Origin of the sequence: Duncaniella freteri, from assembly GCF_004766125.1 — a bacterium.
GTDB lineage: Bacteria > Bacteroidota > Bacteroidia > Bacteroidales > Muribaculaceae > Duncaniella > Duncaniella freteri.
Genome location: NZ_SJSA01000001.1, coordinates 1,954,654 through 2,012,324, shown reverse-complemented (window position 1 = coordinate 2,012,324; position 57,671 = coordinate 1,954,654). Strand labels below are relative to the sequence as shown.

The following is a 57,671-nucleotide window of genomic DNA, read 5'->3' as shown; positions in this document are numbered from 1 at the left end:
ATTTGAGTCATCTATTTGTCACTAATCTTCTTCGGTTTGACATTACTTCTACGCTTGATATGTGGATTTCCCTTATAGCTAATTTTTGTAGTACCTAATCCATGTGTTGATAGTAAACGGATAACGTTGCACTTCACATACCCCCCGCCGGAGTACTTAATTTTTGCATTTTCAGCAACAAGTCTGACCACGTCTATCTTGCCAGTCCCAATAATCCTACATTTCAGATTGTCACAAACACCACCTTTAACTGTTATTGAGCCGGTTCCTAAAATGTTGCATGAAATATTATCAGAAGCAAGTTCCCTGATAATAATAGAGCCATTACCTGTTACGATAGAGAGACTCGCTTTTGAGGCATACACACTATCAATTTCTATTGAGCCATTACCGGATTGGATAATTTTTAATTCCGGAACTGATAATCGGCCTCTTACTTTCAGAGTGGAATTGTATCCATTTTCGATCTCGGTTATATTGGCATTAACCTTAATCAATAAGGTGTCGTTCTGGTATTTACCGACATATCTTTCCGCGATATTGTTATCTAATATTTGTATAGTCAGAGTCTCGCGTTCGTGTGTAAGGAATAAAATATTTGACCAATCTCTGATTGTATCCGGAAATTCAATAATATTTTTGGCAAAAGAATCGACTACACATACGACATTGATATCATTCATTAGTCTTATGCGTCCAATAGATGTCATATCTAAAGTGTTATCCAAAAGTCTTTCGTTTGCATATACAGCCGCTGACGACAACAGCATTATAATAATCACTCCAAGCACTCTCATGGTCACACTTTGTATGATGTATAGTTATAGTCAAAAGATTCCGGCTCATTTCTGATCCAATGCTATCGGCAGTAATCTCCGATAACATTGGATTTCAAATGAGATACATCAGATATGATATTTTATTGATATCAGCCTACATAAATTCCTTTTTACGATATGGCAATAAAAGGCAAATAAGCATACAACCGAGACATAACCATACAGTTGTTCCTGTCATATCTTTGAACGCCACAATAGTTGCCTGTTTTTGTACTCTCGCAGAAAGTTGGATACTTGCCAGTTTTTCGGAGTCGAAAGTGCCATTTCCGGAAAATGCGCCTATTCGCTGAGTTGTGTTATATGTGTTTACTGCCACATTATTGGAATGATTGATTTCTGATGCCAATAGTTCTTTATGGAACTGGGTACGTTCTTGAAGCCAGTTTGAATAAACCGATACTCCAATTGCCGGTGCCATCACATTACGGACTGTAACTATTAGAAATAGCCATGTCGGCAAGAATTTTGCCGGAAGATTTTTCATGCCATGCGCACATACAACCGCATAAGGCATAATCCACCCCATATAGTTAAGCAGCATCGGCCAACGCATTGAAGGCAAATCGGAGTCGGTCTGATACAAGAAGTACATATAGGCATTCGACACTGCCATAAGCATAAAGCCGAGTGCGAAAAGTGTTCTGAACCTCATTCTTCTAAGAATAAGAATCAAAGAAAGTATCACACCTAAAAGGCAACCATAAATCGCATACTTCATCAATGCCTGAGCCTCCAGATTCCCGGCGGCAGAACCAAGTTTGGCAAATGATCCGATGAACATCTGAGATGGAGTATTCACAAGCATTACAAGCAGAAAAATCAGTATGCCGATCCAAGTGTTACGATAGCGGAATATTCCAAGTTCGAGATAACGGTAACTTCCTGCATGAATTTGCAGTAACATAAATCCTGCACCGGCAACTAAAGTTATAATGAATGCCAAAATGATATATTCGGATTCACTGGCGTCTTTTAAAATCTGTTAATGCGAAATTGTTAAACTCTGTATTCATGTTGGTTACGCGATTTTCAGGCCTGCAAACCTTGTCGCACTTTTCAAATGATTACATTGGGGTTGGAGCCTTAAAACTCGGTTCCCCAATTTTTCATGAATGCAGGACGATACATTTTCAGCCAGATTGTTGACTTTTTGCCAAAACGCAAATTTGAAAGAATCATGGAGCATCGTACCAAAAATAAGGTTGAGGACAGAACCCTCGGATGGCAGTTGTCTTATTGGGGACAGTTGCTTGTCCTTATATTCGGTCAACTGCTCGGATGTCGAAGTCTCCGTGAACTCTCGGATATCACTACAGCACATCGCAAGAAATCCTTTCATCTCGGATTTGGCAAAGAAGCGGTAGACCGTAATATTCTCTCCAGATGCAATACCAATCGTGATTGGCATGTGTTCGAGGAGTTCGCCAACCATATGATTGTGCTGGCTCAGGAAGCCCGTATAGACCGGGAATTTTGTATCGGCGGCAAGTTCTATGCGTTCGATTCCTCCACGATTGACCTTTGCATGAGTGTTTATGACTGGGCAAAGTTCAGAAGCACCAAGTCCGGCATTAAACTGCATACCCAACTTGATATAGTGACGCAGATTCCAGTTATGATAAACATCACCAATGCCTCGGTTCATGATGTAAATGCGATGGATATCATTGATTATGAACCGTTGGCCGGTTATATCTTCGACCGTGGATACTGGGACTTGGATAGGCTTCATAAGATTGAGGAACTTGGAGCCTTCTTTGTCATAAGAGAGAAGGCTAAGCCGAAGTTCATTGTCGAGGATGGTCTGGACATGCCCGAGAATGGAAACATTCTTCAAGATTATACCGTAAGGTTTACCGGTAGACGCAATGCATCCAATTACCCTTCCCGGATTAGACGTATTGTAGCGTATATCCCTGACCTGAAGAGAAGTTTTGTTTTTTACACAAATAATTTCTTCCTGTCTGCCGAACAGATTGTGTTCCTTTACAAGAACCGATGGCAGGTGGAGCTTTTCTTCAAATGGATCAAACAGCACCTTAGAGTCACCACATTCTGGGGTAATTCCGAGACATCCGTCAGAATACAAATTTATGCGGCTATATGCACTTACTGCGTTGTCGCAATAATCGAACATAAAATGAAACTTGAAAGAAACATCTACGAAGTCATGAGAATCCTCGGCAGCTCCCTGCTTGTCAAGGAGCATATCAAGGACTTGTTGACTCCAGAACCGGTGCCAGCACAAATAGCAAATTGCCATCCAACTCTTGACCTCGAATTTGATTAACACTTTTTAAGAGACACTAGTGATTCGGATTCAAACCAATCTAAAGTTTTACCGAAGAACATCATATAGCAAAATGCACATAGGGTAATTGCGGCCAAAACTATGTCAATCATACGGCTGAAAGGAATTTCATATTTACCCTCGGACTGATAAGCCGGCATAATAAAATATACAAGTACAGATGTCAGAACCATCATTCCGGCAACAAGATAGTAATAATCTGTCCATGACAAATCAGTCGCAATCCAAGATGAACAGAAATTACCAATCTGCACAATACAAAAGATATATCCATAAAGACACGGGAAAAACCAAGCCCTCATGTGATCCATCTTATATTGTCTTTCCGGAGCCGGCATTTCTTTAAGAGAAAAGAAACTAACAATAGGCATCCCTGTAAAATAGGTTGACATTGAGAATGTGGTATTCAAAACAATAAACATTCTTGCCATACCCATTGCTATTGCACAGACAAGCATGGACAATGGTGTTTCCAGATTGGCGCAGATTAAGTTGAGTGCTGCAAGAATGAGGAATCCAACCACATATACCAGACGTACATTGCGGGTATGTAGATATGGCATCATTATAGGGAATACAAGAGCCATACCGATATACGCACACAAGTTGATTAGTTAGAAATTCTCTATGAGTTCACCTGAACCTGCGGTTATCTCATTCAGACTGCCAACGTAAGTTCCACCCATAAAAAAGAGTGGAACAAAGACCCAGTAGAAGACAATTACACCCAGAAATTTGGGGATTTGTCGGTGAAATGGGAATGGATACTGGGCTGTTGCAGAATTGATTTCCATTTCGTTATATTTTAGCTTTTATGTTGCACATCATTCCGGCTGCAAGTAATTGGTTGTCTTCGGAAGAAATATCTACCAAATCTATGCGGACAGGTATACGCTGACGTATTTTCACGAAATTGCCACTTGCATTATCTGTTGGAATCATTGAATATTTCGTGCCTGTTGCTGAACTTATAGAAGACACCAGACCTTTGAATTTTCTTCCCGGAAAAGCATCGATCTCGACATCCACCTCCTGTCCGATATGCAAATTCTGGATTTGTGTCTCTTTGAAGTTTGCTACAATCCATTTTTCATTATCGGGTATGAGGGTAGTCATTGTCTGCCCCGGATTTACAAACTGTCCTACTTCGATGTTTCGTTTTCCAAGATAGCCATCACAAGGTGCTGTTACGACAGTGTATGATAAATTAAGCTCGGCCATTTCAAGTGCCGCCTCAGCACGTAGTATGGCTGCATCTGCATTGCCCTTACGTTGATTCACTTCTGAAACAGACGATTGCGCGCTGCTCCGCTGCCGTTCCAAAGCGTTTACGCGAGCATGGGCCATATCAAGTTCTGTCTTATACTGCTCGACTACAATAGGTGTTGTCGCATTCTTTTCCAAGAGAGCAGAAAATCGGGCATAGTCGGCTTCAAGTTTGGAAACCCTTATGCGCGCCTCCGCTATGGACTCATCAAAAACCGATGCAGATGTAGATGCCGTATTGGCTGTATTGTCTATCACTCTACGTCCTGTCATTGCATCCTGAAGATTGGCTTGGGCCTGCTTGAGGTTGATTATAAACTCACGGTCGTCAATAATCATCAAAGTATCACCCTTGGCTACATGCTGATGCTCTTTGAAGCGTATTTCCTTTATATATCCGGGTACACGTACATTTATGGGAGACATATATTGTTCGACAGTAGCATTGTCCGTTGTTTCAAAATTCTTAGCAGCCATGAATGACTGTACCCCCAATGCGGCGGCAATGATTATGACAATTGTCATGATGACAGTTGCGGTAGTACGGGCTTTGTTCATTTTATGCTTTTTATTTTGTTCCATTGTCTTATTTTTATTTCAGTTGATGAAGGTTATCTGTTAATTTCAGAAGCTGTATATTAGCGATGTGACATTCACATAGAGCATGGATACAAGCTATTTGCGATTCGCGCATGCGCATTTCATCTTGCAGCAGGTCTGTCATGGACGCTACACCCTCTTTATATCGTTCCTCGGTAACGTTATACACGCTGAGAGCCAGATTATAATTGCTCTTTTGAGTATTGAATGAGGATATGTTCAAATCAAGTTTTCTATAAGTATCGGAAAAATCCCTTTCAAGAGATTTACGTTGCTCATCCAAGGCAATGTCCATCTGTGTAAGTTCAAGAGAATGCCCTTTAATCTTTTTACGCTTACTGTTGGCATCAAATATTGGTATATTGACTTTGATCCCCAAGTAGGTATTCCCAAACCAATGGTGACTGTTGTCGTTGAAAAATCCCTTGAAACTATCTTGATAGCCATTGACGCCTAACTGACCGAACAAAGCTATTGTAGGCAGATATCCGGCCTTCGTCATACTAATTTGTCTTGCAACAAGATCTTTCCGCTGTCTGATGATATTCAGTTCAGGAAGATTGTCAGAAACTTCCGACACATTATCCGGAGAGAAAGATAGACTTTTCATAGAGCAGACGCTGATCTTTTGATCAGGAGATATGTCAAGAAGAAATCGTAAAAGGTTCAATTGAGTTTCATAGGCGGTTGCATACTGTTTGCGTAGGACTTCAATGTTGCTTATATTGATTTTTACACGATTCAAATCAATTTCCAGCGCGACTCCACCCTCAAACATCGCTCGTGTGATATCAGACAGCTCTGACATACGTTTAATGTTGGCATCAAGCAACTTTGCCTGTTCATTAAATGCCTGCGCCGTATAGTAAGTATTAGCGATAGCCACTGTCAGTTGTTGTTCTGCCTGTTGTGTTGACAATCGGCTTATTTCAACCATAGTTTTAGCCACCTCGATTCCGCTATAAATAGTTTTGTTGAAAAGAGGCATAGTAAGCTGGATTCCAGCTCCCACGCTATATTGCATACTGCGTATCTGCTGCCACGTTGGATTGTCCGGAAAATCATTGCCCAGTAATGCACCGGTGGTTACATTCGTAGGCTTCATCAGAAAATCTGCAAACTGTATGTCGGCATTGAGCACCGGTAACAACTTACTCCTGTTTTCTGAAAGACTATTTGTGGCAATATCTATCGATATGTTGCCACGCTGTATAGACAGGTTATTTTTCAACCCCATATCTATACATTCCCTCAAGGTCAGCTCCTGCCCATATGAGGATAGAAATAAAAGGCATATGCCAATAGTTGATATTACTCTTTTCATCATTGTTTGAAATTTGATGCAAAATTACATCTCTCCGACCGCAACCCGCTTGCATAGAAAATGGGGATAGTGCCGGCACTATCCCCATTTTTATCTGTAAAAGTATGTCAATGATTGTGATGATGATGCTCGTCACCATAACCTCCCGTGTCGATATGATTGTGAGGTCCATGGTCGTGACTGTGAGTCTTTCCGAAGTTGAATGTCACTGCAAGACGCAATGTCCGACCTCCGCTCCATTTGCTGATCGACTGCGTATATCCGTTGCCATAAAGGATATTATGCGTCTTTTTGGAATCGAATATATCCTTGCACATAAGAGAGATACCCCAAGCTCCGATGTTTTTGCGCAGACCAGCCTCTACATCCCAGTCTGATTCGAGAGTACCCTGTGCGGTCACACGCCGTGAATTGTAGCGACCGGTAGCCTGAAATGTCATATCCCACGGCAGACGTACTGACGCCATACAGCGAACATCCCACACAAAACGGTTTTGTCTGTTGCCATGAACGGCATAAAAATCATCATGCAAAGGATAATCGGTATTCCACGCTTTGAGGTGGCTGTTGTAGAGATTGACAGTGGTTGTCAGCGTCAGACGGTTGAAAAGAGTGTTGCGTGAGATTATCTCCACACCGGTATTCATCATGTTTCCAACATTCGCATGACCATAATACATTGTATTGACATCAGGGTCAGATGCCATCGGGGCAAGGAAACTCACGTGACTTATCATATCAGTGTTGGAACGAAGATAACCTGATACCGAAAGCATGTGGCTTCTCCAGTTTCTGATATACGAAAGTTCGACAGCATTACTGTATTCAGGCAGAATCAGCGGGTTTCCGAGGTGTACTTCCGAAGGGTCGGAAATGTTCTCGAATGTGTTTAACTGAGGCCCGAACGGGCGGTGGATTCGACGGGAATAATTCAACTTCAATTCGTTGTTTTCAAAGAAATTCCAGCCAAGTGACGCAGACGGGAATAATGCAAAATCACTAGTGTCTCTTAAAAAGTGTTAATCAAATTCGAGGTCAAGAGTTGGATGGCAATTTGCTATTTGTGCTGGCACCGGTTCTGGAGTCAACAAGTCCTTGATATGCTCCTTGACAAGCAGGGAGCTGCCGAGGATTCTCATGACTTCGTAGATGTTTCTTTCAAGTTTCATTTTATGTTCGATTATTGCGACAACGCAGTAAGTGCATATAGCCGCATAAATTTGTATTCTGACGGATGTCTCGGAATTACCCCAGAATGTGGTGACTCTAAGGTGCTGTTTGATCCATTTGAAGAAAAGCTCCACCTGCCATCGGTTCTTGTAAAGGAACACAATCTGTTCGGCAGACAGGAAGAAATTATTTGTGTAAAAAACAAAACTTCTCTTCAGGTCAGGGATATACGCTACAATACGTCTAATCCGGGAAGGGTAATTGGATGCATTGCGTCTACCGGTAAACCTTACGGTATAATCTTGAAGAATGTTTCCATTCTCGGGCATGTCCAGACCATCCTCGACAATGAACTTCGGCTTAGCCTTCTCTCTTATGACAAAGAAGGCTCCAAGTTCCTCAATCTTATGAAGCCTATCCAAGTCCCAGTATCCACGGTCGAAGATATAACCGGCCAACGGTTCATAATCAATGATATCCATCGCATTTACATCATGAACCGAGGCATTGGTGATGTTTATCATAACTGGAATCTGCGTCACTATATCAAGTTGGGTATGCAGTTTAATGCCGGACTTGGTGCTTCTGAACTTTGCCCAGTCATAAACACTCATGCAAAGGTCAATCGTGGAGGAATCGAACGCATAGAACTTGCCGCCGATACAAAATTCCCGGTCTATACGGGCTTCCTGAGCCAGCACAATCATATGGTTGGCGAACTCCTCGAACACATGCCAATCACGATTGGTATTGCATCTGGAGAGAATATTACGGTCTACCGCTTCTTTGCCAAATCCGAGATGAAAGGATTTCTTGCGATGTGCTGTAGTGATATCCGAGAGTTCACGGAGACTTCGACATCCGAGCAGTTGACCGAATATAAGGACAAGCAACTGTCCCCAATAAGACAACTGCCATCCGAGGGTTCTGTCCTCAACCTTATTTTTGGTACGATGCTCCATGATTCTTTCAAATTTGCGTTTTGGCAAAAAGTCAACAATCTGGCTGAAAATGTATCGTCCTGCATTCATGAAAAATTGGGGAACCGAGTTTTAAGGCTCCAACCCCAATGTAATCATTTGAAAAGTGCGACAAGGTTTGCAGGCCTGAAAATCGCGTAACCAACATGAATACAGAGTTTAACAATTTCGCATTAACAGATTTTAAAAGACGCCAGTGGCTGCTGTACATGGTTTAATGACTTATCCGGCTGCATAGTGCTTCAATCATATTTTTCTGACATACATGGCCCGGATAGCATTCAGGACTGCAAGAATCATTACTCCTACATCAGCGAAGATTGCAAGCCACATATTTACTATGCCGAATATACCAAGTATCAGACACACACCTTTTATTCCTAAAGCCATGATGATATTTTCCCACACTATACGCAGACACTTGCGGGAAATGCGAATAGCCTTGCCTATTTTTGCAGGGTCATCGTCCATCAAGACCACGTCGGCAGCCTCGATTGCGGCATCGCTGCCCATTGCGCCCATTGCTATGCCGAGGTCAGCCCGTGACAGTACCGGGGCATCGTTGATGCCGTCGCCTACAAACGCCACCTTGTCATCTCCATTTTCTTCTTTAAGTATATCCTCAAGCCGCGATACCTTGTCGGCCGGGAGCAACTGACTGTAAACCTTATCTATTCCGATTTGTGAGGCTGTCTGTTCTGCCACAGCTTTGGAATCGCCTGTAAGCATCACCGTCTGTATCACTCCGGAGCGATGAAGGTCTTTTATCGCATTGGCGGAGGTTGCCTTGATTACGTCGCCAAGCACGATATGCCCGGCATATCTGCTGTCAATGGCTATATGGACAATAGTCCCGGCCTTGTGACAGTTACAGGATTCGACACCGATGCTTTTCATCAGTTTTTCATTGCCGGCAGCTACCTGTTTCCCGTTGATAACCGCAATTACACCCTGACCGCTTACCTCATGCAGCTCCGACATCCTGTCGCGGTCAATCTTATGACCGTATGCCCGCTGGAGTGACTTTGCTATAGGGTGTGAAGATGAAGATTCTGCAATGGCAGCATATTCGAGTAGCTTCGTCTTGTTTTCTTCAAGATCTTTATCTTCATGGTCATGAAAAGCGTTTACCTCAAACACGCCCTCTGTCAATGTGCCGGTCTTGTCGAACACTACGGTTTTTACCTTTGAGAGAGTCTCAAGAATATTCGCACCTTTTACGAGTATCCCTTCGCGGCTTGCGCCTCCGATTCCGGCAAAGAAAGAGAGAGGTATGCTGACTACCAAGGCACACGGACAGCTTATCACAAGAAAAACAAGTGCTCGATAAACCCATGTCTCGAATGTGACGAATCCAAACGGCGCACCATTAAACAGAATAAGAAACAGAGGTGGAAGAAGCGCAAGTGCCAATGCTCCATAGCACACGGCAGGGGTATAGATACGGGCAAACTTGGCTATAAAATTCTCTGATTTGGATTTTCTCGATGCCGAATCCTCAACAAGTTCAAGTATTTTGGAAACCGTAGAGTCTCCGAATTCTTTGGTAGTCCGTATTCTAAGCAATCCCGACAGATTTACACTGCCACTTATAACCTCATCACCCTTTCTGACCTCACGCGGCAGAGACTCACCTGTAAGCGCAGATGTGTTAAGTGAGGAATCGCCGGATTCAACCACGCCATCGATGGGGATTTTCTCACCCGGCTGTACTATTATCGTCTGACCTACCTCCACATCATCAGGATCTACCTTTACTATTTTTCCGTCTCTCTCCATGTTGGCGTAATCCGGACGTATATCCATCAATGCTGCAATATTACGGCGACTCTTTCCTACGGCATAGCTCTGGAAGAACTCTCCGATCTGATAGAACAGCATCACTGCGATAGCCTCAAGATAATCTCCGCTTTTTTCATATATGGCCAACGCAAAAGCCCCGACTGTAGCCACTGCCATAAGGAAATTCTCGTCAAACACCCGTCCGTTGACAATTCCGGACCATGCTTTTTTCAATATATCACCGCCAATGATGATATAGACTACAAGATACAGACCTAAAAGTATCCACCCTGTAGCATCAATAAATTGTAGCGCGATTGTCATTACAAGAGCGATAATGATTCGCGTCAGCATGTTACGTTGTTTCTTATTCATGCGCCATATAGGATTATACAGGCAGTCCGACATTTATGTTGCCGGACTGTCAATTGTTTTTTCTTTAGAGAATCTCAAAATCGGATTCCACTTTCTTCGCGGTTTTAAGAACATTCGCCATGACAGCATCCTCATCGACACCCTCATCGAATGTCACCTTCATTTTCTGAGTCATAAAGGAAATTGTCAGATCCTTTACACCTTCCACCTTCTTGGCGGCCTCTTCCACGAGGTTGGCGCAGTTGGCGCAGTCCACCTCAATCTTAAAAGTTTTGCTCATTGTTAGATTATTTAATGTCGTTGTTTGAACTTAAACTTACAGCGGCAAAGTTACAATGAGAATAGTGCAAACCGGTTGCACAGATTATAATCAATCAATGCAACCGGTTTGCAGACTTAAAGTGTTAACTTTGCAAAAAAATTGAAGATGAATACAGAAGACGTTGAAAATATCCTGACAAGCAAGGGAATTAAACCGACGCCTAACAGGATTCTGGTAATGAAAGAACTTATGAAAAGTTCTCATCCTGTAAACCTTGCCGATCTGGAGATTGCCTTAAACACGATTGATAAGGCAAGCATATTCCGTGTTCTTGAATTTTTTGCAGAGAAAGAGATAATCCATGTCATCGAGGATGGCAGCCGCTCACTGAAATATGAACTATGTCATAGTGGGAACCATCACACTGTCAATGACCAGCATGTCCACTTCTACTGTGAGAAATGTGGCACGGTATTTTGTTTTGATAACATCACAGTACCCTATGTAGATATTCCCGAATCATTCAGGATAAAATCCGTCAATTTCATGCTCAAAGGGCTATGCCCAAAGTGCGATAAGTAAACCGCCATTGTAAAGTCATGAGAATTACGCAAATAAGAAATGCCACAATAATAGTGGAATATGCCGGCAAGCGGTTCTTGATCGATCCGATGTTAGGTCCCAAAGGTTCATTCCCTCCATATCCCTTTGCCGGTAACTGGAAATGGAATCCGGTTGTCGATTTGCCAATGGATATAAGTCAGATTCTTAGTGGTATTGACGCAGTTATTGCTACACATTACCATTTTGACCACCTTGATTCCACCGCATTTAAGGTTATCCCCAAGGATATGAAAATATTTGTAAAGGATAACAATAACCGTAAGCTGTTTATCAGGAAAGGATTCACAGATGTTGAAATATTGGGCGATGAAACATATTTTTCCGATATTAAACTGACAAAGACACCAGCAAAGCATGGGAAATATCCGCTGTTGATATATGTGGGAGCGGCTTGCGGTGTCATATTTGAACATAAAAACGAGAAAACAGTATATGTTGCAGGTGATACCATCTGGTATGATGGCGTTAAAACGGTAATTGACAAATTCCATCCTGAAATAATTGTTGCAAATTCCGGAGGGAATAAAGTCAAGGGATTCTATCGGCTTATTATGAACCACGAGGATTTACTATCCCTCCACAGATACACACCTGAAGCAACAATTATAGCGACACATCTTGAGGGTGTAAACCACAACATGGTAACTCGTGACATGCTAAGAGAATTCTCAAAAACCAATAATTTCTCACACCTTTTACATATTCCGGGTGATGGGGAAACCATATCATTCTGACCTTATTCGATTTTGCATCTATAATACGCATTAGAGGCAGCTACTGTATTCTCAGGTTTTATAATCGCATATTTACAAGGTATTTAACGGATGATTGCCGACATATGGCAATCATCCGTTTTTCGTCTGTAACCGGGTTGCGGCACCGGCAGGGTAACTTTGCAGTCAGAAAACAAATATCACAGCAATTATGATAAGACCAAGATTACCTTTCGCTTTTGCGACGGCACTGATGATTGCCGCAAACGCCTATGCCGACGGAAACATCCGTGGCACGGTTTTCAGCAAAAACTCAACAGAGCCCCTCGACTTTGTGAGTGTACAACTTGTAAATCCCACTACCGGAGTGCCTATGCAGATTGGCACTATGACAGATGAAAACGGAACTTTTGTCATAGAACGCGCTCCTGCCGGGACGTATATTATCCGTTTCAGCAATATCGGAAGTATCACGCAAGAACGTGAAATCCGGATTGGGGATTCGGAAGTGAATATCGGTCGGATAGAGCTTGCCGATGATGCCAAGTTACTTCAGGAAGTGGTCGTGACCGGACAGCGAAGCCAGATGTCTGTCAACTCGGAACACAGAGTGTTCAATGTGAGTTCAAACATAGCTTCAACAGGAGCGTCAGCTGATGAACTTCTGGCAGCCGTTCCATCTGTAGATGTCAACAGCGACGGTGAGATTTCATTACGTGGAAATTCAGATGTACTTGTCTGGATCAACGGTAAAGAAATGGGCATGAATGCCGACAACCGGGCCCAGTTGCTTCGTCAGATACCTGCTGAAACAATCGAGAGCATCGAAGTCATGACCAATCCTTCATCAAAACATAGCACCGAAGGAACTGCCGGTATTATCAATATCCGTCTCAAAGAAGATCATCGACACGGGTATTTTGGCAGTGCCGAGGCCGATATTGACACTCGCGGAAATGCCAATGTCAACTTCAACATAAATTACAATGAAGGTAAATTTGAGACATTTGCCGGTTTAGGGCTGAAGTCTCACCACAATCCGGGAGGAGTGACATCCCGACGTTCATACAATGAAGGGTATTTCCTTAATTCCGATGGCGACAACAAAAAACATGAGAACAGTGCGTTTCTACGTCTTGGGACAAATTTCAAACCCGACGAGAATAACACGCTTTATCTGAGCGCAATCGGGACATTCGGTCACAAGTGGGGGCATACGGCAACAACCCATCTGAGCAATCTTCCCGGACAATGGACAAGCAATATCAACAATGCCCGTGAGAGCGGTGATACACGTGGTGCGAATGTCATGCTTGGATACCGACACTTGTTCGGACACGACCATCACATCGACATGAATGTAAGCTATAACATCTGGCAGGGACCGAATGACAACAGGTTTCGAGAAGACGAGACATGGGCTGATGGCTCAGAGGAGACGATTTGGCAGAGCCAGCATCAGGATGTAAAAATCAGCAATTGGGAAGCCGCACTTGACTATTCCTATAAATTTCTGCCATGGCTGCGTCTTGAGACCGGATATAAAGGTAATTACAATCATGAGAACAGCCCTGCATCATACGCAGCCGGCTCCTCTGCCGAGAATCTCCAGCCTCTTGACAATCTATATAACAGATTCAAATATGATACGGATATATCAGCCCTATATCTTAACTTCTCCGGACATTATGAACAGTTGACTTTCTCAGCCGGATTGCGTGGCGAAATATGGCAGATTCGCACCCGTTCGCTTGGATATGGACAGACCGACAATGATGTGCCGGAGTTCAAGAAGAATGATTTTGCATCACTGGCGTCTTTTAAAATCTGTTAATGCGAAATTGTTAAACTCTGTATTCATGTTGGTTACGCGATTTTCAGGCCTGCAAACCTTGTCGCACTTTTCAAATGATTACATTGGGGTTGGAGCCTTAAAACTCGGTTCCCCAATTTTTCATGAATGCAGGACGATACATTTTCAGCCAGATTGTTGACTTTTTGCCAAAACGCAAATTTGAAAGAATCATGGAGCATCGTACCAAAAATAAGGTTGAGGACAGAACCCTCGGATGGCAGTTGTCTTATTGGGGACAGTTGCTTGTCCTTATATTCGGTCAACTGCTCGGATGTCGAAGTCTCCGTGAACTCTCGGATATCACTACAGCACATCGCAAGAAATCCTTTCATCTCGGATTTGGCAAAGAAGCGGTAGACCGTAATATTCTCTCCAGATGCAATACCAATCGTGATTGGCATGTGTTCGAGGAGTTCGCCAACCATATGATTGTGCTGGCTCAGGAAGCCCGTATAGACCGGGAATTTTGTATCGGCGGCAAGTTCTATGCGTTCGATTCCTCCACGATTGACCTTTGCATGAGTGTTTATGACTGGGCAAAGTTCAGAAGCACCAAGTCCGGCATTAAACTGCATACCCAACTTGATATAGTGACGCAGATTCCAGTTATGATAAACATCACCAATGCCTCGGTTCATGATGTAAATGCGATGGATATCATTGATTATGAACCGTTGGCCGGTTATATCTTCGACCGTGGATACTGGGACTTGGATAGGCTTCATAAGATTGAGGAACTTGGAGCCTTCTTTGTCATAAGAGAGAAGGCTAAGCCGAAGTTCATTGTCGAGGATGGTCTGGACATGCCCGAGAATGGAAACATTCTTCAAGATTATACCGTAAGGTTTACCGGTAGACGCAATGCATCCAATTACCCTTCCCGGATTAGACGTATTGTAGCGTATATCCCTGACCTGAAGAGAAGTTTTGTTTTTTACACAAATAATTTCTTCCTGTCTGCCGAACAGATTGTGTTCCTTTACAAGAACCGATGGCAGGTGGAGCTTTTCTTCAAATGGATCAAACAGCACCTTAGAGTCACCACATTCTGGGGTAATTCCGAGACATCCGTCAGAATACAAATTTATGCGGCTATATGCACTTACTGCGTTGTCGCAATAATCGAACATAAAATGAAACTTGAAAGAAACATCTACGAAGTCATGAGAATCCTCGGCAGCTCCCTGCTTGTCAAGGAGCATATCAAGGACTTGTTGACTCCAGAACCGGTGCCAGCACAAATAGCAAATTGCCATCCAACTCTTGACCTCGAATTTGATTAACACTTTTTAAGAGACACTAGTGTACAGCAGCAATTGTTTTACGATAAATAAGGCTAACTTATGACTGAACAAGAGAAGATACAAATTCTTATAAAGAAGATAAATGATGCGGATGCCATAGTTGTTGGCACCGCATCAGGAATGTCAGCAGCCGGAGGATTGAGATACTACTATCAGGACGATGACGACTATAAAAAGATTGCAGGCGGACTACGCGAAAAATATGGCGATAAAAATCTCTTTGATGCGTACTACGACCGAAGGATTGCCAAAGGCGAACATTGGGCACTGTTGTTGCGCTCAATAAAGCATCTGTATGACATTGATATTCCGGAAGTATATATCGAACTGTATGAAATCCTACATGGGAAAAACTATTATATTGTGACAACTAATCAGGATGCTCAACTGTTTCGCGTATTCCCTGAGGATAAAATCACACGTCTGCAAGGCGATGCCCGTTACTTCCAGTGCAAGAACCGGTGTCATGATAAAATCTATTATAACAAAGAGATTATAGATGAATTAATCCCAAAGATTCAGAATGACTCGCTTCCCGAAGACTTGATACCCGTATGTCCGCGATGTGGCGGAGAAATGGTTGACTGGGTACGGTCAAGAGAGTTCCTGCAAGGAAAAGAGTATGAACGGGAGTATAACCGCTATATTGATTTCATACGCAGGAATGCAGATAGAAAAATTCTGTTTCTTGAGTTGGGTGTCGGCATGATGACTCCCATGTTCATTAAAGAACCCTTTATGAACATGACATATCAGCTTCCCGATGCCTACTACATAACCGTCAATCCGAAGCATGCCATAATTCCTAAGGAGATAGCTTCCAAAAGTCTGGATATTCAGGATGACATCGCCTTTGTACTGAAGGGGGTTCTCGGCAAGTCAACCGACAATCTCCGGCGTCAGGATAAAGACAATATATTTGATTCAGGAAGAATTTATTGATATGATTGAGATACAGCCTGTTGTTCCGGAAGATATACCCGAAATAATGAAATTGGTTTCCGAGTGTTGGAAGGATTATTTCGCCGACACATCAGAAGCCCTGCTATATGCCGCTTGTGGCATGATTGTAAGAAACAATTACTTGGAACCGGATCTGTCATTCAAGGCGATTGAAAACGGTAAGATTGCAGCAATCGTGTTTGCAGGAACGGCAGATTCAGTTTCCAATCCCGAAAAGTTCTATGAAGACCGATTGTCTGTACTTGAAAAGGGAGAAGGCGAATGGCTTAAAACTCAACGTGCATATCACATAAAAGCCGATACTGAGTGTAAAAAATTGCTTGATGACACAACGTTTAAGCTGGCATTGTTTATGAGTACCGTCAAAGGCAGCGGTCGTCTTCTTCTGGATCATCTTATTGGAATTCTACAAGAAAAAGGTTATAAAAGAATGGCCCTGTGGACAGACACAAGCTGTTCTTATGACTATTATCCTTCTCACGGATTTACACAACAGTCAAGCCTGAAAATTCCAGAATACTCCACACCAGATGAAGACTATGTACTCATGACATTTACAAAAGAAATCTGACATGTTACAGAATATTGAAAAAGCACGGATAAAACTTAAAAATACGGATGCCATACTGATTGGCGCAAGCAACGGTCTGTCCATTTCGGAAGGATATAATATTTTCGCCGACAACGAGATGTTCCGCCGCCAATTTGGTGATTTTAGAGACCATTACGGCATAAAATCAGTGCTTGATGGAGTATTTGCCAAGCATATATCCCATGATGACTATCAGAAATACGTTGAAAGGCTCGTGAAACTCTGGGTCGATGATTATATCCCGTCTGTAGTTATGACCGATTTGCGTGCCATAGTAGGCGACAAACCATGTTTTGTGCTGACTACAAATGCTGATGAACATCTGGAAAAAGCAGGATTCCCGCCGGATAATGTCTGGGAAATAGAAGGAACGTTCCGGGATCTTGTCAAAGGCGACGCACCAAAAGACAAGCAGCCCCGCCTGAATGAATTTATTTCTCATTGGCATGGTAGGAACATTGTGTTGCTCGAACTTGGCATAGGCAGTCTAAACAGGCTTATAAAGCTGCCTATGATGCAGCTTGCCTTACGCGAGACTGATGCGACATATATCACACTAAATCTTCCACATGAGATTTATGTTCCTGATGAAATTGCGGCTAAATCCATCGTACTCCCCGGAGACATTGCAGATACATTAAAGCAGCTCAATCAATGAACATCCCTCAATCAGAGATAAACAGGCTTCAGCCCACTGTAAGAAATGAATTCTTGCGGTGGGATGATTATATGTATAGTCATATCAGGTTCAATATGCCGGATAGCGAAATACATGCAACGGCACATTGCGAACGTGTACTTCTGTATGCACTGATATTAGGTGATGATATATTAGGCAATGACAGCATAGGTTTTGAGATTCTCGCTCATGCGGCGATATTTCACGATTCATGCCGACAGGATGAATATCTCGACACTGGGCATGGTGCAAGAGCGGCGGTATATTACGAACAGTTCTGCCGTGTAAACAGAGGAATTTCTTTTCATCCCGAATCGGTGTATCTTATGCGGTACCACGACCTTGATGACGCTTTAGGGAAAGAGGCTATCCGAAAACACTTCGGTTCGGAGGCCGACAGGGTGCTGAAGCTTTATGCAATCTTCAAAGATGCCGACGCCCTTGACCGATGGAGGCTTGGGAATAGAGGTCTTGACCCTGAATACCTGAGGACAGCCAAGGCTAAAAACATGACAGACTATTCCCATCGCATCGTCAAAGAAACTATGTCCACCGAATTGATTGATAAGATAGAAAAGACTGTGAATGATTTGATAAATTTGGCAGATAGTGAGTTATGACTTTTAGAACAAATCTTTCTGGTGTAATGAAGTATAAATCATTCGTTCCACCTAAAATATCAGAATATTCATTTGATTCCGACAAAACGGTGTTGGCGGAGTTATCAGCTGAGTTTGCCCGGCTTGATAAATGTATAATTGATTTATCAGACGATCAAAGAACCCGACTGATTAAAACCGAAGCTCATGATTCATGGCTGCTTTCGAAAGACACCCCAAGTAATCCTTTCTCATTTTCATTGTTTCAGCCCAATGAGAATAGTGAGAATCTGGCGCATGCAACTGATTATGCTGTGGAGGCTGTCACCGAGTTGCCAATAAGCTCACGCCTGATACGCAATGTTCACTATATTGTCTGCCAAAGCCCGGACTATGACAAAAAATATCGTGGAGAATACAGAACATCGCCTGTCTGGATTGGTGGCGTTGATGCTGTGCTTACAGATGCTTTGTTCGTGCCTCCGGTGGCAGAGGATATGGACTTTGCCATTACAGATCTTGAGAATTACATTAACTATTCGCCTGAAAATGTATTTATAAAGGCTGCTGTAATCCACTATCAGTTTGAGATGATACATCCCTTCATTGACGCAAATGGAAGAATCGGGCGTCTTCTCAATATTTTGTTTTTACTGGCAAACGGTGTTTTGTCATATCCGGTATTATTGCAATCTCATGTCATCGCAAGAGATTACAATCGGTATTGCAATGCCATTCAATACGTCAATGAAAATGGTGACATATCCTTGTGGATAAAATATTGGCTTGATCTAATGGCAGAATCCGTAAAATATACCATTCAGGCTATCAAAAATCTGGACTATTATGATTAAAGCATTATTTTTCGATATAGATGGCACTCTCGTCAGCTTCAAGACTCACACAATACCATCTTCAACCATCGATGCTTTGGCTGTTGCAAGAGCTAATGGAGTGGAAATATATATTTCTACAGGAAGGCCATTAGCCCTCATAAACAACATCAGTCAGATTGAACATTTGATTGACGGCTTTATAACAACAAACGGTGCATACTGTTTTGTCGGAGAGACAGCTATTTCATGTAGCCAGATTCCTAAAAATGATGTCTTGTTTGTTCTTGACAAGTCAAATGAATTGCATTTCCCATGTATGGTAGTCGGGGATACGAATCTCACAATGTATAATACGGCATCAAATCCGGAAAAAGTAAAACATATAGCTGAAATGCTTAATGTGCCTGATATAGAATATGAATTACCTGTTGAAGATGTATTAAACCAGAGAATTTTGCAGCTAACACCTTTCATAAGCGAAAAGCAGGAATCCATGATACTGCCCCATCTTGGAAACATCGAGTCGGGGCGATGGTGTCCGGATTTCGCTGATTTCACAGCCAAAGGAGTAAGTAAAGCCAAAGGGCTTAGAGAAATAGCTGCATATCGTGGATTCGATTTATCAGAAACCATGGCTTTTGGCGATGGAGGTAATGATTTATCGATTATTATGGAAGCCGGAACTGGCGTTGCTATGGGAAATGCCAATCAATGACTGAAACAGGCGGCAGATTATATTACATCATCAGTTGATGACAATGGCATCTATAATGCTCTAATAAAATTTCATGTAATATGAAAAATAAAGGCAGTATCATGAGTGCTACATGATACCGCCCTTAGCAATCGTTTAATTTCAAATTAAATTACATCATAGATGTTTATATCCAAATCCGGTTGATGAATAAGACAACGCCGAAACACGTTTAGCATAGCAATATTCCGGTTCAGCTACCATTGACTTTTTCTGGTCGTCAGATGTTGAAGGAGCGTCCACTTTGGTGGTATTGACTTCTACGGAGGAATCCTGTTTGTTTTCAACGCCGTCCTGCTCCTCCCTTTTCGGTGCCAGTTCGGCGGTGATTTTGCGGTCGATGGCGGCAAGCTCGGATTTGAGCTGTTTCAACTCGTCATCCTTGCCCCATGTCTTGGCGATAATGGCTTCGAGCTGGGGAACATCGGCTTTGAGTCTGGCGGTGCGTTCCTCATACTGGGCGATGATGCCGGGTATCTTTTCCAGAGCGTTGACGAAGTTCATGCAGGCGGCGTGAGTGTCACTCATGGCGATGAAACCGTTGTTGTACTTGTATTTCAGGCTGCCTTCGACTACAAAGCGGTTCTGCACACTCTCGTGACCGTCAACCACCGTCGGCTCGGATATGATGGAAATAGGGAATCCGTAAATCTCACCGATACGCTGGTAACGGCGGTTGGTGTTGGTGTTTATCGCCAGTCCTTGCAAGTGGATACCCATGTTCTTTTCGTCGGTAAGCTGACAGGTGTCGATGGTGAGATTGTTGACGGGGTTGCCGTCCTTGTCACGCTGTACCACTTCCTGATAGCGGGCACAGTCTGCTTTCATCTGAGCTATGATAGCCTCGTTGTTGGCTATGTCGTGGGTAATCATCTGCAACTTTGATTCGGAATCCGCGCGTCCCTTGCCGAATGATTTGCGCTCACTCTCCATCGAGGCTATCCGCTTTTCAAGTTTCGCCTTTTCGAGAAGGTTGGTGTTGCCGCTGAGAATAGCCATGTACTCCGAGAAGTTCATGCCGTTCTGCTCGTCCATCGCGCCCTCATCGATTGTTCTCGCTCCGAGCGCGCCACGCTTGAGCTGGCTGATGAATGTCGCCTTGCAGTGGAGAAGGTTGAACTTGTAGGAGTCCAGCGATTTCTCCACGGCATAGATGATGACATCCACCTTATTGTCGGCATAGAGTTTGGCAATCTCGTTGCCGGCACGGATTGCACGTCCCTCGCGTTGTTCCAAGTCGCTGGGACGCCACGGGCATTCCAGTTCATGGACGGCGACAGCCCTGCGCTGGGCGTTAACTCCCGTGCCGAGCATACTCGTCGAACCGAAAAGCACGCGCACGTCGCCGCTGTTCATCGCCTCAATCACAGCCTTTCTCGACCTCTCTGTCTTGCACTCCTGAATGAAACGTATCTCATGCGCTGGAATACCGTAATCCTCAATCAGTTTGCGTTTGATTTCGGAATAGATGTTCCACTCGCCGGGCTTGTAGGTGCTGAGATCGCTGAACACAAACTGAGTACCCCGCTGCTCATCGTATTTGCGGTAATACTCGGCAATCATCCGGGCGCAGTGCGAGGCTTTGTTGTCGGGATTGTCATCGTATGCCGCAGAAATAAGCCTCATGTCAAGAGCCATCTTGCGGGCATAGTCCGTGGCGATAAGCATCTTCGCCTTCTCCTCTGTTTCCGACAATGGTGCTCTGCCAAGTATTGTGGCGTCGCCACTCTCGGCAAACTTCATCAGTTTCTCGATGAACGCCTCCTGTTGCGGTGTCGGAGGGATATTATGCAGAATCTCGTTCTTTGCAGGACGGTCAACGCCTACATCCTCCGCCGTGCGGTAATCCGTTATCTCGTTGTAGAATGCCGCAAGCTCCGGCACTTTGATAAAGTAACGGAAACGCTCTTTCTGTACAATTCTATTGGTGACATTAAACTCGAAGTCGGTTGTTTTCTTTGCGAAAATCGCCAGCCATGCGTCGATGCACCGTATATCCTGCCTTTCAAGCTCTTTCGGGCGTAGATACTTGAACAGCAGGTACAATTCGGTGAGCGAGTTGCTGATTGTAGTACCACTGAGAAAAGTCGCACCGAGGTCTTTGCCCGTCCGCTCCTGAATGGTGCGTATGGCATAGAGAAGATTCAGCGCACGTTGTGAGCCTTCCGAGTTGCCTAATCCCGCCACTCGGTCGTGTCGGGTATTGAACATCAGGTTCTTGAACTGGTGGCTCAAATCCGGAATTTTGGATTTATGTCATTATCAGAACTTTTATGAATTTCCTAAATTTCGCATCAAGTTGCTGATTCTTATTTTGTTGCATTTTAATATAGTTCGGATTATTTATTGAGTGAGTTGTTATGAAATGAGGCATTGTACTTATTACAAGCACAATACCCCACATTCGTCATTTATGCAAACCCAAGAAAACCTCAAGTTCCATTTTACCTTTTGCCGATTTCCATTTCTTACCAACGCACCTCTGGTTTTCATCCTCAAGCGTTTCCAATGCTTTTTCCTCTTGTTCGGTAGTTATGTCAAGATATACCATTGTCGTTTGGATATTCTCATGCCCAAGCAAATAAGAGATTTGGGCAATGTTCATGCCGTTTTCAAGCCAATGGGATGCTTTGGCGTGCCTGAACTGATGCGCATGTATGTCCAAAGGAACGTCACTACATTTGCCATGCGCCATCTTTGCGTACCTTTTCAGCATTTTATTAACATTTTCCGCAGACATGGGTGTGTATATACCTCTGCTTTTTGAACTGAAGAGTAATGCTTCAGCATCGCCAGGATTAGGATGATACTCGGTAAGGTATTTCTTCAAATATTGAACAGGCTTTGCCAGAAGAGGTATTGGGCGTCTCTTTCGTCCTTTTCCTATGACAATTATGTGAGGCTTTGCGCAGTCCATGGTAATATTGCAAATCTTCAGCGTCAAAAGCTCATTGATGCGCACGGCAGTCGAATACAGAAGAAGCAGAAGCGTGTAATCACGAAAACCAATGGCGGTTCTTTGGTTTGGCATGGATAAAAGCGTGTCAACAGCCAACTTGCTGAGCCCGATCACTTTCCTTTTTGGAGTTTTTTCATTCGGCACATTCTCCGCCTGCAGGAACACTGAAACGAATGATATGTCATTATCTGATAGGTATTTCAGAAAAGCGCGCAAGGCGGACAATCTCACATTGCAGGTTGCCGGGCTACAGTTACGGACTTTTTTCATCCAAACAATCCACTCCTCAATGTTTTTCTTGCAAAAGCAATCAGCATTCAACGTTTCGGGCGTTATGCCTTTTACCGTTCTGAGGAACTCTGCATAAAGCGTCATGGAAACATGGTAGTTTCTTAGGGTATGTCGGCTGCACGCCTTGATGGAAGGCACATGGTGTTCAAGCCAGTCATGCAGGCACGCGGCAATCTGCATGGCCTGTGGGTTAATCTTCTTTTTCATAATCGTCTTGCGTTAATTGTTGGCTGATTTCATTGTCGGTACACGCCATTATGTCCGAAATCGCCGGAGTCAAAGAGTAGTAAGCCAATGTACTTTCTATTTGCCTGTGCCCCATACTCTTGCTTAGAGCCAGTAATTTGTCATGTACGGCAAATCCTTGGTGTGTCCAGCTGTTTATGTTCTCTATGGCGTAGTTGTGCCTTAGTTCGTATGGGATTGCGCGGGATGAATTGCAGCTTTGCCACAGCACCCTGAAGTGGTACGTTACCCATACAGGAGGGTGCGGCTTGTCATCCGGTGTCGGGAAAAACACCCTACGGTTCGGAATCAGCCCATCTATTTTTCCGTCATAAGTACGCATCAGGGGCAACATTGTGTCATGGAGGACTACATAATGCTGGTCATACCCTTTGCCACGTTTGATGGATACCACGCCATTTTCAAGGTTTACGTCATCGCGTTCCAGCAGGATGGCCTCGGTTGTCCTTATTCCTGAACTGTACAGTAAACGGAAGAACACCGGCAGTGTCATGCGCTGGATGGCCGCGAGTCTGCCACGCCTTGGCTTTATGTTGTCGCAAGCGTCAAAGAAGCGTTTCAATTCATAGTGTGTAAAAGGATGCGGCGTATAAGTCCTCGGCACAGACCTTGGCACTTGCGGCAAGTCAATTTTCGTCATTCCACGCTTGTTCATGTACTTGATGAAGTCTAAGACAGGATAGACACGTGACACGCAGGAGTTTGTGCATTCAGTCGGACGTTGCCTGCACCATCTGTCCACGATTTCTTGGGTAAGCTCAGTTTGTCCCGGATATTCCCTTGCGCAAAAATGATCGAACAGTATTACGTTCTTGACATAGCTATGGCTGTTACGCCCGGAAGCCTTGCGGTATTTTACATACCCTTCTATAGCGTTGGATAGGAATGAAATAGTTTTCATACGTCAAACACCCCCTTTCCTACGGGAAAGTATTCTATGCTCAATGAACATTCCTTCAGCCTCTTGAATTCCGCACTAAGGTAGCGGTCGAGAGAATCCGGGGACGCATGACCGAGGGTGGCACTTATGACAGGTTGCTGCACACCGCCCTGTAACAGGGCCGTTGCCACATTGTGGCGGAACAGATGCAGACTCTTTCTCTCATTTTCACCTTGTCTTATTCCTGCTTTGCACATGACTTTTGAGCATATAGCATCGAGATTGCTTGTATGAAGCCTTCTGTATGGCACCTGTACTGTGAGAAAAACATATGGTTCCGGGCTTCGGGGACGTTCTTTGAGCAGGTAATCAAATACAGCGTTTCCTACCACGGCACGGAGTGGCAATGTCAGGGGCTGTCCCGTCTTTGCCTGAGTGATTTTTATCAGGTCGTGTTCCCAATCGAAGCTGTCAAGCGTGAGTGCAGAGATGTCACATCCACGCAATCCCGTGTACATGGCCAAGGTTATGATGGCTTTGTCCTGTAGAGATATTGTGCTATCGTGTTCTAAAGTATGCCTGATAGCAGTCAGTTCTTGCTCCGTAAGGTATTGAATGTTTTTCCGCATATTGGGTATGGACGGCAGGTATGCGATTATACGTTCAACGGATTTGCCATAGTGAGGCAAACAGGCTTTCAGCCCATATTCCACCGAATATTTGAGCGAATGGCCCATTTTCGGTTTTATGTCTTTGGAAAACACTTCTAATACCGCATCTTCTGTTATTGATTCGAATGAGTACACTCCCATTTCCTGTAGCCGGAAGAAGAACGAAGATAGCGCATACTTCACATTTATTGAAAATTTGCAACGTCTGTCTACCATGTTGAAAGCCATGTCCGTTACATCCTTGTATTCTGCGCCGAGCAACTCATAGTGGTGAGGCTTGCTGTAGTGTTTGCAACCATCGGGTAATAATCCATTCTCAATGTATTGGCAGATTACACGCAACAGGCGTACCTTGTTCCTGTAGGTATACTTGTTGGACCACAATTCTTTTAATGTCGGTTCAACGTCGGAGAAACTCTGCCATTTATAATGGTTAGCATTTTCCGATAGCCACTCAGCCATTTTCTTCACATAGCCTATGTACATGGCTGAATAACCGGTTTCTTGTAAATAAGAAACAAGCCCCTCGACTTTTTCATTCAGATTAAATATGTCCATAATCGCATCTTGTTTAAAAGTTATTCTACAATTATGACGGAATATAATCAGAACTGTTTACGGATCAAAACAAATGATTACTAAATAATTGAGTAATTTAATAGGAAACTCATAAAAGTTCTGATAATGTGATTCGTCCACAAAGATGTGGTCGATTCCCATCTGCTTGAAGTCAACGACCGCGTCCTTGTTCTGATCCATCTGGTACTGAATGGTAGCTATCTTGGCTGTAAGGTTCTCCTTACGTTTGATTAAGCCTTTGAGCATACCACGACTAACATCGTGGCCCTGCTGTTTCAGCACTTCGAGGTTTTCCTCAACCGTATCAAGTTCCGCCTGAAGGATTTGCTGCTGCATCTCAGGTGACTGCGGTATCTTGCAGAACTGGTCGTGCGACATTATCACGCAATCATAGTCGTTGTTCTTGATCCGGTTGAAGAAGTTGACGCGGTTGTCTGCCTTAAAACTCTTTTCATCGGCAAACAGAATCCGGGCATTGGGATATGCCGTCTGGTACGTCATGGCAATCTCGGCGACATTGGCTTTCAGCCCGATAATCATAGGCTTGTGTGCCAGTCCAAGACGCTTCATTTCATGCGCTGCAATACACATTATCAACGTTTTACCACAGCCCACCTCGAAGTCGCACACTCCACCTCCATTCTGTTTAAGCATCCATATACAGTCCTTCTGCGACTGATAAATCGAGCTGATTCCATAACGGTCACCGAGAAGTTTCATGTTCAAATCCGGGAATGTCTGGTGTGAGCCATCGTAGCGGGGACGCACGAAACAGTTGAACTTGTCATTATACAAATCAACAAGACGCTCCTTGAACTCAGGCGACTGGGCTTCAAGCCATTCGCTGAATCCGTTGCGTATCTCCTCAATCTTTGTATTGGCAAGTTGGATAGCCTCGCTGTCCGGCACTTTTATGTCGTTGCCGTTATCGTCCTTGCCGATTGATTTCTTTATGTCGGGGACAGTATTGTGCAGAGCGTGCTTCAACAGGTTCATGCCGTCGTAGGTGCGATAGTGACCCCTTACGCAGAATTCCTCCCAGATGGTCACATTCTTGCGACTCGCCTCTGCCGAGTATTCATCCATAGAGGCAGAATATGCAATCTTAACATCGGTATGGTAGAGGTACGACATATAGGCGGAGTAGATGCCGGTCGGTATCCATCGCTCACCGAAGTTGAAGTCCAGCTCGTCAAACTCTATGCGGCGGGGTCGGGAATCCTCCAACGCTTTGAGCGAATCTTTCGACATGGCGATAAATGGTTCTACACCGTCATATCCGGGGAAGTCCTTTATCCGTTCTTCCTCATGGTTAATCCATGCCCTGACATTATCGGCTTTTGCCACTACATTTCCGGCAATGAAACGGTCTCTGACCTCATAGCTGCTGACAAGCGGATTATAATATATGTGACCTTCGAGGTTATCTACCAATGAATCCTCATCCATATCCACAAGCGATGACATATATTCAAGGTTGACGACACCGTATTTATTGAGCGATGCGGTCAGTGCCTCCAGCGGGGTATCAACCGAAGTAACCTCGTCAACGGCGAATGAGACCGGATGGTCGAAAATATCAGCCTTGACAAACCGACCGTTCTCGCCCCGCTCCAGTGCCAATGCGTCCCTGCCATTGGCATCCATGAGAATAAATCTTACATTCTTTTTCTCATTGAGGTTGCCATATTTCTCCACAAACTCATCATAATACTGATTGAGGTGTTCGCGCAGATGTTCCGACGGTTCATGTGTCTCAGCTTCATAGTTGTAGAGTTGCTGATACGTTTCCGACAGAGTGACATAGAGCATGGCGCGTTTCGCCTGTTCCGGTTTCAACTCCAACGGATTGAATGTCGCGCTGTTCTTGCGTACTTCCGAGAGGAAGCCCACAAGACCGTCCTGCACCACCATACTGCCGTTGTGGTGAAAGAACTGAATATCCTCCGAGAAAGGACGGGGCGACATATCGACCTCGGTTTTCTCCGGCTGCTGTGCCGCCACTCTTGGCTGTCTGCCGGGAATGAAGTAGCCTTCGGTTTTCTCGATTACAGTGCCACCCTCGACGATAGTTTCGGATTTATAATCCTTGTCGGCTTCTTTTTCAGCCGCCTGACGCTCACGCTCCGCAAGCTGGGCGTATGCGATTGACATCATAGCCTCGTAGAACCCGTTGATAGGCGGATTATCGTCCCAGTTCAGAGAACCGTAAAATTCCAGCTCCTTTTCAGTAAGCGGTCGGAATTTATTTGTCGGCAACGGTTTGGCATCAGCCCACGGTTTCGGCTTTTCGACCGGCTTTTCCTCCTTCTCTTTCTTTGGCACGGCGAGACGCTGGTGTTTTGGCGCGTCCCTCGGCTCCAGTTCTCCGAAAAGGTTATAGGCAAACAGACGCGGGTCGGGATTGTCGGAGTAATCCGGGCCGCCGTCGGTTTCGATTTCCTTCGTCTGTTGCGGAATGGAATCCGAAGGCACATTATCGGATTGCTCAACCTTCTGAGTTTCGGCATTGGGCGTGACAATCTCGACAGCTTTTTGCTTGGCTGTCTTTGTCAGCTTCGGGTCTTCGAGCTGCTCACATATTGCCACACGTTGTCCGGCTCTTACGAGCTTGGGCAGGTAGGTGTCGAGCGCATGATGCGGAAATCCGGCAAGCTCAATATATTTGTCACTGCCGTTGGCTCTGCGAGTCAGTGTAATACCTAAAATCGCCGACGCTTTTACCGCATCCTCGCCAAAAATCTCATAGAAATCGCCCACTCTGAATAGCAATACAGCATCGGGATGTTTCTTTTTCATCTCCTGATACTGTTGCATCATAGGTGTATTGGTGAGGCTTGACTTCTTTTCCGCCTTAACCTCCTGTTTAGGCGCAGGAGTTGGAGTAACCGGGTCAGGCGTAGGCGGTTTGATACCGTTGGAATTATACAGTTCTATATTAAGGCGTAGATGCAACGACTCGTCAAGTGCCTTTCGCAAGTCCTCGGCAATGCCATCGATGCCGCCATCATGGTGGTACACGATAGCTGGTTTGCCATATTGGTCAGTGCCCACCTTTGCATCGGTACAGATTACATTCTGCGGAAACGCCTGAAAGAACTTGTTGCCCGGAACTTTCGTACCACGGTCAATAACCGACTGAATGAAAAATTCTTCATCAGCAGAGAGTGCCTTCTTTGTTGAATGCTTTTGCAATATAATAAGGTCACTTCCTACATCAGTTCCGGCATTGTCGCTGAAAGTGTTATTGGGCAGTCGCAACGCGGTCACAAGATTGGCGCGTTTCACAAGCTCCATCCTCACGAAGGGAGAGGCGGCGTTCATAACACCTTGCGATGCGATGAAGGCAACCAATCCACCCTCACGCACTTGATCGAGTGCCTTGAGAAAGAAGTAATTGTGTATCGTCTTTGTTGATTGACGGAAGGCTATCTCATTGCTCACAGCATACGCCGGGTCTGCCACAGCAAAATCACCGAAAGGAACATTGGATGCTGCCACGTCAAAGTAACCGTTGAAATCACGCTCTATCTTCTCGAAGCCCTCTATGCGGGTCAGGATTGACGGGTGCAGGGCTGACAGGATTTTACCGGTGAGCAAATCCTTCTCATAGGCAAGCACTTCGGTACCGGGGTATCTGTCATTCCGCAGGAAAGAGTCTATAAAAGCACCCTGTCCCGCAGACGGTTCAAGAAATCTTTTGACATCGACCCCGGCGTCTTTCAGCGCATCGGAAATGGAGTCAACAACAGGCTGAGGCGTATAGAATGCTGTCAGCACCGAGGCTTTCAGAGAATCCATATACTCCGCAAACTCCCTGTCATTGTGGCTGTAATCATGAATCATACGGCGCAGTTCCACCGTCGGCGCGAACAGCTCTATATCCGACTTGCTCCACTTGGCGGCATCGGCAAGCTCGTTGGCATCGTTTAGGATACATTTCAACCCGCCGAAGCCGGAGTACCTGCCGAGTACAACCCTCTCTATGGGGTCGGGAGCGCGCTTTTCAACACCAATCTGAAACGCACAGCGTATGGCATTGATATTGTCGCGCATTGTCTGCAACTTATTGTAAGCCATTGTCGGTAAGATATATTACGATTTTGCCTACAATTTCTGTCTCTTTCTGCTCCATTTCGAGAGCGTCCACGCCTATAGCCTGACGGTCAAACCCGTCAAACAGGTCGGGAATGTCGGTCATCACCTGAGTTGTCCAGTATTCCACCGCAACCTCGCTGTCAAGGTCGATAGTGTCACCGAAGTTGTCAAGTATGAGTCCGGAAACGATGTCATACTCCGACTCTCCTATATTGGTGAAAAGTGTCTGAATTGCCAGCTCCTCAGCATCCTCCACTTCCGCGCCGTAACGGCGTGCGTCCTCGAATGTTTCAAGTGCCGCGATGGAGTTGGTGATTATCTGCGGGTGTTCAGGGTCAACCTGATACCTGTTGGACTGGAGATAGTTCAACAGATAGGAATAATAGAAATTGAAGTCTGTAAGGCTTCGGTCTGATTCTAACATGATTGTGGATAGTTTAGTGGTGGTTGTAATTTACTTTGGCATGAACAGGTGCCGGAGTTCCGGGTCTGCCATGATACGCTGTTTCTCGTCGGATATTATCTGTATCACGTCGGCTTTCACCTGTTCATAGTTGCGTTGGATTATAGCCTTCATGCGCGACTTTTCGGGAGTGTCGTCGTGGAAGTCTGTGAGTATCGGGATAGGTTTGTAGCGGTCTGTTTCAGCCTTGACCTTCGCGCTGTCAATCACTATCTCGGCATGAAATATCTTCTGGTCTATGCGCTCGTTGATATTGTCACAGACCGCCCCGACGAACATTCCCTGCGTGAGAGTTGAAATCTTGCTCGGAGGAATGAGGCTGTCCATCTGCGTGTTGAAAGAGTGGCTCACGTCCTGACGGTTGATTGAAATTGACTGCCGCTTCTGGAGAACCTTGCCGAAACGCTCGGAGAGTGTCTTGGCGGTTTCTCCAACGACCTGCCCGGAGAAGATATTGCCGACGGTGTTCATCACTACCGCCGCTTCCTTGTCGCCGTAGTCGCGTTTGAGCTGCGAGAAATCCTGAAAGCCGAGGCACACTGCAACCTTGTTGCTTCGGGCGGTGGCAATAAGCTGGTCAAGCCCCTTGAAATATATCGTCGGAAGTTCATCAATCAGCACACCACTTTTCAGCATACCTTTCTTGTTGATAATTTTGACGATACGGGAATTATACAGACCCAGTGCCGCGCCATAGATATTCTGGCGGTCGGGATTGTTGCCTACACACAGTATCTTCGGCTCTTTCGGATTGTTGATGTCGAGTGTGAAATCATCGCCGGTCATAACCCAGTATAACTGAGGCGAAATCATACGCGAAAGCGGGATTTTCGCCGATGCGATTTGCCCCATCAACTGCTCTGCTGCGCCTCCCTGCCATGCGTCCATGAAGGGCGAAAGGTAGTTTTCCAGCTCCGGGTAGCTGGTAAGAATGGGAAACAAGTCTTCATAACGGCGGTTGAGCAATTCGATGGCATGGGGGAAGGTGCAATACTTTCCTCCCTTGTAAATGCGGAGATACCATATTATCGCGGCGAACAGTACAATCGGTGACTCCACAAAGAAATCGCCCTGCTTGCTCACCCACGACTTATTGAGGTTGAGCATTATAGTGTACGCGCTTTCGTATGCGTCGGCTATGTCGCTCATGAAATCGGGGTGAATAGGATTGCAACGGTGGCTCCGCTCCGGGTCATCGAAATTTATCATATAGAATTTCGGCTTGACCTTGCCATAGCCCTCCTTGTGATTGAGCAGATGATTGTAGGCTATCATGCTTAGATCCGGGGCGGGTAGGTCGGCGCCCTTGCGGGCGCTTTCCCCCCTAAGAACCGTGCGTGATAGTTTCCCATCACACGGCTCAAGCAACAATATTTCAGACTTACTCCGAAACACGCTCATTCTTACACTTCTTTTTATGTGTCACACTCAAATAACAGCTTTCGTGGACAATAGACAATGAATTCTTACCGTTTACGGTTGACATCATTGTATGCCACGGTGTTTCAACCGTTATCGGCTCACCACAGATTGGACATCTTTGGTTCTGTCTTTTCCAAATATTGAAAAGCGTCCTTTTACCACTCATCGACATCTTCATTTTGACGGTGCGCCGTTTTTCACGGTACTCCGTCCATTCGGGGTCAAATGGATTGAGGTCGCATTTCAGTTGCGGATATGTCTGGATTTTTGTATTGAACAATATTGTCAACGGTACGAAGTATTCTTCTCCCTTTGAGTCAATTTTTGTCGTAGCAAATACCCAGTCCCGATTTCCAATCTTGTGGAAATAGCGTTGTTTAATCCATGTACGGTTTTTGTTTCCGTGCCTACGGATTCCCCATCGCCACAGTTTCTTGAAGATTAGATGGTCCGCTTTTCGGAACGTTTCCGAGGCCGCACTATATTGATAATAGTTTGCCCATCCTTTGAGAATAGGATTGAGACGCATGATAAGTTCATGTTGGGAAGTTCCACGCGAGCGGTGTATCTCTTGCTTTACCTTATCCAACATCCTCTTTACACGGTCTTTGGCTGGTCTTGTCAGCAGAGTACCATTGAATTTGCGGACGTTGAAGCCGAGGAAATCGAAACCATCTTCAATATGTGTTATCAGCGTTTTCTCTTGGGACAGGGTAAGACCCCTTTCTGCAAGAAACGATGCTACCAACGGTTTGACTTTCTGTTCCAGCAGCTCCTTTGATTCGCCCGTGATAATGAAATCATCTGCAAACCTTACAAGCCTTACTTTCGGACAGTACCAGCCCGTGGAACCTTTCTTTGGTTCCCAAGGAAAGTTGTCTTCGAGTAGTTTCTGTAATCCATCGAGTGCCATATTGGCAAGCGTTGGCGATATGATACCACCTTGCGGTGTACCCTCGTCTGTCGGGAAGACTTCGTTTTCAAAGATATAACCACATTTGAGCCATTTCCCAAGTATGGTTTTATCCATTGGGATGTGCTTCATCAGCCAGTCGTGGCTGATGTGGTCAAAGCACCCTTTGATGTCACCCTCCAGAATCCATTGTGGCGAGTACCCCTTTGCAAGAAGAGTATGGCAACGCGCCATTGCGTCGGCAGTGCCTCTTTCCTTTCTGAAGCCAAAGGAATAGTTGTCGGCAGTTGTTTCCGATACTGGTTCCAAAGCGAGTAGGTGGAGTGCCTGCATCGCTCTGTCTTTCATTGTGGGGATGCCCAACGGTCTCTGTTTGCCATTGTGCTTCTTTATGAACACTCGTCTCAAAGGCTGAGGCTTGTAGCCTCTTCTTCTGAGTGTGAAGATGGCTTTGTATTTCGATTTCGGAGTTGACCACAATACCTTGTCAACGCCCGAAGTCTTTTTGCCATCATTTGAAGTGACACGTTTTACTGCCAATGCCTTGGCGTAAAACGAGTGGGTAAGAGTCCATTGCAAAGCCTTCACCTTGCCGAACTTACCCTCTTTCTGAGCTTTTACAATACGCGCTTGTAGCTTACTGACCGCTTTCTCACACTTGTTCCAATCAATGTTTTCCCAAGTTGATTCCTTGTGGTCAGAAGATGCACACGAGTTTTTAGGCTCGTCCATTTGCTTTTCTCCTTTCATAAGTTCTAAAAGTTATCTTGTAAAATGTTACCATATCGGAAGTCTGCACACTTTCATGTCGGATGATGTGGCTCTCTGCCATACATGGCAATGAGGTCAATCCGTATCCGCTCCGTTACAGAGCGGCGTTCGCTTTTTCCGAATTTCCTTTACCTACATACCATTGTGCCTCCCTTGCGTTCGGCCTACCATGATTGCTCATGGAGATATATAGGCTTACCGTGTTCTGCATCAGTGCCGATGACGGTTTAGGCTCTGCCTCTCCACCGGTGGCTCTGTTGTTCGCGTAACCCCAAAATCCACAGGGTTATCCGGCCACACACCGTTTTGGTTCAAGCTTGTAAGCATTCGTAAGCTTGTTCGACTTAACGATGGTTCTGACAGTTCACTTGCGTTAGCCATGCCGTCAAGCCAAGCTCCCCAACCACATAATGCTTGCGGTTCTTGAAGTCCCCTCACGGTTCATTCTCGACCCTTTCGGGAGGGTTACCTTGTCCGAGCAGCTTGGTACATCATAAGACGCACCTGCCGTAGGCTACTATTGGCGAAACAATAGGTCAACTCTTTTCACTCCTCTGAGTGAATGGCTGACAGCCACTGATGCAACTTTTCACGTCACACACTCTTGAAGTCATAGATATAGCCGCTGTAACCTTTCTCTATCATCTGTTTGATAAAGGAGTTTATGACGGCATACGACTTGCCCGAACCGGGTGTACCCAACACGATGGTGGCTCTGAAAGGGTTGACGACGTTAATCCAGCCCTTGTGCCATTTCTTCTGATAGTAGAATCTGGTCGGCAGGTTTATGGAGTATTGGTTGTCCATAAGTTTTGTTTCCTGCATGAAGCTCTCGTTCTCGTCGTTGAAGCGGTCGTCCATCATATTGTTTTTCAGCATACGACCGGCCCATATTCCGCCCATCAGCAGACAGATGTAGCCAGCGACGGTGCTTATTATATAGGTGTAGCGCATACCGATGTCGAGTGTCCACCAGTTCAGAAGGAACAGTATGCTGCCTGTGGCGATTGTTACGCCGATATGCCGCCATGTGATGTTCTCGCTCCTTACTCCTCTGGTGCCGAAGCATGATAGCCCAAGCAGCAGGAGCGCGAACAGTTTGGCATTGAAAGTGGTGCTGAAAAGCCCGCAGGTGCGGTTGAAGTTGGCGCAGATCTTATGGACGGTCGAATAGAACCAGCCGCTCTCGACTGTTTCCACGCGGGTGAACCAGTACAGGTTGGCGACAACCAGAACTATACTGACCGCCCGAAGGAAGTCCATAATCTTTGCCAACGCTCTGAGGTCGTCCTCTTGTTGGCTCATAATAGTAATTTTTGAAAAGTGAATTGTTAGAATTTCGGGCGACGCCCTTTCTTCTTTTTGCGCTGCATACGTCGGCGGAATTCCTCCTCGTCGGGATTGAACGACTGCCCCTGTTGGAACAGGTCAAGCCCCGGAATTGGAAGGTCGTAGTCGCCGAAGTCGGAAACGGATTGGGTGACGGTAGATTGTTGCTGACCGTCCGAAGTTTGGGTATCCTGTGCCGTGCCGGTCTGCGATTGATTGTTAGAACCGGTGTCGTCGGGTGTCGGCTCTATCGGCGGAACAACAATAGGTGTCGCAACATCGGGAGTATCGGTAGGTGCGTTTGCCGGATTGTTGAACCGCTCGTTGATAGCGTTTGCCGAAAACTCTTTGCCCAACCGAGAACCATTCAATACCGTCATGGTGTTGTGGTCGATGAAAGTGACGCCATATATGCGTCCTTCCTCTGTGTAACGGAGAACCACATCAATGTTATGCTCTTTCAGCTTGGCGATGAAATCAGCATTATCGGTAGAGTGAGCAATCACATCGGCGACTTTGCGCTTGGTCGGTGCAACATCAATCTTATCCTTAGCCCTTTCAAACCTGCCGTCAATAGCGGTGCGACTTGCGAACTTGCCGAGGCGCGATGCCTTGAAAGGTGTTGCGATAGTCTTACCGTTGTCGTCGGTGGCGAAATACACAAGACCGTGGTACTCGCGTCCGTTCACTTTGCCGTCGGCAGGATCGCACTTCACATTATACAGTGAGAGTATGGCGTTATATTCCCCGATGGTCTGGAATTTATAGCGCATACCGACCATTTTGACGGTGTTGGCAACCTGACGCTTGATGTCGCCTGACGGGTCAATCTTTCTAATCGGAGTATCGGGCGAGATTTTTTCTCGTTGCGCCTTGTGGAGATTATATTTTTCCTCCAGCTCGGTGGTAATTTTCTTGCTGCGACGAAATAGAAAGTCCTGATTGAGCCTCTTGCCCTGCTCGTTGACATTGACTGTCACTATATGGATATGGTGGCGGTCGATGTCCATGTGCTTGTAAATTATGTAGGGCTGCTCACCGAAGCCGAGTTTGTCCAGATACTCGCGTGCAAGGATTTCATACTGCTGCTCAGTCAACTTATCGTCGGGGTGCGGATTTAGGGAGATATGCAGCACGGGCTTTTTTGTCCTGCCCGTTTTCGGCATGAACAGGTTGAAATTCTCCACCATTCGGGCAATGTCAATATGTCCGTCTGCCGGAAGTATAATCTTGTTGGCACCAAGCACACGGCCCTCGTCACGGTTCATCTTCATGCCGTTGTATGACAACGCCCCGTAGAGCGATGATCCTATCGAGATTTTAGCGACCATTGTTCATCAAACTGCATGGATAACGCCTTTACATCGGCTGTGACTTTTGCCAGATCTATGGTGGCTTTCTCCAGCTTGTAGAGATGTGTCATAGCTTTCTTCTCAGTGAAATTTGCGCGAAGCTCCTTCACAACGAGGTCATAATTTACCCCGATTGTACGGTACTGGGCGAAAAACTCCGAGAGTTTGGCGCAATATACTGCAAGGGACTTATCCGTGGTCAGCACCTTGAAAGGCTTTCCGAAGATAAGTTTTTTTATGAACGTGGCTTTTACGGATTCATCAGCCTTCTCCATCATGCGGGTCAGGCTATCCCATTCGAGGTCATCGAAGCGTACCATGACGCAGTGGGTGCATCGGTTGGGCGACAAGGGTCGCCCGGTTTTCGGTTTTTCAGTCATATTATGTATGGATTTTGTGGTGAGTGCATCGCTGTGTACAGACAAACCGCAGGTCAAGTCATGGGATATTCGACTTTGGAGAATATCCTGCATTGCAAGGTTGTTTCGTGGGAACCGGAGTTACCCGAAACCCGAATAGTTACTATTCGGACACCTTGCTATGTCTATGTGGACATCCTTCCTAATATGAAATCCATATTTTCGGTGCCTGTGGTGCCGGTCATACCATTTGGCGGTGAAAAAACGGTGTTCCATACCTGCGGAGTGTAGATACACACGTCGATGCTTCCATAAAGTTACAAAAAATCCGGTGCAATTCCTAACTGCAAGAGAGAAAATTTGAAACTTTATGACGGCAGGGATTGCCGTGGGGGCACCGTTGGAAAGTCCGGTGATGCCGTGAGTAAAAAAATCGCATGGCAAAATGTTAAAATTTCAGCCCCGTTTTCGGGAAATCCGGGGAAAAGTGAGGAAATCCGGCACCTCAACCTCTATGAGCCAATGAGTTGGCAATTTTAAGGGCTTGACAAAATGGAATTTATTTTGTTTCTTTGTGTAGAGATTAGCTCGAAAGCTCGCCTTCAGGGAAGTCAACCTACTTGTTATATAATGAACTTCCCTCCTGAACTGCAAGATTGAAAGCTGACCTGCCAATAACATTCCTCGCCTCTTGGCAAGACCGCAATAAAGGTATTTATACAATGTCCTTCCGAACAATCTATTTTATTTATGATGTACGGAGATTGGTTACTGAACGGCAAAGTATGTATCTTATAATAAAGCGGGCAAACCTCCTGACAAGGAATATTAGAAGCAAACTACCTATCTATGGTTCTACGGACATATAGCCGTGCGGCCATAGTTAGAAAGGAACAATGTTCCGCCACTAAATCCAACACCCAAAATTAAAAAAAGAAAATGACTGACATGACTATCACCTTCCGGCTTACATAGCCGATGCCCTCCTGACGGCGGAGGAAGGTCGCCCATGAGCGACGGAGATAGCCGTACCCCAACTCAAAAGCATAGCCAATGCCGCTGCCTGTCCCCCCCACGGAGTATAGACAAGACCGGTCTGCGACGTGTCGAAATGAAGCTGACGGCCACTGCTATGCAGTCACCACTACATCCATTTTCAAATTTTATTTATGACAGATCCTAAATTTGTCGCTTTCTCCACCCAGAAAGGTGGAGCGGGCAAAACGACTCTGACCGTTCTTGCGGCGAGTTACCTCTACTATGTCAGGGGGCTGAAAGTCCTTGTCGTTGACTGCGACTTTCCCCAGTACAGCATTGAGGATATGCGTGAACGTGACAAGGAGCTGATAGAGTGCAGCCCCGTGTTCAAAAAGATGTTTTCCGACAATATGCGTCTGACAAAGCTGGCTCCATATCCGGTTTTGTCGGCTCAGCCGGAGAATGCCATGCGCAAAGTCCGTGAGATTATCGATGACTGCGAGGATGAGATAGACATCGTATTTTTCGACCTTCCCGGCACAGTCAACAATCCCGGTGTTGTTTCTATCCTTAACTGTCTGGACATGGTGATTGTCCCTGTCGCCGCCGACAAGGTAATACTTGAAAGCTCGCTCGCCTTCGCCCTGAAAATACAGGAGTGGCTCACGACCGGGCGCACATCGGTCAAACAGATGTATATGCTCTGGAACCTCGTGGACGCCCGCGAGAAGACTGACCTCTATGACCAATATGAGGCTGTGTTTGAGGAATACGGGCTTCAGACCATGAAAACCAAGATACCCGACACCAAGAAGTATCGCCGCGAGGGGTCAAAGACCCTTAACCGCGCTGTGTTCCGTTCTACGCTTGTTCCGCCTGACAAAACGCTGCTCAAAGGCACAAGGCTTCCGGAACTTGCCGATGAACTGCTCGGCATATTAAACCAGTGAGCCTATGTCAAAGGTTTATGAGCCGCAAATCGATCCGGAGGAATTTATCAGGACATTTCGTGATGAGCCATCCGGTCTGTCATCGCTGAAAAGAAAAAGCGCGTCCAAACAGCAAGAACAGGCTAACCCACAGCCGGTGGCAGGCGAAGGTGACGGTGCAAGCCCCGGAAATACCACTGTACAGGCTAAAAATTCCGAAAGGGAACGGCTGTATATGGAACGCTTCGTGCGCAATATGCGTTATATGTGGCCGGAAGATAAATTCCAAGTGTCGGAAATCGATCCTGAATTTATCTGGAAGATACGCCGGATACTATTCCACAAGAAGAAAGGGAAGGTCTGCTCCATCAAAGCCTATATCAACAATGTGCTTGCAGCGCATTTTGAGGAATTCGCAGATATTATCGACCCTATTTTATAACCCCACACATTCACAACAATCATGAAAAAATCCCAATCACGAGTAGTCACCACTATCGAGGTGGCTGAAATCCCTGATGGCGCGGAAGAACGCTATATTGAGCGTTTTCTCTCGCCGCACATCTTGATGTCCAACAGGAAGGTGTATATCTATCCCGAAGTTCATGCCGCCCTGTCGCGCATGGTAAAGGGTCTTGACAGACCCGGAGTGTCAATCGGCTCGTATGCCTCGGAAATCATACTTGAGCATATTGCCCGCAACAATGCGGTGATGCGCAGTGTCCATGAACGTAACCATAAAGACCTGTTCTGATGGAAACTGTACTTATAATAGCTCTGCTGGCGAGTAACCTGTGGCTTATCCGCAGGGTGCTGACAAAGCCCGACACAGCAAAGCCGGTAAAGGAAACGCCATCGCCGGAACCCGCTAAGGCTGCCGACACAGAGGAGGAAGCCGAAAATGACAGTATTGTCGGCAAAAGCACTTTTGACATCAACGAGTTCAAGGAGGTGTTCCGCGAGGCTGCGAAAGAAGCAGCCAAAGAGGTATTACCGCTTATCATCAAGGAGTACGGCAAACCCTCGGATGCCGGTTTTCCCGATGAACCGGAGGAAAAGTCCTCAGCACAAATCCCGGTGGAGAAACTCGATGAAGTTTTTGCCACACACTCCGCAAGCGAACTGACAGGCGATGAAATCCCGGCGGAGGAACCCAGAGCCGGAGGCAGTGACTTCAACGAAATCAGTACAGCGGTAAACGTTCTGAAGGGTAATTCCGACAATCCCGATGACAAGGAAACCGCCCGCCGTGTGCTGCCCGACATACAAGGCACACAGATTATCGAGAAAATCAAGCTCGATCCGTTGGTGCGCAAGCGCATACTTATGATTGAGTGCCAGCTCCCCGAAATTCCTGAGAAGCATGACGCTCCGCCCGAAAAAGCGGAAGAAACGAAGCCGAAAAAGAAAATCGTGTTCCATGCCGACATTGACACCACCGACATTGATGCAATCGACTTCAACATCCTCCACTGACCCACCACTATCCAAATCCACAATCCATCCTAAAAATAAAATTTATGACAAAATCCCTCAAAAAACTCTATGACAGTATCGTGGCGTTCATGAACGCTCCCGGTATGCGTCGCCCTATGGCGATGATGCTCACGCTCATTCTGTGTGCAGCCAACCTCTACGCCGCCGGCAACGGTCTGGCGGGTATCAACGAGGCTACCTCAATGATGACCTCCTATTTCGACCCCGCGACAAAACTGATCTACGCCATCGGCGCGGTGGTAGGTCTTATCGGCGGTGTCAAGGTCTATGGAAAGTTCAGCTCCGGCGATCCCGACACATCGAAGACTGCCGCCTCTTGGTTCGGTGCCTGTATATTCCTTGTGGTAGCCGCCACAATTCTGCGCTCGTTCTTCCTCTAATTCCCCCGTACCAATGGAATATTCTATCAACAAGGGCAGCAAGACCGTTGAGAAGTACCGGGATTTTTGGTTTTTCTCCTACCTGTGCAACGGTATCAATTTCAGGGATATGCTTTTCTTGCGGTATGGGAACATCGTGGACGGTGAAATCTGCTTTGTACGCTCCAAGACATCGCACACGTCCAACCATATACGGGAAATAAGGGCGGTACTCACTCCCGAAATGCGGGATATTATAAAACGGTGGGGAAACCCTGACGATGGGAAACCCGATACTTTCCTGTTCAAGTACGCCAGAGAAACGGAGGACGAATTTGTCATTTCCAATATTGTCAGACGGGTAACGCACCGTTGCAACATCGCTTTGGCTAAAATAGCCCAAGCTGTCGGTGTCCCACGTTTCACGACCTATTCCGCCCGGCATTCCTATGCGACTGTCTTAAAACGCAGCGGAACGAACATCGCTTACATATCCGAGAGTTTGGGGCATTCAAGCCTTGCCATCACGGAGAACTACCTCGCCAGTTTCGAGCAGGAGGAGCGGATAAGGAATGCGCAGTTATTAACCAAATTCGATTGAGCCATGCCGAACAAGAAAACCAAGACGGTGAAGATTAGACACCTTGAATGTTTCAGTGCCATTTACGGGGAACTGGCGCAGAATCCCGAATACGCAGGCTACGAAATAGAAGAAGCCGTACTGCAAGTGAAATCATATATTCCCCCTACTGTTAAAGACGTGGACAAGGCGATAGAGAAAATAAGGTTCAGCCATGCCACCCGTAAATACAAGTACCCCGTATTCGAGGGCAGGGAACTGATAGACCAAAAGACATTGGCGAAAATGGCGGGCGTGAGCAGGCAGACCGTAGCCCGGTGGGAGGAACTCGGTTTCATATCCCGTTCGAACATAGGGCTGTCGGGAAACAAATATTTCGTAATAAAAGAAGTCGTTTCCCAACTTGAAAGGTTAAAGGATGTGAAATAGCGGCATTCGCATAATCACTTAACATACATAGGACAAACGGTGTGTTGGAAGGACAAAATCACCAATACATCGTTTGTCCCTTTTTTTATCCCGCTCCAATCTTGCCGGATGTCCTGCATTGTCCCAAGTTGTCCGGTCTGTGTCAAGTGATTAGTAATTGAATAATCGGTTTCTTTTATTCTTCCTTTGCGGCATCAACCGGTTGCAACGGCTATGACGGTAGCCAAGTAATAACTAAAAAAGGAAGAAAATATGACGAACATTATTCTGACAACGCCCGAAGAACTCCGGGCTATCGTGAGCGAAACCGTTTCCCAGTCATTGGCAGGATTCACCCAGCCGAGGAACGAACCCGACAACCTCACGCCCGATGTGGCGGTAGAGGTGCTGGAACGACACGGTTTTCTGATTTCAAAGGCACGGCTCTACAAGCTGACCGCAAAAAAGGAAGTGCCGTTCCGCAAATACGGGAACAAATTGCTTTTCTCACGGAAAGAGCTTCTCACGTGGGCGGAAAACCTTGCAAAAAGGGTGAACGACAAGGACGAGGCGGCACTCGCCATCGCCAAGAGCGCAAACCGGAAAATCCGTAACTATGGAAAATAAGAGGAAAGAAGAAGCCGGGCAGGGTGTTACCATGCAGAAAGAGGATTTCGCAGCCCTTTGGAAAACCATTCATTTAAAGGTGACGGACACTTACGAAGTGCCGCCCGAAATACTCTGGGTGAACGGCTCTACCATTGGCACGCTGGGTAATTTCAGCGCATCCACAGGCAAAGCCAAGAGCAAAAAGACATTCAATATTTCCGCCATTGTTGCGGCAGCGTTGAAGAATGACGAGGTACTGAAGTATTCGGCATACCTGCCACCGAACAAACGGAAAATCCTCTATGTAGATACCGAGCAGAGCAAATACCATTGCCATAAGGTCATGGAGCGTATTTTGCGACTTGCCGGACTGCCTACCGACAAGGACAGGGACGATTTTGTTTTCATCGTGCTAAGAGAGCAGACCCCCGACAAGCGGAAACAGATTATCGGCTATATGCTTGAAAATATGCCCGATGTGGGGTTGCTCATCATTGACGGAATCCGTGACTTGATGTACGACATCAACAGCCCCAGCGAATCAACCGACCTAATCAACCTTTTGATGCGCTGGTCAAGTGGGTATAACCTGCATATCCACACCGTGCTGCATTTGAACAAGGGGGATGACAACACAAGGGGCATATCGGTACGGAACTGAACAACAAGGCTGAAACCGTCCTGCAAATCACGAAAAGCCAGCAGGACGGCAACATAAGCGAGGTAAAGGCGATGCACATACGTGACCGGGAATTTGACCCGTTCGCATTCCGTATCAATGACAACGCTTTACCCGAAATCGTGGATGATTATGTATTCCAACAACCTAAGCAGGACAGGAACTTTTCGCTTACGGAACTGACTGAACAGCAACATCGGGAAGCGTTGGAGAACGGTTTCGGCAAGCAGGTGGTACAAGGCTATTCCAATGTCATAGCGGCATTGAAACAGGGTTATGCGAGTATCGGTTACGAGCGTGGACGCAATGTTCTTGTGTCGCTTAACAAGTTTCTTGTGAACAAGCGCATGATTGTGAAAGAGGGCAAGGGCTACCGCTATAATCCCGATTTCCATTATTAAAAGTCAGTTTGGTTTAGTCCGGGTGTATATACAAGAGGAACGGACTTACTATTTCCCAATATCGGAACAGGCAGGTTTAGTATGGTACGGGTGTATATATAACGGACTAAACAGGACTGGTGCACTTTTCAACTATTTTTTTATCCCCAAAAAGAAAATGTTATGAACATCGAAGATGTGAAACAAATACCCATCGCAGACTATCTGCACAGTTTAGGTTACTCTCCTGTCAAACAGCAGGGTAACGGTTTATGGTACAAATCACCGTTAAGGGAGGAACACGAACCGTCTTTCAAGGTGAACACTGACCGCAACCTTTGGTATGACTTTGGCGCAGGCAAGGGCGGCAACCTCATCGCACTGGCAAAGGAACTCTATTGTTCAGACAGCTTGCCATACCTTTTAAACCGGATAGCGGAACAGACACCGCACATCCGTCCGGTCAGTTTTTCTTTTCCCCAGCGTAGGAAAGAACCGAGTTTCCAGCATTTGGAAGTCCGTGACCTTACCCATCCGGCATTGCTCCGTTACTTGCAGGGACGGGGTATCAATATCGAACTGGCAAAAAGAGAATGTAAGGAACTCCATTTTACCAATAACGGCAGACCGTTCTTCGCTATCGGTTTCCCGAACATGACAGGAGGTTATGAGGTGCGCAACTCTTTTTTCAAAGGCTGCATCGCCCCGAAAGACATCACCCATATACGGCAGCAGGGAGAGCCGAGAGAGAAATGTCTGGTGTTCGAGGGTTTCATGGACTACCTCTCTTTCCTTACGCTCCGCATGAGGAACTGTCCGACCATGCCCGACCTTGACAGGCAGGATTATGTCATTCTTAACTCTACCGCCAATGTGTCGAAAGCCCTTAACGTGATGTCCCTGTATGAACGCATCCACTGTATGCTTGACAATGACAAGGCTGGATATGAAGCGACACGGGATATCGAGTTGGAATACTCCTACCGTGTACGTGACTTCTCACACAATTACAGGGGATATTCGGACTTGAACGATTACCTGTGCGGCAGGAAGCAGGAACAGAAAAACGAAGCCAGCCAAGTGCAGGAAACGAAGCAGGAAACCGGACAACGTGCCGCCCCAAGACAAAAGAGAGGCAGGGGCATTTAATCCGGCAGGACTATCAACGGCTGGCGGTTTATTTGGAGAGCAAGGTTATGTTTCGGTAAACCGAAACTACCTTGCTTTGCTCACCGCAAAGAAAATTTCTCCCGTTGGTCGCAATTTTTAAGACACCATTCAAACGTAAAAAACCATGACGAATATAAAGGATAAGCCGGGGGGACGTCCGGCAAAGAAACGGATAGAGAAGCAGCAACGGGTTGTCAGTACGAAACTGACCGAGTTGCAGTATTACGCCATCAGGAAGCGAGCCGGGGAAGCCGGGTTGCGTGTCAGTGAGTATGTAAGGCAGGCGGTTGTTTCGGCAGAGGTCATACCCCGGCTGAACAGGCAGGATGCGGACACCATCCGCAAACTGGCAGGGGAAGCCAACAACATCAACCAGTTGGCGCACCGGGCGAATGCCGGAGGTTTCGCACTGGTGGCGGTGGAACTGGTGAAGCTCAAAAACAGGATTATTGGAATCATAAACCATTTGTCGGATGATTGGAAAAATAAAAAAGGGAAGCGGTTTTAAGGGCTGTGTGAACTATGTGCTCGGCAAGGAGCAGGCGGTTTTGCTTCATGCGGACGGGGTTCTGACTGAAAGCCGGGGTGATATAATCCGCAGCTTCTGTATGCAGACCGGGATGAATCCCGATTTGAAGAAGCCTGTCGGACATATTGCGTTAAGTTATTCGACAGTGGATGCGCCCAAATTGACAGACGGGAAGATGGTACAGCTTGCGCAGGAGTATATGCGTGAAATGAAAATCACCAATACGCAGTATATCATCGTGCGTCATCAAGACCGGGAACATCCGCACGTGCATATCGTGTTCAACCGCATAGACAATAACGGCAAGACCATTTCGGACAGGAACGATATGTACCGTAACGAACAGGTATGCATGAAGCTGAAAGCCAAACACGGGCTTTATTTCGCTGGTGGAAAAGAACAGGTAAAGCAGCACCGACTGAAAGAGCCGGACAAGTCGAAATACGAGATTTACACGGCTGTGAAGAACGAAATCGGCAAATCCCGTAACTGGCAGCAGTTACAGGAGCGGTTAGCAGAAAAGGGTATTACCGTCCGGTTCAAACGAAAGGGACAGACCGACGAGATACAGGGCATATCCTTTTCCAAAGGTGAATACACGTTCAAGGGTTCGGAGATAGACCGGAGTTTCAGTTTTTCCAAACTGGACAAATGTTTCGGGTATGCAGGAATGAATGTTGCCGGAAGCCAACGGCAAATAACTTTCGCGCCCGTTCGGGAACAAGCACCTGTACCGGGCAAGGCTGACAGTCCGTTGATAACTGGTTCGCTCGGTCTGTTTTCCGCTTCTTCTCCCCCAGTGGATGAAGAACCTAATTTTAATTTGAGAAAGAAGAAGAAAAAACGACTTAAACTGTAAAGACATGGAAGACTATTTGATTTTAGAGGGGCTTCTCTCTATGGTTACGGAACTGAAAGGGAAGCAGGAAGCACAGGTAACGCCAGCCAGCCGGGAGGAAACTCTCGAACGGTTGGGAGCAATCGAGCAGGCATTATCGGAACTCCACAGTAGCCCGGCTGTTCCCGAAAAGGAATTGCAGGCTATCCAAAGCCAACTTGCCGACATAAGGAATGCGGAACAGGAGCAGCAGCAATCCATCGGAGAAGTGAGGAAATTTGTAACGGCTACCTACCGTTGTCTGAAAGAAATGCTGGATGCGTTGGATTCTTACCGTAAGGAGCGCACAACTGAAAAAGCGGAAACCGAACCTGCATCGTTGTCCCGGAGGATAAGCGGTTTGTTACATCCGAAACTTTTTGTTTTTTTGGCAGGGCTGGTTGTCTGTTTCGTTTCTTTGTTCCTGAATGTCCGTTTGGCTGGACGAATGCAGCAGTTGCAGGACAACGATATGAAATACCGCTACATTCTGATGAAAGGGGAAGCGGACGGGGGCTGCCTTGATTTGCTGGAAACGAATTTTAGTAGGGAACGGGATAACGCTTTCATCCAAAACCTGACTGATTCGGTGACGGATTTTGAATTCCGCAGCAGGAAGCAGGCGGAAGCGTTGGAACGTGCAAGGCTGCTCAATGAACAAGCCGAGCGGTTGAAAAAGGAAGCCAACCGACTGGGTAAGCCATAAACTGGGAAAACAAAGGATACAAACTGTAAATGTTAAAGCCCGCACAATATGTGGAGAAAAGTGCAGTGCATCTTCGTGGTGTACTGCACTTTTTCTATATTTGTGGATAGTCTAATTTGAAAAGCAAAAATCCCCAATCCGCTGGATTGTTTGGATGATGATTAGGCAATGATTTAATAGTGAATAGGAACTGCACCTGAGGGGGAGGCGTTTGCTAAAGTAAATATGCTTGACAGATACTATTATAAAGACATTAGCAACAATCAAATCATTATCGTTATTATGGACATCTAAAGTAAAAAAGATATTCCTATAATGATTAAAGCAATAGATGCAAATATGTATCTATTGCTTTTTGTAGAAAACATTGCTCCTATACAAGAGATAGATACAGCAAATTGCATACATTTTAAACTTAACTCTGTAGTCTTAAATATACACATAGACAAAAAAGATAATGCCAAAACAAATAGTATAGCATTCAATATATACTTCAGTTTCATATTACTTTGATTTACATTGACCTTATTAGCAGTAGCATATAAATTGTCATCCTATCCCAATAACCAATCCTATGTAAGAGAACAAGGTGAATCTCTTTTCCTTGTATTTCAGCCCATAGACCAGCTCAATAATAGCACATAAAGGAATATTAGATGAATCTGCATTTTCCCCTTTGTTTACAAGGTATTTATATGTTCTTTCATCCTTTCTTTGTTCAATTTGCGAATCTCACGGTTCTCTTTGTTCTGTTATAGCATACATTTATGCAACTTAATGTTCCATGATTCAGTTTAATCTATTTTCTCTAATTCAATCGTAGCTACTTTCTCTTTATCTGGACTAATTTCATTCTGTATAATGGTTATATGTTTTTGGGTATAGCTTTTGATAATCCAAGGGGCTCCACCCAAATATAAAGCATTGCTATTAAATGTGATATATTTCCCTTCTATTGTATAAGTAATATCAATTTCATCGTAACCTTCCCAATTTACTTTCCCTTTCTGAGTATCTACAAATTGCATACCGACCCCCATATTTTGTACTGTCCAAGCCTCACAATGCCCTGTTCCACGCCATGAAGTCTGATAAAGTGCTTCGGGGGTTAATTCATTTGTCTGTTCATTATCATCATCGCAGTTTATAAAACAGAATGTACAGAGGAATAGCATAAGTATTCCAAGAATTTCTTTTGTTTTCATATTCTCTTTTTTATTTTTTGTTTAACTCATTCAATCTTTATTTTGTTTCTTCGTTGAACCAACCAAAGATAAGACAAAGATAAAAAAAAGAATCCTTTGGCAGATTAAGATACTCTTGGAATATTGTTATGAATGTAAATTTCTAAACCTATGTTTATTTTTTGTTGTCAAGACTTTGCTTGCGTCTGATTCGGCTCATGTGTACGGGTGTAATTTTAAGGTAGGATGCTATTTCTTTTAGTGATACCATTTGAAGGATTGCAGGGCATTTTTTTAAAAGTTGGAGGTAACGCTCTTCCGGTGTGAATCTGAATAAATCCAAATAACGTGAATATGATTGGAAAAACATCTGTTCGGCTGCGATACGGGCTATCCGTTGGCTTTCTTTGTTCTCCTCGAATTTTTGCTGTAAGAATGCAGAAGAACAGATGTAAATCTCGCACGGGATTATTGCCTGTATATTCAATTCTGATTTCATGCCATATAAGCAAGTGGGGTAATCGCCTATAAATTCATTTGGAAAGGAAAAACCGACATTATACGGCTTGTTTTCTGTCCGGTTGGTACAACTGTATTTGACTACACCTGACAAGATAAACCCGAAGAAAGAACATGCATCATCTTCATGGAGAATAAACTCATTCTTTTTATAATGTCGTAACTCTCCATGTTTTAGACACAATTCTTTAAAAAAATCTATGTCTATATTGCTCATATATGAATTAAATTCAGTCATCATTTACTTGTCATTGGTGCAAATGTATAAAAAATGCCTGAAATATGCTTGATAGTACTTAACTACATTGTTTAAATATTCAAAAAAGTATGTAACATAACATGTTTGTTATATTTTTAAGTTCAAAGGTTTAGTACGTTTCTTTGTCTGTATATCCAAAACGAACTAAACTTATTTAGACAGCAAATTATATATGCTGGCGAAAAAAGAAAAACAGAGTTTCTTTCTCTTTTTGCCAGTATCATGTCTATTTTTCACTGAAAAACGAGAGAAAACAGATATAAAAACATCTCCTACCACATTTACCCCTTAACAACAAATATCCTTTTCTGTTTTCTTATAATCACTCTATTTGTATGCAAATTGTATGCTTTAAAAATATTAATATTGATGTGTTTTATACTATAATTAACTGATATTCAGTATTAAATAAATAAATGTTGGTACGGATTAATCACCACCAACCGCAACAAGTTCATACTGGGCCCGTCGGGTAGCGGAAAGTCTTTCTTCACCAACCATCTGGTGCGCCAATATTATGAGCAGGGCGCGCATATCCTCCTGATTGATACCGGCAATTCATACGAAGGGCTGTGCAATCTGATCCATAACAAGACCCACGGCGAGGACGGTATCTATTATACCTACACCGAGGAAAAGCCGATTTCTTTCAATCCGTTTTTCACAGATGACGGGGTGTTCGATGTGGAGAAGAAAGACTCGATCAAGACCCTGCTGCTGACGCTGTGGAAGTCGGAAGATGACCGCGTGACAAAGACCGAATCCGGTGAGCTTGGCTCGGCGTTGTCGATGTTCCTTGAAAAAATGGCTAAGGATAAGAATATAGTGCCATGCTTCGACGCTTTTTTTGAGTTTATGCGCGACGATTACCGCGCTGAAATGGCACAGCGTCCTATCCCCATATACAAACAGGATTTCGACATCGACAACTTCCTGACAACCTTGCGACAGTATTACCACGGCGGTCGGTTTGACTTCCTGCTGAACTCCAAAGAGAATATCGACCTGCTGAACAAGCGTTTTGTCGTGTTCGAGATAGACGCGATACGCGACAACAAAGACCTGTTCCCTGTGGTGACAATTATCATCATGGAAGCCTTCATCAACAAGATGCGCCGGTTGAAAGGCGTGCGAAAACTCCTTATCTGCGAGGAGGCTTGGAAGGCTCTCTCAACGGCGAATATGGCTGAGTATATGCGCTATATGTTCAAGACTGTGCGCAAATATTTCGGCGAGGCGGTTGTTGTCACTCAGGAAGTGGACGATATTATCTCGTCGTCGATTGTCAAGGAAACAATCATCAACAACTCAGACTGTAAAATCCTGCTCGACCAGCGGAAATATATGAACCGCTTTGACCAGATACAGGAGCTGCTCGGTCTGACCGACAAGGAGAAAGCGCAGATACTCAGTATCAATATGGCAAACAGCCCCAATCGGCTCTACAAAGAAGTCTGGATTGGGCTGGGCGGAACGCAGTCCGCAGTCTATGCCACGGAGGTATCACCGGAGGAATACCTGTGTTACACTACCGAGGAAACGGAGAAAATCCAAGTCCTTGACCGCGCCCGTCAGCTCGGCGGTGACATCGAAGCGGCAATAAAACAGTTAGCCAATGAAAGGAGAGAGAATAATGTATGAAAGTGAAATCCGTCTTAATAAGCATTATTTCAGGAGTATCTTTCTGCCTCGTCCTCCTCCTGACAGTCACCCTTCATCTATTGGCAGTCATTGCCCGTACAATCGTCGGCATGGCTCACAGAATACGATAAATCCACCACTTTTAATCCGCAATCAAATGAAGCAACTCAAGTTTTTAATCCCACTGATTGCCCTGTGTCTGATGCTCGGCACGGGCAGGGCTTCCGCCCAATGGACGGTCATAGACCCGTCAAACATCGCCCAGTCCATCGTAAACAACTCCAAATCACTCGTGCAGGAGTCGCAGACGGCTACGCACATGGTCAAAAATTTTCAGGAAACCGTGAAAATTTACCAGCAGGCTAAGAAATATTATGACGCACTGCAATCGGTCAACAACCTTGTACGCGATGCCCGCAAGGTGCAGCAGACAATCCTGATGCTCGGCAATATCTCCGGCTATTACGTCAATAATTTCCAGAAGATGCTGACCGATCCGAACTTCACATCGGCAGAACTCTCGGCAATCGCCTCCGGCTACACCCGTATCCTCGAAGAAGCCAACGGCGTACTCGGTGACTTGAAGCAGGTAGTCAATATCACCACGCTGAGTATGACTGACAAAGACCGTATGGATGTGGTTGATGACTGCTACAAGGAGATGAAAAGGCTGAAGAACCTTACCGCCTACTACACAAACAAGAATATCAGCGTGTCATATCTGCGCGCCAAGAAGAAGGCTGACACACAGCGTGTGGTGGCTCTCTATGGTGACGGCTCTGAAAAATACTGGTAATTGTAATAATCATAATTAAAAAATATGATAGCGTTATCAATAGATTTCAACAACCTGCACACAATCCTGCGCTCGCTCTATGACGAAATGATGCCTCTCTGCGAGGATATGGCGGGTGTGGCTCAGGCGATAGCCGGATTAGGCGCGTTGTTCTTCGTTGCCTATCGTATATGGCGGTCGCTTGCCGCCGCAGAGCCGATTGATGTATTCCCGCTGCTGCGTCCATTTGTGATAGGCTTCTGTATAATGTTTTTCCCGTCGGTGGTACTCGGCACAATCAACTCTGTGATGTCGCCGATTGTGCAGGGCACAGCCTCTATGCTTGAAGGGCAGACGCTCGATATGCAAAAATACCGCGAGGAGAAAGACCGGCTGGAATATGAGGCGATGATGAATGACCCTTCAACAGCCTATCTTGTCGATGATGCCGAGTTTGACAGGCAGATTGACGAGTTAGGTGTGACCGAAATAGGAACAGCCGCCGGAATGTATATCGAGCGAGGAATGTATAAGGTCAAGAAAGCTATTCAAAACTTTTTCAGAGAACTTCTTGAAATGCTGTTCCAAGCCGCATCGCTTACAATCGACACAATCCGCACCTTCTTCCTGATAGTGCTTTCAATCCTCGGCCCGGTCGCCTTCGCCCTTTCCGTGTGGGATGGCTTCCAGTCAACGCTGACCCAGTGGATACAGAGGTATATCCAGACTTATCTATGGCTGCCGGTGGCTGACCTGTTCTCCACGATACTGGCTAAAATCCAAGTGCTGATGTTGCAGAACGACATTTCGGAACTGACAAACAACCCCAACGCAAACCTCGACAGCTCAAATACTTGCTATGTCATTTTTATGATAATCGGCATTATCGGATACTTCACGATTCCCACTGTGGCAGGCTGGATAATACAAGCCGGAGGTGCCGGAAACTATAACCGTGCTGTCAACACCACAGCGATGCAGGTCGGCTCAGGAGCGGCAAGTGTCGGAGGTGCAGTCGCCGGAAATGTCGCGGGCAACGCAGGCAAATTGCTTAAATAATATTCAAACGACATTCAAATGCAATTCAAATCACTTAAAAACATCGAAACCTCGTTCCGCCAGATACGGCTGTTCGGTATTGTGTTTGTGGCGATGTGTGCCGTGGTAGTGTCGGTGGCTCTGATCTGCGTGTTCAATTTTGCCGAACGGCAGAGGGAAAAAATCTATGTTCTTGACAACGGCAAGAGCCTTATGCTCGCCTTGTCGCAGGACATGGAGCAGAACCGCCCGGCGGAAGCCCGTGAACATGTGCGACGCTTCCATGAACTGTTCTTCACTCTGTCGCCCGACAAATCGGCAATCGAGCATAACATCAACCGCGCCCTTATCCTGTCGGACAAGTCGGCATACAACTACTACACCGATTTCTCGGAGAAGGGCTACTACAACCGTATCATAGCCGGCAACATCAACCAAGTGCTGCAAGTGGACAGTGTGGTGTGCGATTTCAACAACTATCCCTACATCGCTAAAACCTATGCCCGACAAATGATTATCCGCGAAAGCAATGTGACAGAGCGCACGCTGGTGACGAAGTGCCGCCTCTCCAACGCCTCACGCTCCGATGACAACCCCAACGGCTTCATCATCGAGGGCTTCACGATACTGGAGAACAAGGATATTTCAACCGTAAAACGATAATTCAATTATGTCAAAGATTAAATTAATATTCTCCGTCATATATAATAATATGTGGCGCAACCCGAAAGGGAGGCTCACAACGCGCCTCAAAGAAGCGTGTGAGTCAATGCCACCGAAGCAACGGCTTACTGTCGTGTCGCTGATGCTGGCTGTGTTCGTGCTTACCGCCTTCTTCGTGTTTGGTCACGCCTGTTACAGGATAGGTCTGGGCAAAGCGCAAAAATCTGTGGCGATTGAGCATATAATGCCGATCGACATCGTTACCAAATCTCCCGTTCATGAACCTCAAAATCTTCCAGACTATGACGATGCAAGAGTGGAAAGCGAAGATTAACGGCTTCTTCCAGCCCAAATCGCAGGCTGAACGGCAGAAGATGATGAAATACTTAGTCGTGTTCCCGGCGGCTGTCGTGTGCGGCATAGTGATACTGTGGCTGCTGTACACAAGCCTCAACAAGAATGACAGCAAGGTCGGCAATGCCTTCAACACCGAAATACCTGAGGGTGAGAACGGCGGCATCAAGACCAAAGCGGAGGAATATGCCGCCGCTGATGCCGCCAAAGAGAAGGAGGCGCAACAGCGTGCGGTGGTCGCCCTTGATACTCTGACCGCACTTACAACCGATACCGTTGAGCATCAGTCCGCCGTTGAGAACTCCGCGCAGGCGTATCAGGAGGTTCAGGCGTCGCTCAATGACTTTTTTGTGGAGGACACCTCAGCCGACAATGTTGAAATGGAGGCTCTAAATGAGCGTATTGCAGAGTTGGAGGCTCAGAACGCTCTGGCACAGCAACAGGCGGCACAGCCCGATGAGATGGAACTGATGGAACGCTCATATCAGTTGGCGGCACAGTATATGGGCAACGGCGGCAACTATTCGCCGCCACAACCCACCGAAGAAAAAGGCAAACGGGATGTGCAGCCGGTGGCGCAGGTCAACAGAAGTGTGGTATCCTCGCTCGGTCAGACATCAACCGTCAGGGGCTTCAATACCTCGGTGGGTACAATGAGGACGGTAGCCAAGAATACCATCGCCGCAGTGGTCGCCGATAACCAGAGCGTGGTTGACGGCGAGAGTGTCAGGCTGAGAACCACCGAACCGATGTGGGTCGGCAACCGCCTGATACCGCGTAACACCACCGTTGTCGGCTCTGCAAGAGTGCAGGGCGAAAGGCTGGAGATTGAAATCACCTCCATCGAGTGCGAAGGCTCGATTTACGATGTTGAGTTGCAGGTTTATGACTCTGACGGGCAGGAGGGTATCAATATACCGCAGTCAATGGAGAGTGACGCGCTGCATGAGATAGGTGCCAATATGGGCAGTACGATGGGTAGCTCGATCAACATTTCTACCAATACAGGGGCGCAGATAGCATCCGACGTCGGGCGCGGGCTTATAAACGGTGTCAGCCAGTATCTCACCAAGAAGCTGCGAACCGTCAAAGTCCACCTCAAAGCCGGCTACCGTGTGATGCTTCACCAGCCGGAAGATATATGATTATTCACCATTAAATCCACAATTCAATGAATTACAAACTCTTTTTACTTTCGCTTATTGCCGTTATCGGCATGGCAAGCACGGCTTTTGCCCGAACAAAGTCGGTAAGAAACACCGATGTCAACGTGCCGTTTGGTACGGAACAGGTAGCCACTCAGGTAGCCGAACACGAAATCAACGTGTACGGCGGCAACTACACCGACGGGGACAAGTTCGACGGTCTGACCCGCAAGGTCGGCTTCGACCGAATGATTCCGCCTCACGCTCTGGAGGTATGCTTTGAAAAGACTACGCACATCATATTTCCCTCGGAAATAGTCTATTGCGACTTGGGCAACGAGAACCTTGTCGCCGGATTAGCAGACGGTGCGAAGAATGTGCTGCGTGTCAAATCAGCCTTCAAGTCATTCAAGCAGGAGACAAACCTGTCGGTAATCACAGAGGACGGATCATATTATTCATTTAACGTGAAATTCGCCAAAGAGCCGCTGTTGCTCAATATCGAGATGACCGATTTTCTGCATGACGGCGAGGCCGTGAACCGTCCCAACAATGCGCAGGAAATCTATCTTGAACGCCTCGGATCGGAGTCACCGATGCTTGTCAAGCTGATTATGAAGTCAATCTACAAGCAGAACAAGCGCGAGATAAAGCATATAGGTTCAAAGCGTTTCGGGGTGCAGTTCCTTCTGAAATCCATCTATGCCAACAATGGGCTTCTCTATTTCCACACCGAACTGAAAAACACATCAAACATTCCTTTCGATGTCGATTATGTCAGCTTCAAGATTGTGGATAAGAAGGTTATCAAACGGACTGCCATGCAGGAGCAGGTACTCGAACCGCTCCGCGCACAGAACTATGTGACGGTGGTACATGGAAAATCCTCCGAAAGAACTGTCTTCGCTCTGGAGAAATTCACAATCCCCGATGACAAGCAGCTTGTTATCGAAATTGCCGAAAAGGAAGGCGGTCGCCATCAGTCTTTCGTGGTCGAAAACGAGGATATTGTGAGAGCCAACGTAATTGACGAATTAAGCATACAGTAACCATGAGAAAAGCGATAATGATAATCGCTGCCATGCTCACCCTCTTCGGAGGGCGGGCAATGGCCCAGCGATGCCTTCCCGGAATGTCTGCGGTAGAAATCAAGGCTGACATGGCAGACGGTTTTTATACCGGCAACTCCCGCAACTGCGGTTATTCTTTCGGAGTGTTCTATTCAGTTTATAAGGGTAGTGCCAATACTTGGAGCTTCGGCGGAGAGTATCTCCAGACCTACAAGCCTTACGGCGTGAAAGGTCGTATCCCCGTGACACAGTACACAGGCGAGGTCGGCTACAATCTCCATCTGTTGAGCGACTATTCGCAGACCTTCCACCTCTACGGCGGCGTGTCGGCTCTCGGTGGTTACGAAACAGTGAATTGGGGAAAGTCGGTTTTGTCAGACGGCTCGACGCTCCATGACGGCGATAACTTCATCTATGGCGGTGCGCTGACATTACAGGCTGATTTATATCTCTCGGATAAAATCGCCCTGACCGCAAATATCAAGGAGCGTTTCACTTTCGGTAGCGATGTTCAGATATTCCATATGCAATATGGTGTCGGTGTCAAATTCATAATAGAATAAACCTATGGGATTGATTGTGATAGACCTTGATATAAATAATCTTCCATTGGAGGATTTTATGAAGGCGATCGGCTATGAGCCGATAAAAAAGGACGGCAACCGCCTGATATACAACGCTCCGTATTCTGTCGGCGGCAACGCTACTATGGTGGTGGACACCGAAAAGAATGGCTGGTATGACAGCAAAGAACCCGAAAAATACTACGGCGGCATTTATGATCTCGCTTACGAGCTGACCGGGAGCTGCAACCGCTCCGAGTTGAACCTCTACATCGCCACACAGATGAAGGATTTTAAGGAGTTCAAGACTTACGAAGTGACCATCAACGGCGATGAAGCTGAGGGTTATGTGGAGGCTACGACCGTCAGCAGACCGGAACAGCCTAAGCAACAGCCGCCCAAACCCAAACGCAAAATGCGGTTTTAGCCTATGGATATAGATGCTATCAAGGGAATATCCCTTGTGGATTTTCTGCACCACCTCGGATACAAGCCGACGGGGCGCGACAGCAAAGGTCTGTGGTTTTATGCCCCATACCGCAACGAGAGAAAGCCATCGTTTCATGTCAATCCTCGGAAAAATGTATGGTTCGATTTTGGAAGCGGAGCCGGAGGCGACATCTTCACCCTTGCCGGAGAACTGTGCGACTCGACCGACTTCATCAGACAGGCGGAGTACATCGCCGAAAAGATGCGGATGCCGGTATCACAGCCTTACAAGCCGGAGCCATTCATTGAGCAGCCGACCTTTGAGGACGTGAAAATCTCTAAATTGGTATCGCCGGCATTACTGTGTTACCTCGCAAACCGTGGCATACCTGCCTACATCGCACAACGATATTGTGTGCAGGTGGATTATAAATTGCATGGCAAAAACTATTATGCCATCTGTTTTGAGAACAGCGCACACGGATTTGAGTTGCGAAGCAGCTTCTTCAAAGGCAGTTATCCGCCAAAGCATATCACCCATATTGCCAACGGCAACGCCCTGTGCAACGTCTTCGAGGGCTTTATCGACTTTCTTTCGGCGGAACGCCTCGGACTCAATGACGGCAACGACAGTGTTGTGCTTAACTCCGTGGCGAATGTCGGCAAAGCAATCCCGACTCTGGCGGAATACCCGCTGATACTGTGCTATCTTGACAACGATACCGCCGGGCGTGCCGCAGTAGCCAGACTGCGCCGCGAGTTCGGCGACAGGGTGAGCGACAAATCCGCACTCTATCCAGACCACAAGGATCTGAACGATTACCTACAATCGCTCAACCCCAAGAAATCAACAAAACTAAAATTCTAAACAGACACAAAAATGAAAAAGACAAATAAAAAATCATTTGGCGTTATCGCCATTCTCTCCCTTGTAATCTCTGCCGTATGCAGCCTCACATCCTGCTCCGACGACCTCGATGTGCAGCAGTCCTATCCCTTCACAGTGGAGGTGATGCCATACGCTGACAAGATCGTCAAAGGGCAGACCGTCGAACTACGCTTCGAGATAAAGCCCGAAGGCAACTATGCCAACACCCTCTATACCATCCGCTACTTCCAGTATGACGGCGAAGGCTCGCTCAAACTCGTTGACGGCCCGGTGCTGGTCAACAACGACCGTGTGCTTCTTGAAAGTAAAACGTTCAGACTGAATTATACCGCCAAAAGTGACGAAGCCCACAAATTCCTCGTGGTCGTGGAAGATAACTTCGGTTCAACCCCGTGGGAACAGACCTTTGAGTTCAACAGCAAAGACAGCGGCGACGATGACAGTGGCAAGATTGTCAGCCCGATTGTGACACCCGTAAATCCGGCTATCAGATGAGGAAAATTCTGCTGATGTTCCTTGCGTTGCTCACCGTCATGGTGGGCAACGCCGCCGGGCGGAAGATAAACATAATGAATCTGCCGCCATTCGAGAGAGCTGTGATTATCATCAAGAAATTTGAAACGCTCCACCACCCAAAGGATTATCCATATGTCGGATATGGTCATAGAGTGTTGCCGGGAGAACCATACCGGCGAGGTGTACAGCTCTCCGAGAAACAAGCTGACGCCCTGTTGCGTAAAGACCTCCGAAAATTTGTGTCGCTCTACAAGGCATACGGCAAAGACGCTCTGTTGTTAGGCGTATTAGCCTACAACTGCGGCCCCGGTGTGGTAAACAAATCCACCGTGCTGAAAAAACTGAAATCCGGCAACCGCAATATTTTCAAAGCCTACACTGCCCACTGCCGCTACAAAGGCAAATTCCACAAGCAACTCCACCAACGCCGTTTGATAGAAATCGCCGTCTTATATGTATTTTAACTGAGAAAGCCCGCTTTATTCGACAAGCGGGCTTTCTCATTCTCTATTGTAATACAATGTGAATTGTTCCTTATGCTTTACATTGTTCAGACGCTGAAAAATAATTCCTACTCATCATTTCGTTATCAATTTCCAAAATCAATTTATTGATTTTTTTATACGCGTCTTTAGCAAATGTTGAGTTAAGAAGAATTCTCTGACTCTGATCCAATTTTATTTCAGGATATTTTCTCTTGAATTCCTCGCACGGCTTACCATCAGAATGAACAAATACATGTCTAACTTCTAAATATGGAAGAG

50 protein-coding genes and 9 pseudogenes are annotated in these 57,671 nt (G+C 45.9%); 36 read left to right on the top strand and 23 right to left on the bottom strand.

Features of this window, described 5'->3' with window-relative positions:
- Nucleotides 1-11 precede the first annotated feature (11 nt).
- Both EZ315_RS08600 and EZ315_RS08595 read right to left on the bottom strand, forming a co-directional pair.
- Entirely contained in the window at nt 12-797 is a 786-nt protein-coding gene (locus EZ315_RS08600) for a GIN domain-containing protein (protein WP_135471694.1), read from the bottom strand.
- 136 nt (nt 798-933) lie between these two features.
- Nucleotides 934-1,782 (bottom strand): MFS transporter, encoded by an 849-nt coding sequence (locus EZ315_RS08595; RefSeq protein WP_135471693.1) that lies wholly within the window; start codon nt 1,780-1,782, stop codon nt 934-936.
- Nucleotides 1,783-1,947: 165 nt separating this feature from the next.
- On the opposite strand from EZ315_RS08595, the gene EZ315_RS08590 reads away from it, so the two are divergent.
- Nucleotides 1,948-3,129 carry an IS4 family transposase gene (locus EZ315_RS08590; RefSeq protein WP_135470498.1) on the top strand — a complete coding sequence of 394 codons (1,182 nt, stop codon included), beginning with the start codon at nt 1,948-1,950 and terminating at the stop codon, nt 3,127-3,129.
- Here EZ315_RS08590 and EZ315_RS08585 read toward each other — a convergent pair.
- The 7 genes and pseudogenes from EZ315_RS08585 to EZ315_RS08555 all read right to left on the bottom strand — a co-directional run bounded on the left by EZ315_RS08585 (nt 3,126) and on the right by EZ315_RS08555 (nt 10,927).
- Nucleotides 3,126-3,737 (bottom strand): hypothetical protein, encoded by a 612-nt coding sequence (locus EZ315_RS08585; RefSeq protein ID WP_135471692.1) that lies wholly within the window; start codon nt 3,735-3,737, stop codon nt 3,126-3,128. The genes EZ315_RS08590 and EZ315_RS08585 overlap by 4 nt on opposite strands.
- Nucleotides 3,738-3,948: 211 nt before the next feature.
- Entirely contained in the window at nt 3,949-4,998 is a 1,050-nt protein-coding gene (locus tag EZ315_RS08580; RefSeq protein ID WP_242452547.1) for an HlyD family secretion protein, read from the bottom strand.
- Nucleotides 4,999-5,008: 10 nt separating this feature from the next.
- Nucleotides 5,009-6,343 (bottom strand): TolC family protein, encoded by a 1,335-nt coding sequence (locus tag EZ315_RS08575; RefSeq protein WP_135471691.1) that lies wholly within the window; start codon nt 6,341-6,343, stop codon nt 5,009-5,011.
- 104 nt (nt 6,344-6,447) lie between these two features.
- Nucleotides 6,448-7,335: pseudogene (locus tag EZ315_RS08570) on the bottom strand (outer membrane beta-barrel family protein); the annotation flags it as partial.
- Nucleotides 7,336-7,359: 24 nt separating this feature from the next.
- Nucleotides 7,360-8,472 (bottom strand): IS4 family transposase, encoded by a 1,113-nt coding sequence (locus tag EZ315_RS08565; RefSeq protein WP_242452481.1) that lies wholly within the window; start codon nt 8,470-8,472, stop codon nt 7,360-7,362.
- Between the two features lie 264 nt (nt 8,473-8,736).
- A complete protein-coding gene (locus EZ315_RS08560; protein WP_135471689.1) occupies nt 8,737-10,647 on the bottom strand; it encodes a heavy metal translocating P-type ATPase in 1,911 nt (636 codons plus the stop codon).
- 64 nt (nt 10,648-10,711) lie between these two features.
- The gene (locus tag EZ315_RS08555; protein ID WP_135471688.1) at nt 10,712-10,927 is read right to left on the bottom strand and encodes a cation transporter; all 216 of its coding nucleotides are present in this window, start codon (nt 10,925-10,927) and stop codon (nt 10,712-10,714) included.
- A 147-nt stretch (nt 10,928-11,074) separates the two neighbouring features.
- Between EZ315_RS08555 and EZ315_RS08550 the strand changes: the two genes are divergently transcribed.
- The 10 genes from EZ315_RS08550 to EZ315_RS08505 all read left to right on the top strand — a co-directional run bounded on the left by EZ315_RS08550 (nt 11,075) and on the right by EZ315_RS08505 (nt 19,789).
- The gene (locus EZ315_RS08550; RefSeq protein WP_135471687.1) at nt 11,075-11,491 is read left to right on the top strand and encodes a Fur family transcriptional regulator; all 417 of its coding nucleotides are present in this window, start codon (nt 11,075-11,077) and stop codon (nt 11,489-11,491) included.
- Nucleotides 11,492-11,508: 17 nt separating this feature from the next.
- The gene (locus EZ315_RS08545; protein WP_135471686.1) at nt 11,509-12,267 is read left to right on the top strand and encodes an MBL fold metallo-hydrolase; all 759 of its coding nucleotides are present in this window, start codon (nt 11,509-11,511) and stop codon (nt 12,265-12,267) included.
- A gap of 190 nt (nt 12,268-12,457) precedes the next feature.
- Nucleotides 12,458-14,080: an outer membrane beta-barrel protein gene (locus EZ315_RS08540; RefSeq protein ID WP_135471685.1), complete on the top strand. Its 1,623-nt coding sequence runs from the start codon at nt 12,458-12,460 to the stop codon at nt 14,078-14,080.
- A gap of 122 nt (nt 14,081-14,202) precedes the next feature.
- Nucleotides 14,203-15,384, top strand: coding sequence for an IS4 family transposase (locus EZ315_RS08535; RefSeq protein ID WP_135470498.1), 1,182 nt, complete (start codon nt 14,203-14,205; stop codon nt 15,382-15,384).
- Nucleotides 15,385-15,444: 60 nt separating this feature from the next.
- Entirely contained in the window at nt 15,445-16,347 is a 903-nt protein-coding gene (locus EZ315_RS08530; RefSeq protein WP_135471684.1) for an SIR2 family NAD-dependent protein deacylase, read from the top strand.
- Nucleotides 16,325-16,939 (top strand): GNAT family N-acetyltransferase, encoded by a 615-nt coding sequence (locus tag EZ315_RS08525; RefSeq protein WP_135471683.1) that lies wholly within the window; start codon nt 16,325-16,327, stop codon nt 16,937-16,939. Before EZ315_RS08530 ends, EZ315_RS08525 begins: the two co-directional genes overlap by 23 nt.
- Before the next feature lies 1 nt (nt 16,940).
- Complete coding sequence (locus EZ315_RS08520) at nt 16,941-17,618, top strand: SIR2 family protein (protein ID WP_135471682.1); 678 nt, start codon at nt 16,941-16,943, stop codon at nt 17,616-17,618.
- Entirely contained in the window at nt 17,615-18,259 is a 645-nt protein-coding gene (locus tag EZ315_RS08515; protein ID WP_135471681.1) for a hypothetical protein, read from the top strand. The genes EZ315_RS08520 and EZ315_RS08515 overlap by 4 nt, the downstream gene beginning before the upstream one ends.
- Nucleotides 18,256-19,092 (top strand): Fic family protein, encoded by an 837-nt coding sequence (locus EZ315_RS08510; RefSeq protein WP_135471680.1) that lies wholly within the window; start codon nt 18,256-18,258, stop codon nt 19,090-19,092. The genes EZ315_RS08515 and EZ315_RS08510 overlap by 4 nt, the downstream gene beginning before the upstream one ends.
- Nucleotides 19,085-19,789 (top strand): Cof-type HAD-IIB family hydrolase, encoded by a 705-nt coding sequence (locus EZ315_RS08505; RefSeq protein ID WP_317129903.1) that lies wholly within the window; start codon nt 19,085-19,087, stop codon nt 19,787-19,789. The genes EZ315_RS08510 and EZ315_RS08505 overlap by 8 nt, the downstream gene beginning before the upstream one ends.
- 156 nt (nt 19,790-19,945) lie before the next feature.
- Here EZ315_RS08505 and EZ315_RS08500 read toward each other — a convergent pair.
- The 12 genes and pseudogenes from EZ315_RS08500 to mobA form a co-directional block, all read right to left on the bottom strand.
- Nucleotides 19,946-22,066: pseudogene (locus tag EZ315_RS08500) on the bottom strand (helicase-related protein); the annotation flags it as partial.
- Nucleotides 22,067-22,235: 169 nt separating this feature from the next.
- Complete coding sequence (locus EZ315_RS08495) at nt 22,236-23,285, bottom strand: tyrosine-type recombinase/integrase (RefSeq protein ID WP_005680570.1); 1,050 nt, start codon at nt 23,283-23,285, stop codon at nt 22,236-22,238.
- On the bottom strand, nt 23,269-24,225 hold the full coding sequence (locus EZ315_RS08490) for a tyrosine-type recombinase/integrase (protein WP_118214583.1): 957 nt from the start codon (nt 24,223-24,225) through the stop codon (nt 23,269-23,271). Before EZ315_RS08490 ends, EZ315_RS08495 begins: the two co-directional genes overlap by 17 nt.
- Entirely contained in the window at nt 24,222-25,433 is a 1,212-nt protein-coding gene (locus EZ315_RS08485) for a tyrosine-type recombinase/integrase (RefSeq protein ID WP_135471678.1), read from the bottom strand. The genes EZ315_RS08490 and EZ315_RS08485 overlap by 4 nt, the downstream gene beginning before the upstream one ends.
- 126 nt (nt 25,434-25,559) lie before the next feature.
- Nucleotides 25,560-27,791 (bottom strand): annotated as a pseudogene (locus EZ315_RS16980) (DNA methylase); the annotation flags it as partial.
- Between the two features lie 180 nt (nt 27,792-27,971).
- Nucleotides 27,972-28,271 (bottom strand): annotated as a pseudogene (locus EZ315_RS16640) (MutS N-terminal domain-containing protein); the annotation flags it as partial.
- A 1,249-nt stretch (nt 28,272-29,520) separates the two neighbouring features.
- Nucleotides 29,521-29,976 carry a DUF1896 family protein gene (locus EZ315_RS08475; RefSeq protein WP_135471676.1) on the bottom strand — a complete coding sequence of 152 codons (456 nt, stop codon included), beginning with the start codon at nt 29,974-29,976 and terminating at the stop codon, nt 29,521-29,523.
- A 30-nt stretch (nt 29,977-30,006) separates the two neighbouring features.
- A pseudogene (locus tag EZ315_RS08470) lies at nt 30,007-31,314 on the bottom strand (TraM recognition domain-containing protein); the annotation flags it as partial.
- A gap of 82 nt (nt 31,315-31,396) precedes the next feature.
- Nucleotides 31,397-33,082 (bottom strand): group II intron reverse transcriptase/maturase, encoded by a 1,686-nt coding sequence (gene ltrA, locus EZ315_RS08465; RefSeq protein WP_135471947.1) that lies wholly within the window; start codon nt 33,080-33,082, stop codon nt 31,397-31,399.
- 642 nt (nt 33,083-33,724) lie between these two features.
- A pseudogene (locus EZ315_RS08460) lies at nt 33,725-34,426 on the bottom strand (YWFCY domain-containing protein); the annotation flags it as partial.
- 26 nt (nt 34,427-34,452) lie between these two features.
- Nucleotides 34,453-35,781: a conjugal transfer protein MobB gene (gene mobB, locus EZ315_RS08455; RefSeq protein ID WP_135471674.1), complete on the bottom strand. Its 1,329-nt coding sequence runs from the start codon at nt 35,779-35,781 to the stop codon at nt 34,453-34,455.
- Nucleotides 35,760-36,182, bottom strand: coding sequence for a conjugal transfer protein MobA (gene mobA / locus EZ315_RS08450; protein ID WP_124030617.1), 423 nt, complete (start codon nt 36,180-36,182; stop codon nt 35,760-35,762). Before mobA ends, mobB begins: the two co-directional genes overlap by 22 nt.
- Before the next feature lie 1,148 nt (nt 36,183-37,330).
- Here mobA and EZ315_RS08445 point away from each other — a divergent pair.
- The 13 genes and pseudogenes from EZ315_RS08445 to EZ315_RS08385 all read left to right on the top strand — a co-directional run bounded on the left by EZ315_RS08445 (nt 37,331) and on the right by EZ315_RS08385 (nt 45,862).
- Nucleotides 37,331-38,089, top strand: a complete 759-nt coding sequence (locus EZ315_RS08445) for a ParA family protein (RefSeq protein ID WP_123486677.1) — start codon at nt 37,331-37,333, stop codon at nt 38,087-38,089.
- A gap of 4 nt (nt 38,090-38,093) precedes the next feature.
- Nucleotides 38,094-38,510, top strand: coding sequence for a DUF3408 domain-containing protein (locus EZ315_RS08440; RefSeq protein ID WP_123550736.1), 417 nt, complete (start codon nt 38,094-38,096; stop codon nt 38,508-38,510).
- A 21-nt stretch (nt 38,511-38,531) separates the two neighbouring features.
- A complete protein-coding gene (locus EZ315_RS08435) occupies nt 38,532-38,822 on the top strand; it encodes a DUF3408 domain-containing protein (RefSeq protein ID WP_123486679.1) in 291 nt (96 codons plus the stop codon).
- Entirely contained in the window at nt 38,822-39,544 is a 723-nt protein-coding gene (locus tag EZ315_RS08430) for a hypothetical protein (protein ID WP_135471673.1), read from the top strand. Before EZ315_RS08435 ends, EZ315_RS08430 begins: the two co-directional genes overlap by 1 nt.
- A gap of 104 nt (nt 39,545-39,648) precedes the next feature.
- On the top strand, nt 39,649-39,945 hold the full coding sequence (locus EZ315_RS08425; RefSeq protein WP_135471946.1) for a DUF4134 domain-containing protein: 297 nt from the start codon (nt 39,649-39,651) through the stop codon (nt 39,943-39,945).
- Nucleotides 39,946-39,976: 31 nt separating this feature from the next.
- Nucleotides 39,977-40,525 (top strand): annotated as a pseudogene (locus EZ315_RS08420) (tyrosine-type recombinase/integrase); the annotation flags it as partial.
- Between the two features lie 27 nt (nt 40,526-40,552).
- Nucleotides 40,553-40,933, top strand: coding sequence for a helix-turn-helix domain-containing protein (locus tag EZ315_RS08415; RefSeq protein WP_242452546.1), 381 nt, complete (start codon nt 40,553-40,555; stop codon nt 40,931-40,933).
- 252 nt (nt 40,934-41,185) lie between these two features.
- Entirely contained in the window at nt 41,186-41,539 is a 354-nt protein-coding gene (locus EZ315_RS08410; RefSeq protein WP_005856071.1) for a helix-turn-helix domain-containing protein, read from the top strand.
- Nucleotides 41,529-42,601 (top strand): annotated as a pseudogene (locus EZ315_RS08405) (AAA family ATPase). The gene EZ315_RS08410 and the pseudogene EZ315_RS08405 overlap by 11 nt, the downstream one beginning before the upstream one ends.
- Before the next feature lie 162 nt (nt 42,602-42,763).
- Nucleotides 42,764-43,729, top strand: coding sequence for a toprim domain-containing protein (locus tag EZ315_RS08400; RefSeq protein WP_135471672.1), 966 nt, complete (start codon nt 42,764-42,766; stop codon nt 43,727-43,729).
- Nucleotides 43,730-43,874: 145 nt separating this feature from the next.
- Nucleotides 43,875-44,258, top strand: a complete 384-nt coding sequence (locus EZ315_RS08395) for a MobC family plasmid mobilization relaxosome protein (protein ID WP_134988014.1) — start codon at nt 43,875-43,877, stop codon at nt 44,256-44,258.
- Nucleotides 44,224-45,138, top strand: a complete 915-nt coding sequence (locus tag EZ315_RS08390; protein ID WP_135471671.1) for a relaxase/mobilization nuclease domain-containing protein — start codon at nt 44,224-44,226, stop codon at nt 45,136-45,138. Before EZ315_RS08395 ends, EZ315_RS08390 begins: the two co-directional genes overlap by 35 nt.
- Nucleotides 45,139-45,142: 4 nt before the next feature.
- Nucleotides 45,143-45,862, top strand: a complete 720-nt coding sequence (locus EZ315_RS08385) for a hypothetical protein (RefSeq protein ID WP_007656452.1) — start codon at nt 45,143-45,145, stop codon at nt 45,860-45,862.
- A 794-nt stretch (nt 45,863-46,656) separates the two neighbouring features.
- Here the strand turns inward: EZ315_RS08385 and EZ315_RS08370 are convergent.
- Together EZ315_RS08370 and EZ315_RS08365 are read right to left on the bottom strand one after the other, a co-directional pair.
- Nucleotides 46,657-47,067 (bottom strand): hypothetical protein, encoded by a 411-nt coding sequence (locus EZ315_RS08370; protein WP_007656455.1) that lies wholly within the window; start codon nt 47,065-47,067, stop codon nt 46,657-46,659.
- Nucleotides 47,068-47,221: 154 nt separating this feature from the next.
- Nucleotides 47,222-47,803, bottom strand: coding sequence for a Crp/Fnr family transcriptional regulator (locus tag EZ315_RS08365; protein WP_007656457.1), 582 nt, complete (start codon nt 47,801-47,803; stop codon nt 47,222-47,224).
- 453 nt (nt 47,804-48,256) lie between these two features.
- Between EZ315_RS08365 and EZ315_RS08360 the strand changes: the two are divergent.
- The 12 genes and pseudogenes from EZ315_RS08360 to EZ315_RS08305 form a co-directional block, all read left to right on the top strand.
- Nucleotides 48,257-49,465, top strand: a pseudogene (locus EZ315_RS08360) (TraG family conjugative transposon ATPase); the annotation flags it as partial.
- 157 nt (nt 49,466-49,622) lie between these two features.
- The gene (locus tag EZ315_RS08355) at nt 49,623-50,261 is read left to right on the top strand and encodes a DUF4141 domain-containing protein (protein WP_135471670.1); all 639 of its coding nucleotides are present in this window, start codon (nt 49,623-49,625) and stop codon (nt 50,259-50,261) included.
- 39 nt (nt 50,262-50,300) lie between these two features.
- Nucleotides 50,301-51,299 carry a conjugative transposon protein TraJ gene (traJ, locus tag EZ315_RS08350; RefSeq protein WP_124030622.1) on the top strand — a complete coding sequence of 333 codons (999 nt, stop codon included), beginning with the start codon at nt 50,301-50,303 and terminating at the stop codon, nt 51,297-51,299.
- A gap of 18 nt (nt 51,300-51,317) precedes the next feature.
- On the top strand, nt 51,318-51,941 hold the full coding sequence (traK, locus tag EZ315_RS08345) for a conjugative transposon protein TraK (RefSeq protein WP_135471669.1): 624 nt from the start codon (nt 51,318-51,320) through the stop codon (nt 51,939-51,941).
- A 7-nt stretch (nt 51,942-51,948) separates the two neighbouring features.
- Nucleotides 51,949-52,275: a TraL conjugative transposon family protein gene (locus EZ315_RS08340; protein WP_135471668.1), complete on the top strand. Its 327-nt coding sequence runs from the start codon at nt 51,949-51,951 to the stop codon at nt 52,273-52,275.
- Entirely contained in the window at nt 52,220-53,440 is a 1,221-nt protein-coding gene (gene traM, locus EZ315_RS08335; RefSeq protein ID WP_135471667.1) for a conjugative transposon protein TraM, read from the top strand. The genes EZ315_RS08340 and traM overlap by 56 nt, the downstream gene beginning before the upstream one ends.
- 71 nt (nt 53,441-53,511) lie before the next feature.
- A complete protein-coding gene (gene traN / locus EZ315_RS08330) occupies nt 53,512-54,489 on the top strand; it encodes a conjugative transposon protein TraN (protein WP_242452545.1) in 978 nt (325 codons plus the stop codon).
- Nucleotides 54,490-54,491: 2 nt separating this feature from the next.
- A complete protein-coding gene (locus EZ315_RS08325; RefSeq protein WP_135471665.1) occupies nt 54,492-55,073 on the top strand; it encodes a conjugal transfer protein TraO in 582 nt (193 codons plus the stop codon).
- 4 nt (nt 55,074-55,077) lie between these two features.
- Nucleotides 55,078-55,500: a hypothetical protein gene (locus EZ315_RS08320; protein WP_135471664.1), complete on the top strand. Its 423-nt coding sequence runs from the start codon at nt 55,078-55,080 to the stop codon at nt 55,498-55,500.
- Nucleotides 55,501-55,503: 3 nt separating this feature from the next.
- Nucleotides 55,504-56,370 (top strand): toprim domain-containing protein, encoded by an 867-nt coding sequence (locus tag EZ315_RS08315; protein ID WP_135471663.1) that lies wholly within the window; start codon nt 55,504-55,506, stop codon nt 56,368-56,370.
- Nucleotides 56,371-56,382: 12 nt separating this feature from the next.
- Entirely contained in the window at nt 56,383-56,886 is a 504-nt protein-coding gene (locus EZ315_RS08310; RefSeq protein WP_135471662.1) for a DUF3872 domain-containing protein, read from the top strand.
- Nucleotides 56,883-57,371: a glycoside hydrolase family protein gene (locus EZ315_RS08305; protein WP_135471661.1), complete on the top strand. Its 489-nt coding sequence runs from the start codon at nt 56,883-56,885 to the stop codon at nt 57,369-57,371. The genes EZ315_RS08310 and EZ315_RS08305 overlap by 4 nt, the downstream gene beginning before the upstream one ends.
- The last annotated feature ends 300 nt before the right edge of the window (nt 57,372-57,671 follow it).

Coding starts and splice junctions, on each gene's coding strand:
- EZ315_RS08315 (WP_135471663.1), top strand. CDS start 55,504: ATGGATATAGATGCTATCAAGGGAATATCCCTTGTGGATTTTCTGCAC.
- EZ315_RS08340 (WP_135471668.1), top strand. CDS start 51,949: ATGTCAAAGATTAAATTAATATTCTCCGTCATATATAATAATATGTGG.
- EZ315_RS08530 (WP_135471684.1), top strand. CDS start 15,445: ATGACTGAACAAGAGAAGATACAAATTCTTATAAAGAAGATAAATGAT.
- EZ315_RS08430 (WP_135471673.1), top strand. CDS start 38,822: ATGGAAACTGTACTTATAATAGCTCTGCTGGCGAGTAACCTGTGGCTT.
- EZ315_RS08475 (WP_135471676.1), bottom strand. CDS start 29,976: ATGTTAGAATCAGACCGAAGCCTTACAGACTTCAATTTCTATTATTCC.
- EZ315_RS08590 (WP_135470498.1), top strand. CDS start 1,948: ATGAATGCAGGACGATACATTTTCAGCCAGATTGTTGACTTTTTGCCA.
- EZ315_RS08440 (WP_123550736.1), top strand. CDS start 38,094: ATGTCAAAGGTTTATGAGCCGCAAATCGATCCGGAGGAATTTATCAGG.
- ltrA (WP_135471947.1), bottom strand. CDS start 33,082: ATGGACGAGCCTAAAAACTCGTGTGCATCTTCTGACCACAAGGAATCA.
- EZ315_RS08585 (WP_135471692.1), bottom strand. CDS start 3,737: ATGGCTCTTGTATTCCCTATAATGATGCCATATCTACATACCCGCAAT.
- EZ315_RS08600 (WP_135471694.1), bottom strand. CDS start 797: ATGAGAGTGCTTGGAGTGATTATTATAATGCTGTTGTCGTCAGCGGCT.
- EZ315_RS08395 (WP_134988014.1), top strand. CDS start 43,875: ATGACGAATATAAAGGATAAGCCGGGGGGACGTCCGGCAAAGAAACGG.
- EZ315_RS08435 (WP_123486679.1), top strand. CDS start 38,532: ATGAAAAAATCCCAATCACGAGTAGTCACCACTATCGAGGTGGCTGAA.
- EZ315_RS08410 (WP_005856071.1), top strand. CDS start 41,186: ATGACGAACATTATTCTGACAACGCCCGAAGAACTCCGGGCTATCGTG.
- EZ315_RS08445 (WP_123486677.1), top strand. CDS start 37,331: ATGACAGATCCTAAATTTGTCGCTTTCTCCACCCAGAAAGGTGGAGCG.
- traM (WP_135471667.1), top strand. CDS start 52,220: ATGAACCTCAAAATCTTCCAGACTATGACGATGCAAGAGTGGAAAGCG.
- EZ315_RS08520 (WP_135471682.1), top strand. CDS start 16,941: ATGTTACAGAATATTGAAAAAGCACGGATAAAACTTAAAAATACGGAT.
- EZ315_RS08485 (WP_135471678.1), bottom strand. CDS start 25,433: ATGGACATATTTAATCTGAATGAAAAAGTCGAGGGGCTTGTTTCTTAT.
- EZ315_RS08560 (WP_135471689.1), bottom strand. CDS start 10,647: ATGAATAAGAAACAACGTAACATGCTGACGCGAATCATTATCGCTCTT.
- EZ315_RS08505 (WP_317129903.1), top strand. CDS start 19,085: ATGATTAAAGCATTATTTTTCGATATAGATGGCACTCTCGTCAGCTTC.
- traK (WP_135471669.1), top strand. CDS start 51,318: ATGCAATTCAAATCACTTAAAAACATCGAAACCTCGTTCCGCCAGATA.
- EZ315_RS08565 (WP_242452481.1), bottom strand. CDS start 8,472: ATGGAGCATCGTACCAAAAATAAGGTTGAGGACAGAACCCTCGGATGG.
- mobA (WP_124030617.1), bottom strand. CDS start 36,182: ATGACTGAAAAACCGAAAACCGGGCGACCCTTGTCGCCCAACCGATGC.
- EZ315_RS08580 (WP_242452547.1), bottom strand. CDS start 4,998: ATGGAACAAAATAAAAAGCATAAAATGAACAAAGCCCGTACTACCGCA.
- EZ315_RS08490 (WP_118214583.1), bottom strand. CDS start 24,225: ATGAAAACTATTTCATTCCTATCCAACGCTATAGAAGGGTATGTAAAA.
- EZ315_RS08545 (WP_135471686.1), top strand. CDS start 11,509: ATGAGAATTACGCAAATAAGAAATGCCACAATAATAGTGGAATATGCC.
- mobB (WP_135471674.1), bottom strand. CDS start 35,781: ATGGTCGCTAAAATCTCGATAGGATCATCGCTCTACGGGGCGTTGTCA.
- EZ315_RS08325 (WP_135471665.1), top strand. CDS start 54,492: ATGAGAAAAGCGATAATGATAATCGCTGCCATGCTCACCCTCTTCGGA.
- traN (WP_242452545.1), top strand. CDS start 53,512: ATGGCAAGCACGGCTTTTGCCCGAACAAAGTCGGTAAGAAACACCGAT.
- EZ315_RS08555 (WP_135471688.1), bottom strand. CDS start 10,927: ATGAGCAAAACTTTTAAGATTGAGGTGGACTGCGCCAACTGCGCCAAC.
- EZ315_RS08510 (WP_135471680.1), top strand. CDS start 18,256: ATGACTTTTAGAACAAATCTTTCTGGTGTAATGAAGTATAAATCATTC.
- EZ315_RS08320 (WP_135471664.1), top strand. CDS start 55,078: ATGGGATTGATTGTGATAGACCTTGATATAAATAATCTTCCATTGGAG.
- EZ315_RS08535 (WP_135470498.1), top strand. CDS start 14,203: ATGAATGCAGGACGATACATTTTCAGCCAGATTGTTGACTTTTTGCCA.
- EZ315_RS08575 (WP_135471691.1), bottom strand. CDS start 6,343: ATGATGAAAAGAGTAATATCAACTATTGGCATATGCCTTTTATTTCTA.
- EZ315_RS08310 (WP_135471662.1), top strand. CDS start 56,383: ATGAAAAAGACAAATAAAAAATCATTTGGCGTTATCGCCATTCTCTCC.
- EZ315_RS08305 (WP_135471661.1), top strand. CDS start 56,883: ATGAGGAAAATTCTGCTGATGTTCCTTGCGTTGCTCACCGTCATGGTG.
- EZ315_RS08355 (WP_135471670.1), top strand. CDS start 49,623: ATGAAGCAACTCAAGTTTTTAATCCCACTGATTGCCCTGTGTCTGATG.
- EZ315_RS08495 (WP_005680570.1), bottom strand. CDS start 23,285: ATGAAAAAGAAGATTAACCCACAGGCCATGCAGATTGCCGCGTGCCTG.
- EZ315_RS08540 (WP_135471685.1), top strand. CDS start 12,458: ATGATAAGACCAAGATTACCTTTCGCTTTTGCGACGGCACTGATGATT.
- EZ315_RS08400 (WP_135471672.1), top strand. CDS start 42,764: ATGAACATCGAAGATGTGAAACAAATACCCATCGCAGACTATCTGCAC.
- EZ315_RS08390 (WP_135471671.1), top strand. CDS start 44,224: ATGATTGGAAAAATAAAAAAGGGAAGCGGTTTTAAGGGCTGTGTGAAC.
- EZ315_RS08365 (WP_007656457.1), bottom strand. CDS start 47,803: ATGACTGAATTTAATTCATATATGAGCAATATAGACATAGATTTTTTT.
- EZ315_RS08370 (WP_007656455.1), bottom strand. CDS start 47,067: ATGAAAACAAAAGAAATTCTTGGAATACTTATGCTATTCCTCTGTACA.
- EZ315_RS08385 (WP_007656452.1), top strand. CDS start 45,143: ATGGAAGACTATTTGATTTTAGAGGGGCTTCTCTCTATGGTTACGGAA.
- EZ315_RS08550 (WP_135471687.1), top strand. CDS start 11,075: ATGAATACAGAAGACGTTGAAAATATCCTGACAAGCAAGGGAATTAAA.
- EZ315_RS08515 (WP_135471681.1), top strand. CDS start 17,615: ATGAACATCCCTCAATCAGAGATAAACAGGCTTCAGCCCACTGTAAGA.
- EZ315_RS08425 (WP_135471946.1), top strand. CDS start 39,649: ATGCGTCGCCCTATGGCGATGATGCTCACGCTCATTCTGTGTGCAGCC.